The sequence below is a fragment of the Nonomuraea sp. NPDC001636 genome, assembly GCF_040298265.1.
GTDB lineage: Bacteria > Actinomycetota > Actinomycetes > Streptosporangiales > Streptosporangiaceae > Nonomuraea.
In genome coordinates this window covers 54,645-107,718 of record NZ_JBEOZT010000010.1, presented here as the reverse complement: position 1 = coordinate 107,718, position 53,074 = coordinate 54,645, and the positions used below count along the sequence as shown (strand labels likewise).

64 protein-coding genes and 1 tRNA gene (2 of these 65 only partly in view) are annotated in these 53,074 nt (G+C 71.0%); 38 read left to right on the top strand and 27 right to left on the bottom strand.

Annotated features, from left to right (window positions below; all coding sequences use genetic code 11):
* From ABT158_RS20625 to ABT158_RS20585, 9 genes are all read left to right on the top strand, one after another.
* Positions 1 to 593 carry the 3' portion of an LmeA family phospholipid-binding protein gene (locus ABT158_RS20625; RefSeq protein WP_352355527.1) on the top strand. It extends 73 nt beyond the left edge of the window, so only the last 593 of its 666 coding nucleotides appear in the window; its start codon lies beyond the left edge, outside the window; the stop codon is at positions 591 to 593.
* A gap of 37 nt (positions 594 to 630) precedes the next feature.
* Positions 631 to 1,143, top strand: coding sequence for a sigma-70 family RNA polymerase sigma factor (locus ABT158_RS20620; RefSeq protein ID WP_125643242.1), 513 nt, complete (start codon positions 631 to 633; stop codon positions 1,141 to 1,143).
* Positions 1,143 to 1,958, top strand: coding sequence for an anti-sigma factor family protein (locus tag ABT158_RS20615; RefSeq protein ID WP_352355525.1), 816 nt, complete (start codon positions 1,143 to 1,145; stop codon positions 1,956 to 1,958). Before ABT158_RS20620 ends, ABT158_RS20615 begins: the two co-directional genes overlap by 1 nt.
* A gap of 28 nt (positions 1,959 to 1,986) precedes the next feature.
* Positions 1,987 to 2,445: a thioredoxin family protein gene (locus tag ABT158_RS20610; protein ID WP_387679414.1), complete on the top strand. Its 459-nt coding sequence runs from the start codon at positions 1,987 to 1,989 to the stop codon at positions 2,443 to 2,445.
* A gap of 174 nt (positions 2,446 to 2,619) precedes the next feature.
* The gene (locus tag ABT158_RS20605; protein WP_352355523.1) at positions 2,620 to 3,033 is read left to right on the top strand and encodes a DUF4395 domain-containing protein; all 414 of its coding nucleotides are present in this window, start codon (positions 2,620 to 2,622) and stop codon (positions 3,031 to 3,033) included.
* Positions 3,030 to 3,869, top strand: a complete 840-nt coding sequence (locus ABT158_RS20600) for a sulfurtransferase (protein WP_352319771.1) — start codon at positions 3,030 to 3,032, stop codon at positions 3,867 to 3,869. The genes ABT158_RS20605 and ABT158_RS20600 overlap by 4 nt, the downstream gene beginning before the upstream one ends.
* A complete protein-coding gene (locus ABT158_RS20595) occupies positions 3,869 to 4,171 on the top strand; it encodes a DUF1416 domain-containing protein (protein ID WP_352319769.1) in 303 nt (100 codons plus the stop codon). The genes ABT158_RS20600 and ABT158_RS20595 overlap by 1 nt, the downstream gene beginning before the upstream one ends.
* A 104-nt stretch (positions 4,172 to 4,275) precedes the next feature.
* On the top strand, positions 4,276 to 4,836 hold the full coding sequence (locus ABT158_RS20590; RefSeq protein ID WP_352355521.1) for an RNA polymerase sigma factor: 561 nt from the start codon (positions 4,276 to 4,278) through the stop codon (positions 4,834 to 4,836).
* On the top strand, positions 4,833 to 5,585 hold the full coding sequence (locus ABT158_RS20585; protein ID WP_352355519.1) for a methylated-DNA--[protein]-cysteine S-methyltransferase: 753 nt from the start codon (positions 4,833 to 4,835) through the stop codon (positions 5,583 to 5,585). The genes ABT158_RS20590 and ABT158_RS20585 overlap by 4 nt, the downstream gene beginning before the upstream one ends.
* On the opposite strand, the gene ABT158_RS20580 is transcribed toward ABT158_RS20585, so the two are convergent.
* The gene (locus ABT158_RS20580) at positions 5,561 to 6,115 is read right to left on the bottom strand and encodes a helix-turn-helix domain-containing protein (RefSeq protein WP_352355517.1); all 555 of its coding nucleotides are present in this window, start codon (positions 6,113 to 6,115) and stop codon (positions 5,561 to 5,563) included. The genes ABT158_RS20585 and ABT158_RS20580 overlap by 25 nt on opposite strands.
* A gap of 225 nt (positions 6,116 to 6,340) precedes the next feature.
* On the opposite strand from ABT158_RS20580, the gene ABT158_RS20575 reads away from it, so the two are divergent.
* On the top strand, positions 6,341 to 7,582 hold the full coding sequence (locus tag ABT158_RS20575) for a hypothetical protein (protein ID WP_352355515.1): 1,242 nt from the start codon (positions 6,341 to 6,343) through the stop codon (positions 7,580 to 7,582).
* Here ABT158_RS20575 and ABT158_RS20570 read toward each other — a convergent pair.
* From ABT158_RS20570 to ABT158_RS20560, 3 genes are read right to left on the bottom strand one after another with little or no spacing between them, the layout of a single operon-like run.
* Entirely contained in the window at positions 7,569 to 8,711 is a 1,143-nt protein-coding gene (locus ABT158_RS20570) for a hypothetical protein (RefSeq protein ID WP_352355513.1), read from the bottom strand. The genes ABT158_RS20575 and ABT158_RS20570 overlap by 14 nt on opposite strands.
* Before the next feature lie 7 nt (positions 8,712 to 8,718).
* Positions 8,719 to 9,372: a hypothetical protein gene (locus ABT158_RS20565; RefSeq protein WP_352355511.1), complete on the bottom strand. Its 654-nt coding sequence runs from the start codon at positions 9,370 to 9,372 to the stop codon at positions 8,719 to 8,721.
* Complete coding sequence (locus ABT158_RS20560) at positions 9,369 to 10,037, bottom strand: hypothetical protein (protein WP_352355509.1); 669 nt, start codon at positions 10,035 to 10,037, stop codon at positions 9,369 to 9,371. The genes ABT158_RS20565 and ABT158_RS20560 overlap by 4 nt, the downstream gene beginning before the upstream one ends.
* A 169-nt stretch (positions 10,038 to 10,206) precedes the next feature.
* On the opposite strand from ABT158_RS20560, the gene ABT158_RS20555 reads away from it, so the two are divergent.
* Complete coding sequence (locus ABT158_RS20555) at positions 10,207 to 12,150, top strand: hypothetical protein (RefSeq protein ID WP_352355507.1); 1,944 nt, start codon at positions 10,207 to 10,209, stop codon at positions 12,148 to 12,150.
* Positions 12,151 to 12,223: 73 nt separating this feature from the next.
* Entirely contained in the window at positions 12,224 to 15,193 is a 2,970-nt protein-coding gene (locus tag ABT158_RS20550) for an ATP-binding protein (protein WP_352355505.1), read from the top strand.
* 18 nt (positions 15,194 to 15,211) lie between these two features.
* On the opposite strand, the gene ABT158_RS20545 is transcribed toward ABT158_RS20550, so the two are convergent.
* Positions 15,212 to 15,469 (bottom strand): DUF2992 family protein, encoded by a 258-nt coding sequence (locus tag ABT158_RS20545; protein WP_352355503.1) that lies wholly within the window; start codon positions 15,467 to 15,469, stop codon positions 15,212 to 15,214.
* 181 nt (positions 15,470 to 15,650) lie between these two features.
* Here ABT158_RS20545 and ABT158_RS20540 point away from each other — a divergent pair, with 181 nt between their 5' ends.
* Both ABT158_RS20540 and ABT158_RS20535 read left to right on the top strand, forming a co-directional pair.
* Positions 15,651 to 16,880, top strand: coding sequence for a Mur ligase family protein (locus tag ABT158_RS20540; protein WP_352355501.1), 1,230 nt, complete (start codon positions 15,651 to 15,653; stop codon positions 16,878 to 16,880).
* Positions 16,870 to 17,583, top strand: a complete 714-nt coding sequence (locus tag ABT158_RS20535) for a type 1 glutamine amidotransferase (RefSeq protein ID WP_352319745.1) — start codon at positions 16,870 to 16,872, stop codon at positions 17,581 to 17,583. The genes ABT158_RS20540 and ABT158_RS20535 overlap by 11 nt, the downstream gene beginning before the upstream one ends.
* A 4-nt stretch (positions 17,584 to 17,587) precedes the next feature.
* Here the strand turns inward: ABT158_RS20535 and ABT158_RS20530 are convergent, their stop codons facing one another.
* Positions 17,588 to 17,950 carry a DsrE family protein gene (locus tag ABT158_RS20530; protein ID WP_352355499.1) on the bottom strand — a complete coding sequence of 121 codons (363 nt, stop codon included), beginning with the start codon at positions 17,948 to 17,950 and terminating at the stop codon, positions 17,588 to 17,590.
* Positions 17,951 to 17,959: 9 nt separating this feature from the next.
* A complete protein-coding gene (locus ABT158_RS20525) occupies positions 17,960 to 19,453 on the bottom strand; it encodes a sugar-binding protein (protein ID WP_352355497.1) in 1,494 nt (497 codons plus the stop codon).
* Positions 19,454 to 19,521: 68 nt separating this feature from the next.
* On the opposite strand from ABT158_RS20525, the gene ABT158_RS20520 reads away from it, so the two are divergent.
* The 4 genes from ABT158_RS20520 to ygfZ all read left to right on the top strand — a co-directional run bounded on the left by ABT158_RS20520 (position 19,522) and on the right by ygfZ (position 22,038).
* Positions 19,522 to 20,010: a heme-binding beta-barrel domain-containing protein gene (locus tag ABT158_RS20520; protein ID WP_352319740.1), complete on the top strand. Its 489-nt coding sequence runs from the start codon at positions 19,522 to 19,524 to the stop codon at positions 20,008 to 20,010.
* Positions 20,011 to 20,012: 2 nt separating this feature from the next.
* Positions 20,013 to 20,309, top strand: a complete 297-nt coding sequence (locus ABT158_RS20515; protein ID WP_352355495.1) for a DUF2470 domain-containing protein — start codon at positions 20,013 to 20,015, stop codon at positions 20,307 to 20,309.
* Positions 20,310 to 20,621: 312 nt separating this feature from the next.
* A complete protein-coding gene (locus ABT158_RS20510) occupies positions 20,622 to 21,035 on the top strand; it encodes a Fur family transcriptional regulator (protein ID WP_352319736.1) in 414 nt (137 codons plus the stop codon).
* 64 nt (positions 21,036 to 21,099) lie between these two features.
* Complete coding sequence (gene ygfZ, locus ABT158_RS20505; RefSeq protein WP_352355493.1) at positions 21,100 to 22,038, top strand: CAF17-like 4Fe-4S cluster assembly/insertion protein YgfZ; 939 nt, start codon at positions 21,100 to 21,102, stop codon at positions 22,036 to 22,038.
* A 6-nt stretch (positions 22,039 to 22,044) separates the two neighbouring features.
* On the opposite strand, the gene dtd is transcribed toward ygfZ, so the two are convergent.
* Positions 22,045 to 22,476, bottom strand: coding sequence for a D-aminoacyl-tRNA deacylase (dtd, locus tag ABT158_RS20500; RefSeq protein ID WP_352355491.1), 432 nt, complete (start codon positions 22,474 to 22,476; stop codon positions 22,045 to 22,047).
* Positions 22,477 to 22,536: 60 nt separating this feature from the next.
* On the opposite strand from dtd, the gene ABT158_RS20495 reads away from it, so the two are divergent.
* Positions 22,537 to 23,445, top strand: coding sequence for an asparaginase (locus ABT158_RS20495; RefSeq protein ID WP_352355489.1), 909 nt, complete (start codon positions 22,537 to 22,539; stop codon positions 23,443 to 23,445).
* Here ABT158_RS20495 and ABT158_RS20490 read toward each other — a convergent pair.
* Both ABT158_RS20490 and ABT158_RS20485 read right to left on the bottom strand, forming a co-directional pair.
* Positions 23,442 to 25,046, bottom strand: a complete 1,605-nt coding sequence (locus tag ABT158_RS20490) for a DUF2207 domain-containing protein (protein ID WP_352355487.1) — start codon at positions 25,044 to 25,046, stop codon at positions 23,442 to 23,444. The genes ABT158_RS20495 and ABT158_RS20490 overlap by 4 nt on opposite strands.
* Before the next feature lie 27 nt (positions 25,047 to 25,073).
* Entirely contained in the window at positions 25,074 to 26,162 is a 1,089-nt protein-coding gene (locus ABT158_RS20485) for an FAD-dependent monooxygenase (RefSeq protein WP_352355485.1), read from the bottom strand.
* Between the two features lie 111 nt (positions 26,163 to 26,273).
* Between ABT158_RS20485 and ABT158_RS20480 the strand changes: the two genes are divergently transcribed.
* Positions 26,274 to 27,191 carry a TetR/AcrR family transcriptional regulator C-terminal domain-containing protein gene (locus ABT158_RS20480; protein WP_352355483.1) on the top strand — a complete coding sequence of 306 codons (918 nt, stop codon included), beginning with the start codon at positions 26,274 to 26,276 and terminating at the stop codon, positions 27,189 to 27,191.
* On the opposite strand, the gene ABT158_RS20475 is transcribed toward ABT158_RS20480, so the two are convergent.
* Positions 27,188 to 27,922, bottom strand: coding sequence for an alanyl-tRNA editing protein (locus tag ABT158_RS20475; RefSeq protein ID WP_352355481.1), 735 nt, complete (start codon positions 27,920 to 27,922; stop codon positions 27,188 to 27,190). The two genes, ABT158_RS20480 and ABT158_RS20475, sit on opposite strands and share 4 nt — an antisense overlap.
* A 115-nt stretch (positions 27,923 to 28,037) precedes the next feature.
* On the opposite strand from ABT158_RS20475, the gene ABT158_RS20470 reads away from it, so the two are divergent.
* Positions 28,038 to 28,646, top strand: coding sequence for an SGNH/GDSL hydrolase family protein (locus tag ABT158_RS20470; RefSeq protein WP_352355479.1), 609 nt, complete (start codon positions 28,038 to 28,040; stop codon positions 28,644 to 28,646).
* 17 nt (positions 28,647 to 28,663) lie between these two features.
* Here the strand turns inward: ABT158_RS20470 and ABT158_RS20465 are convergent, their stop codons facing one another.
* The 5 genes from ABT158_RS20465 to ABT158_RS20445 form a co-directional block, all read right to left on the bottom strand.
* Entirely contained in the window at positions 28,664 to 29,029 is a 366-nt protein-coding gene (locus ABT158_RS20465) for a DUF2516 family protein (protein WP_352355477.1), read from the bottom strand.
* Between the two features lie 118 nt (positions 29,030 to 29,147).
* On the bottom strand, positions 29,148 to 29,558 hold the full coding sequence (locus ABT158_RS20460) for a hypothetical protein (RefSeq protein ID WP_352355475.1): 411 nt from the start codon (positions 29,556 to 29,558) through the stop codon (positions 29,148 to 29,150).
* A gap of 3 nt (positions 29,559 to 29,561) precedes the next feature.
* Entirely contained in the window at positions 29,562 to 30,056 is a 495-nt protein-coding gene (locus ABT158_RS20455; RefSeq protein ID WP_352355473.1) for a helix-turn-helix domain-containing protein, read from the bottom strand.
* A gap of 61 nt (positions 30,057 to 30,117) precedes the next feature.
* Positions 30,118 to 31,023, bottom strand: coding sequence for a M56 family metallopeptidase (locus ABT158_RS20450; RefSeq protein WP_352355471.1), 906 nt, complete (start codon positions 31,021 to 31,023; stop codon positions 30,118 to 30,120).
* Entirely contained in the window at positions 31,020 to 31,376 is a 357-nt protein-coding gene (locus ABT158_RS20445) for a BlaI/MecI/CopY family transcriptional regulator (RefSeq protein ID WP_352319711.1), read from the bottom strand. Before ABT158_RS20445 ends, ABT158_RS20450 begins: the two co-directional genes overlap by 4 nt.
* Positions 31,377 to 31,464: 88 nt before the next feature.
* On the opposite strand from ABT158_RS20445, the gene ABT158_RS20440 reads away from it, so the two are divergent.
* Positions 31,465 to 31,974, top strand: a complete 510-nt coding sequence (locus ABT158_RS20440; RefSeq protein WP_352355468.1) for an O-acetyl-ADP-ribose deacetylase — start codon at positions 31,465 to 31,467, stop codon at positions 31,972 to 31,974.
* A gap of 38 nt (positions 31,975 to 32,012) precedes the next feature.
* Here ABT158_RS20440 and ABT158_RS20435 read toward each other — a convergent pair whose 3' ends face one another.
* Together ABT158_RS20435 and ABT158_RS20430 are read right to left on the bottom strand one after the other, a co-directional pair.
* The gene (locus ABT158_RS20435; protein WP_352355466.1) at positions 32,013 to 32,804 is read right to left on the bottom strand and encodes a class I SAM-dependent methyltransferase; all 792 of its coding nucleotides are present in this window, start codon (positions 32,802 to 32,804) and stop codon (positions 32,013 to 32,015) included.
* A 5-nt stretch (positions 32,805 to 32,809) separates the two neighbouring features.
* Positions 32,810 to 33,556, bottom strand: coding sequence for an SDR family NAD(P)-dependent oxidoreductase (locus ABT158_RS20430; protein WP_352355464.1), 747 nt, complete (start codon positions 33,554 to 33,556; stop codon positions 32,810 to 32,812).
* Between the two features lie 94 nt (positions 33,557 to 33,650).
* Between ABT158_RS20430 and mshA the strand changes: the two genes are divergently transcribed.
* From mshA to ABT158_RS20400, 6 genes are all read left to right on the top strand, one after another.
* Positions 33,651 to 34,928: a D-inositol-3-phosphate glycosyltransferase gene (mshA, locus tag ABT158_RS20425; protein ID WP_352355462.1), complete on the top strand. Its 1,278-nt coding sequence runs from the start codon at positions 33,651 to 33,653 to the stop codon at positions 34,926 to 34,928.
* 42 nt (positions 34,929 to 34,970) lie between these two features.
* Entirely contained in the window at positions 34,971 to 35,450 is a 480-nt protein-coding gene (locus ABT158_RS20420) for a type III secretion system chaperone family protein (protein WP_352355460.1), read from the top strand.
* A gap of 39 nt (positions 35,451 to 35,489) precedes the next feature.
* Positions 35,490 to 36,233: a phosphoglyceromutase gene (locus ABT158_RS20415; protein ID WP_352355458.1), complete on the top strand. Its 744-nt coding sequence runs from the start codon at positions 35,490 to 35,492 to the stop codon at positions 36,231 to 36,233.
* 195 nt (positions 36,234 to 36,428) lie between these two features.
* Positions 36,429 to 37,154, top strand: a complete 726-nt coding sequence (locus ABT158_RS20410) for a DUF433 domain-containing protein (RefSeq protein WP_352355456.1) — start codon at positions 36,429 to 36,431, stop codon at positions 37,152 to 37,154.
* 9 nt (positions 37,155 to 37,163) lie between these two features.
* On the top strand, positions 37,164 to 37,601 hold the full coding sequence (locus ABT158_RS20405) for a PIN-like domain-containing protein (RefSeq protein ID WP_352355454.1): 438 nt from the start codon (positions 37,164 to 37,166) through the stop codon (positions 37,599 to 37,601).
* Positions 37,602 to 37,939: 338 nt separating this feature from the next.
* Positions 37,940 to 38,146, top strand: a complete 207-nt coding sequence (locus ABT158_RS20400) for a hypothetical protein (RefSeq protein WP_352355452.1) — start codon at positions 37,940 to 37,942, stop codon at positions 38,144 to 38,146.
* A 28-nt stretch (positions 38,147 to 38,174) separates the two neighbouring features.
* Here the strand turns inward: ABT158_RS20400 and ABT158_RS20395 are convergent, their stop codons facing one another.
* Together ABT158_RS20395 and phoU are read right to left on the bottom strand one after the other, a co-directional pair.
* The gene (locus ABT158_RS20395) at positions 38,175 to 38,912 is read right to left on the bottom strand and encodes an SAM-dependent methyltransferase (protein WP_352355450.1); all 738 of its coding nucleotides are present in this window, start codon (positions 38,910 to 38,912) and stop codon (positions 38,175 to 38,177) included.
* A gap of 202 nt (positions 38,913 to 39,114) precedes the next feature.
* On the bottom strand, positions 39,115 to 39,759 hold the full coding sequence (gene phoU / locus ABT158_RS20390; RefSeq protein WP_352355448.1) for a phosphate signaling complex protein PhoU: 645 nt from the start codon (positions 39,757 to 39,759) through the stop codon (positions 39,115 to 39,117).
* Between the two features lie 132 nt (positions 39,760 to 39,891).
* On the opposite strand from phoU, the gene ABT158_RS20385 reads away from it, so the two are divergent.
* Together ABT158_RS20385 and ABT158_RS20380 are read left to right on the top strand one after the other, a co-directional pair.
* On the top strand, positions 39,892 to 41,064 hold the full coding sequence (locus tag ABT158_RS20385; RefSeq protein ID WP_502911557.1) for a sensor histidine kinase: 1,173 nt from the start codon (positions 39,892 to 39,894) through the stop codon (positions 41,062 to 41,064).
* Positions 41,061 to 41,753: a response regulator gene (locus tag ABT158_RS20380; protein ID WP_352355444.1), complete on the top strand. Its 693-nt coding sequence runs from the start codon at positions 41,061 to 41,063 to the stop codon at positions 41,751 to 41,753. The genes ABT158_RS20385 and ABT158_RS20380 overlap by 4 nt, the downstream gene beginning before the upstream one ends.
* Before the next feature lie 55 nt (positions 41,754 to 41,808).
* Here the strand turns inward: ABT158_RS20380 and ABT158_RS20375 are convergent, their stop codons facing one another.
* A complete protein-coding gene (locus ABT158_RS20375; RefSeq protein WP_352355442.1) occupies positions 41,809 to 42,390 on the bottom strand; it encodes a copper chaperone PCu(A)C domain-containing protein in 582 nt (193 codons plus the stop codon).
* Between the two features lie 251 nt (positions 42,391 to 42,641).
* Between ABT158_RS20375 and ABT158_RS20370 the strand changes: the two genes are divergently transcribed.
* The 4 genes from ABT158_RS20370 (at position 42,642) to ABT158_RS20355 (ending at position 44,458) form a co-directional block, all read left to right on the top strand.
* A complete protein-coding gene (locus tag ABT158_RS20370; RefSeq protein WP_043624891.1) occupies positions 42,642 to 43,124 on the top strand; it encodes a CarD family transcriptional regulator in 483 nt (160 codons plus the stop codon).
* Between the two features lie 17 nt (positions 43,125 to 43,141).
* Positions 43,142 to 43,612, top strand: coding sequence for a 2-C-methyl-D-erythritol 2,4-cyclodiphosphate synthase (gene ispF, locus ABT158_RS20365; protein ID WP_352355440.1), 471 nt, complete (start codon positions 43,142 to 43,144; stop codon positions 43,610 to 43,612).
* Between the two features lie 187 nt (positions 43,613 to 43,799).
* Positions 43,800 to 44,090, top strand: coding sequence for a GlsB/YeaQ/YmgE family stress response membrane protein (locus tag ABT158_RS20360; protein WP_352322343.1), 291 nt, complete (start codon positions 43,800 to 43,802; stop codon positions 44,088 to 44,090).
* 98 nt (positions 44,091 to 44,188) lie between these two features.
* Positions 44,189 to 44,458, top strand: coding sequence for a GlsB/YeaQ/YmgE family stress response membrane protein (locus ABT158_RS20355; RefSeq protein ID WP_352355438.1), 270 nt, complete (start codon positions 44,189 to 44,191; stop codon positions 44,456 to 44,458).
* Positions 44,459 to 44,550: 92 nt separating this feature from the next.
* On the opposite strand, the gene ABT158_RS20350 is transcribed toward ABT158_RS20355, so the two are convergent.
* On the bottom strand, positions 44,551 to 45,546 hold the full coding sequence (locus ABT158_RS20350; protein ID WP_352355436.1) for a DUF2637 domain-containing protein: 996 nt from the start codon (positions 45,544 to 45,546) through the stop codon (positions 44,551 to 44,553).
* A 29-nt stretch (positions 45,547 to 45,575) separates the two neighbouring features.
* Between ABT158_RS20350 and ABT158_RS20345 the strand changes: the two genes are divergently transcribed.
* Both ABT158_RS20345 and cysS read left to right on the top strand, forming a co-directional pair.
* A complete protein-coding gene (locus tag ABT158_RS20345; protein ID WP_352355434.1) occupies positions 45,576 to 45,992 on the top strand; it encodes a PPOX class F420-dependent oxidoreductase in 417 nt (138 codons plus the stop codon).
* Between the two features lie 43 nt (positions 45,993 to 46,035).
* A complete protein-coding gene (gene cysS, locus ABT158_RS20340) occupies positions 46,036 to 47,427 on the top strand; it encodes a cysteine--tRNA ligase (RefSeq protein WP_352355432.1) in 1,392 nt (463 codons plus the stop codon).
* A 53-nt stretch (positions 47,428 to 47,480) separates the two neighbouring features.
* Here cysS and ABT158_RS20335 read toward each other — a convergent pair whose 3' ends face one another.
* Together ABT158_RS20335 and ABT158_RS20330 are read right to left on the bottom strand one after the other, a co-directional pair.
* Positions 47,481 to 47,813 (bottom strand): NIPSNAP family protein, encoded by a 333-nt coding sequence (locus tag ABT158_RS20335; RefSeq protein ID WP_352355430.1) that lies wholly within the window; start codon positions 47,811 to 47,813, stop codon positions 47,481 to 47,483.
* Positions 47,814 to 47,931: 118 nt separating this feature from the next.
* Complete coding sequence (locus tag ABT158_RS20330) at positions 47,932 to 48,630, bottom strand: class I SAM-dependent DNA methyltransferase (protein WP_352355428.1); 699 nt, start codon at positions 48,628 to 48,630, stop codon at positions 47,932 to 47,934.
* Positions 48,631 to 49,373: 743 nt separating this feature from the next.
* Between ABT158_RS20330 and rlmB the strand changes: the two genes are divergently transcribed.
* Together rlmB and ABT158_RS20320 are read left to right on the top strand one after the other, a co-directional pair.
* Positions 49,374 to 50,345, top strand: a complete 972-nt coding sequence (rlmB, locus tag ABT158_RS20325) for a 23S rRNA (guanosine(2251)-2'-O)-methyltransferase RlmB (protein ID WP_352355426.1) — start codon at positions 49,374 to 49,376, stop codon at positions 50,343 to 50,345.
* Positions 50,346 to 50,365: 20 nt separating this feature from the next.
* Positions 50,366 to 50,438, top strand: a tRNA-Thr gene (locus tag ABT158_RS20320).
* A 79-nt stretch (positions 50,439 to 50,517) separates the two neighbouring features.
* Here ABT158_RS20320 and ABT158_RS20315 read toward each other — a convergent pair.
* The 3 genes from ABT158_RS20315 to ABT158_RS20305 all read right to left on the bottom strand — a co-directional run.
* Positions 50,518 to 50,982, bottom strand: a complete 465-nt coding sequence (locus ABT158_RS20315; RefSeq protein ID WP_352355424.1) for a hypothetical protein — start codon at positions 50,980 to 50,982, stop codon at positions 50,518 to 50,520.
* A 524-nt stretch (positions 50,983 to 51,506) separates the two neighbouring features.
* Positions 51,507 to 51,740, bottom strand: a complete 234-nt coding sequence (locus tag ABT158_RS20310) for a hypothetical protein (protein WP_352355422.1) — start codon at positions 51,738 to 51,740, stop codon at positions 51,507 to 51,509.
* A gap of 896 nt (positions 51,741 to 52,636) precedes the next feature.
* Positions 52,637 to 53,074, bottom strand: partial view of a hypothetical protein gene (locus ABT158_RS20305; protein ID WP_352355420.1) — the 3' portion only. Its footprint extends 156 nt past the window's final position; 438 of the gene's 594 nt are visible here — the last part of the coding sequence; the start codon falls outside the window, past its right edge; the stop codon is at positions 52,637 to 52,639.

Genomic DNA, 53,074 nt, shown 5'->3' with positions numbered 1-53,074 from the left:
GGGTGGAGCGTGACCTGTCCAACCGGATCGCCGCCGCCACCGATCTCAGCGGCACCCCCGAGGTGACGATCGAGGGCATCCCGTTTCTCACTCAGGCCGTCTCGGGGCACTATCCCGAGGTACGGTTCGATCTCGGCACCCTCACCTACGGAGGCGTGCCGGTGAAGAACCTGCGCGGCGTCGCCTACGACGTGACCGCCCCGCTGTCCGACGTGCTGCAGAACCGTGCCGACGTCCGGGCCGGGCGGGTCACCGTGAGCGGCGTGCTCACCCGGGCCACGATCGACAAGTACGCGCCCCGGGGTATCAAGATCAGCGGCAACGGGCGGCGGCTCGTGGCGTCGGGAGAGGTGACGGTGGGGGTGCAGAAGGTGCAGTTCACCGCGGAGATGCGGGTCGACGTGGCCGACGGCGCCATCAGGCTCCAGGCGGAGAAGATCCAGGGCGTGCCCGACCAGCTCGCCCACTTCGTCACCTACACGATCCCGTTCAAGGGCGGCCTGCCCTTCGACGTGAAGATCACCGGGGTCAAGAGCGTGGCCGACGGATTGGAGTTCTCGGCCGAAGCGTCTGACGTGCCGATCCGTGGATGAGACTGAACCGCTGCGGCCCCCCGTACGTGATGAGGGCGTGAGCGCAGCAGGCACCGCGGACGAGGAGCTCGTACGCACCCTCTTCGACGAGCACGCCGGGCCACTCTACGGGTACGTGCTGCGGCTCACCGGTGATTCCGGACGTGCGGAGGACGTGGTGCAGGAGACGCTGCTGCGGGCCTGGCGGCACCCCGACGCGCTCTCCGGCCGTCCCATCCGGGCCTGGCTGTTCACGGTGGCGCGTAACCTCGTGGTCGACCAGCACCGCGCCAAGAAGGCCAGGCCGCAGGAGACCGGCGACGAGGCCCTCGCGGTCCTGCCGGCCGACGACGAGCTGGAACGGGCGGTCGAGTCGTGGGCCGTGGCCGAGGCGCTGGCCGCGCTGCGGCCCGAGCACCGCGAGGTGCTGCTGGAGGTCTACTACCGGGGACGATCGGTGAAGGAGGCGTCGGCGACGCTGGGCATACCGCCGGGCACGGTCAAGTCGCGCACCTACTACGCGCTGCGCGCGCTCAAGCTGGCGCTCGAAGAGCGGGGGCTGGCGCCGTGATGACCTGCGAAGAAGTGCGCATCGCCATGGGCGCGCACGCCTTGGGCGCGCTCGAACCCGACGAGGCGCTGGAGATCGACAACCACCTGGCCACCTGCGAGACCTGCGGCGCCGAGCTGCTCGAACTCGAAGGCGTCGCGGCCTTCCTCGGCAAGGTGTCCGAGCACGACGTCGAGCTGGTGGCCAGCCCGCCGCGCCAGGTGCTCGACCGGCTGCTCAACGCGCGCGCCCGGCGCCACCGGCGCGGCCGGCTCCTGCTGGCCGTGGCCGCCTCCGTCGCGGTGATCGCCGTCGGCGGCACGGTCTGGACCGTCACCCGGCAGGACGTCTCGCAGCAGAGCGCGGCCGCGCCCGTGGCCGCCCCCCAGTCCTCGGCGGCCGCGAAGTCGCCGGAGACCGAGGGCTTCGTCGCCAGCGACGCCGCGCCCGACGCCCAGCTCAGGAAGGCCCTCCCGACGCCGAGCTCGATGCCCACGACGGCCATGAGCACCACCGGCGACGGCCGGGCGTTCAAGGGCGAGAACCGGGCCGAGGACTACTACGCCACGGTCTACGCCCTGCCCGGCGACGGGCGCACCGAGCTGCTGGTGACCGTGCGGAACGTGCCGGTCGGCACCGCCTGCAGCCTGGCCGTCTACGACGACAGGGGGCGGCGCGAGGTCGTCGGGAGCTGGACCGTCAGCCGCGAGAGCTACCGCGAGGAGACCGTCTTCCAGATGGCGACGCCGGTGCTCATGCGGCGCATCGACCGCTTCGAGGTCGTCGACCGGCGGGGACGCGTCCTGGTGGACGTCCCAGGCCCGGCCAGGAAGTAATCGCGGCCGCCCGTGGTTGGCACCTGAGGTGACGGGTCTGTGGATCGCGCTGGCGACGCTGGCGCTCGGCACGGTGATCGGGGTGGTACGTCTGCGCCGCGACGGACGGGTGCGCGCGGCGGCCGGGGAACGGCTGACCGCGGACATGCTGGGCGCCGCCATGGGCGAGCGGGCCACGCTGGTGCAGTTCTCGACCGCGTTCTGCCAGCCCTGCCGGGCGACCAGGCGGGTGCTGGCCGACGTGAGCGCGCTCGTGCCCGGGGTGGCGCACGTGGAGATCGACGCCGAGTCCCGGCTCGACCTGGTGCGGCGGTTCGACGTCATGCGCACGCCCACCGTGTTTGTGCTGGATCCGTCAGGCAACGTGGTCAAGAAGGCCTCTGGCCAGCCACGGAAGGCCGACGTGCTGGCCGCGCTGGCGGTCGCGATCCCCTCCGGGGAGTCACGGCCGTCTCACGAACTGTCTCAGAACTCGGACGAGATGTGACAGATGGCGAGACGACGAGTAGGGTCGTCGCTATGAACCCGTCGACAGAGCTGCTCACGAAGCGGCGCGCGGTTGATTTCTGCCGCGTGGCCACCGCGCTCTGTCGCGCTGCCTGAGGACGGTCACCGCGGACATCTGGTCCGCCCCAATCGACCCCTTCAGGAGCATCCTGCGATGCGTGCTGATCCCAGAGCGCTGCGCTTCGGCGCGGCCGTCACCACCTTGGTCCTCGCTCTCGTCCTCGTGACGGGCAGCGCGTGGCTGCTCGCCGTCCAGGCGGTGGTCTTCGCGCTGGGAGTCGCACGCCGCTCGCCGTACACGATGCTCTTCAAGGCGCTCGTCAGGAGCGCGCCGAAGGAGACCGAAGACGCCCGCCCGCCGCGGTTCGCGCAGGGGGTGGGGCTGCTCTTCGCGGTCGCGGGGCTGGCCGGGTTCGCCGCCGGGATCACACCGCTGGCCCTCGGGGCCACGGCCGCGGCTCTCCTCGCCGCCTTCCTCAACGCAGCCTTCGGATTCTGCCTCGGCTGCGAAACGTACCTGCTCACCCGCCGTCTACTGCCCGCCGCCAAAATGGAGGTTTCCCAATGAGCCGCTCCGCCGCCCTGGTGGACGCCGACTGGGTCGAGGCCAACCTCGACACGCCCAACGTCGTACTCGTCGAGGTCGACGAAGACGTCAGCGCCTATGACAAGGGCCACATCCGTGGCGCCGTGAAGGTCGACTGGCGGCAGGACCTGCAGGACCCGGTCCGCCGCGACTTCGTGGACAAGACCGGTTTCGAGGCCCTGCTGTCGGACCGCGGCATTTCCAACGATGACACCGTCGTGCTCTACGGCGGCAACAACAACTGGTTCGCGGCCTACGCGTACTGGTACTTCAAGCTCTACGGCCACCAGGACGTCAAGCTGCTCGACGGCGGGCGCAAGAAGTGGGAGCTCGACTCCCGCGAGCTGGTCCGCGACGTGCCCGAGCGCGCCAAGACCCAGTACGTCGCCCAGGAGCAGGACACCGCGATCCGCGCCTTCCGCGACGACGTGGTCGCCGCGATCGGCAAGCTCAACCTGGTCGACGTGCGCTCGCCCGACGAGTTCACCGGCAAGCTGCTCGCCCCGGCGCACCTCCCGCAGGAGCAGGCGCAGCGCGGCGGTCACGTGCCCACCGCCCGCAACATCCCGTGGTCCAAGGCCGCGAACGACGACGGCACCTTCAAGTCCGACGACGCGCTGCGCGCCCTCTACGGCGAGGCCGGCGTCGACTTCGGCAAGGACACCATCGCCTACTGCCGCATCGGCGAGCGCTCGGCGCACACCTGGTTCGTGCTGCACGAGCTCCTCGACCAGGGCAACGTGAAGAACTACGACGGTTCGTGGACGGAATACGGCTCGCTCGTGGGCGTGCCGATCGAGCTGGGGGAGGCCCGCTGATGACCGCTGCACAGGGTTGCGGAGCGCCGGAGCAGACCATCGCGCTGCCGGCCGGGATCGATCTGTCCAACCAGGCCGTCATCCAGGGCGTGGTGACGGGCGCCACCACCGCCTACGCGCGGCTGCTCGACCACTCCGGCGAGTTCACCGGTGAGGTCGTCGTCTCCGACGACGGCGTCTTCCGCTTCTTCGCCGCGCCCGGCGACTGGACCGTCCGCATCATCGCGGGCGGCGGCGTCACCCGCGACGTTCAGGTGGAGGCCCGGCTGGGTGAGGTCTCCCAGCTCGCGGTCGCCGTCTGAGCCCAGACAGCGCCGAGACGGGGCCCGTGTCCACACCGGACACGGGCCCCGTTCCCGTTCCCGGCGAGCGCAACGAAACCCGGCGCGGCGGTGTTGTAGAGGGCGTGAGTGGAACCGACTGTCTCGACCCGGTGCGCAAGGCGCTCCTCGACGACCTCGACGAGGGCTTCGCCGAGCTGTACGCCGCCCACCGCGGCCTGGTCTTCTCGACCGCGCTGCGGCTGAGCGGGCGCTGGGCCGACGCCGAGGACCTCACCGCCGAGGCGTTCCTGCGGGCGTACCGGGCACTGGCGGGCTACGGGCCCGACCGCGTGGCCGCGCTGCAGCCGCGGGCCTGGCTGATGACGATCCTCATGAACATCTGGCGCAACTGCGCCAGGGCCAAATCCCGCAAACCGCCGCCCGACCTGCGTGACGAGCCCGTGGAGGAGCCCGACCCCGCCCAGGACGTCGAGGAGGCCGCGGTCCGCAGGGAGACCGGCGACGAACTGTCGGAGCTGCTCGGTCTGCTGCCCGCGGAACAGCGGGCCGCCGTGGTGCTCAGGCACGTCGTCGACCTGCCGGTCAGCGAGATCGCCACCGTGCTCAGGATTCCGCAGGGCACGGTCAAGTCGCACGTGTCGCGAGGGCTGCGGCGGCTGCGCGAACTGGGAGGTGCCCGATGAACGACGATTCACTGCTGGCCGGGCTGGCCGCGCTGGCCACCGACGCGCCCGCCGGACTGCTCGACCGGATCGCCGCCCGCTGGGTGAGCGTGCCCGCGCCGATCGGCGAGCTGCGGGTGGCCTTCACCGACCAGGGCGTGGCCTACGTGCACGCCGGCGACGACTTCGCCGCCTCGTTCAGGAAACGCTTCGGCCGGCCGCTGCTGGCCGCCGACCGGCCGCCCGCGGGGCTGGTGCCGGCGCTGCGCACCGGCCGCCTCGGCAAGGTGCCGCTGGACCTGCGCGGCCTCAGCGGCTTCCAGCGGGACGTGCTCGACGCGGTCAGGACGATCCCGAGGGGCGAGGTCAGGCCGTACTCGTGGGTGGCCGAGCAGGTCGGGCGTCCGCGGGCCGTACGGGCGGTGGGGACGGCGCTCGGCGCCAACCCGGTGCCGCTGCTCGTGCCGTGCCACCGGGTGGTCAGGTCCGACGGCGTGAGCGGCGACTACGTGTTCGGCCGGGCGGCCAAGGAACGGCTGCTGCTGGCCGAGGGCGTCGACCTGGACCGGGTGCGCGCGCTGGCCGGGGAGCGGGTGTTCTACCTGGCCAGCGACACCACCGGCGTGGTGTGCTTCCCGACCTGCCACAACGCCCGCCGGATCACCCCCGCGCACCGGCACGGCTTCCGCAGCGTCGCCCAGGCCAGGGCGGCCGGCTACCGGCCGTGCCGCACCTGCCGGCCGGCTCAGGTGGAGGGCTTGGCCGGGTAGCGCATCAGGAGGGTGGCGCGCACGACGTCGGGGCCGTGCGCGCGGTAGCCGTGGGGGACGTCGGAGAGCCAGGAGATGTGCTCGCCGGGCCCGGCCGTGAGCGGCTCGTGGATCGGGCCGGCGCTGAGCGTGCCGGTGAAGACCGTGACGTGCTCGCTCACCCCCTTGTGGTGGGCGGGCGAGGTCTGGGTGACGCCCGGCGGCACGCGGACGCGGTAGAGCTCGTAGGTGACGCTGTCGTCCTCGAAGACCTCCAGCAGGTCGGCCTCGATGGCGGCGCCGCGCATGGTCCGCGGCTCGGGCGGCGAGTCGAGTATCGCCCCGATCGGCACGCCGAGCTGCGCGGTGATCGCCCAGAGCGTCTCCAGCGTGGGGTTGCGGGTGCCGGTCTCGACGCCGGACAGCGTGGCCTTCCCGATGCCCGCCCGCTTGGCGAGCTCGGACAGCGAGACTCCGCGCGCCTGGCGCAGCCGTCGCAGCCGGTCACCGACGACGGCGGGGTCCTGGTCGAACGCGGGCAGCGGCTCCATAACGCCATCGTGCCGCACGGCTCGTCCGGTGTGACCGCCTCTCGGGGGCCGAATCGTCGTTTCCCGGATTTGCCGCTGCTCAGGAGTGGCCTGGAAACACGCCGGCCACAGGCTGTCCACGGGTTGCGGCTGCGGCGTAAGGGACAGACCGCTACGATTCAGCAGATGTCCGGATCGACAGGTGTGATGGCGCCGCCCCGACCTGGGCCTACGCCGGCTCAGCGGATGCCGTCGCCGTACTCGCTGCCCCTGCACGCGCTGCGCCTCGCGGGGAGATGCGCGCTGCCGCTGATCCTCTGGTACGCGGCGGGCCAGGTCGTGCGCTTCGTCCTGCTGTACGCCGCCACCGAGCTCGCCTACGGCGACCTGCGACAGCTCCGGCTGGTGGGCACGGTCACCTTCCTGACCCTGATCGTCCTCGCGGTGATGACGGTCACCACGGGCATGCTCTACACGCTGCGCGGCGCGCTGTGGGAGATGCGCGCGCGGCGCGAGGAGGGCGTCGAGGACGAGCGCTTCTTCCGGGTGCTGGACCGGGTGGCCCCCGCCTTCGCGGTGCTCTACCTGTCGTGGGGCTGGCACGTGGAGGACGCCCGCGCCCTCCAGCAGATGGACCTGAACCACCACTTCTACGACATGACGTCCGCGACCTGGTTCGGCGAGGAGACCCACGTCGGCAAGGGCCTCACCGACCTCGACTGGCGGGTCTCGCTGGGCGCGATGGTCGTGCTGTTCGGCCTGAAGTGGCTGTTCGCCAAGCTCGTGGAGCAGGGCAAGGGCAAGCTGTACGGCTTCGGCGCCGCCTTCTCCGAGTTCGCCTTCGTCTTCTACGGCCTGAACGCCACCGTCGCCATCGCCGGGCTGCGCTCGGACTGGGTGGAGCACCGCAACGTGGTCGCCGGCACCAACGACCTGCTGGAGCAGGCGGAGAAGAGCGTGCCGCTGTGGAAGACGGTCACGGACGCGGTGGGCGAGTTCTGGCCGTTCTTCATCGACGGCGTCGCCGTCCCGCTGGCCTGGCTGACCGTGGCGATGCTGGTGTTCGGCGCCTACTCCGACGAGACCCGCAGCCTGGTCAAGGGCACCCGGCTCGAACGCGGCGTGGACCGGCTGGAGGACAGCCACGACCTCACCAAGAGGTCGTTCGACCAGCTCACCGGCGGCTTCCGGGACCGCTGGCTGCCGCTGGCCAACTCCCTGCGGATGATCGCCAAGGGCGGCGCGCCGCTGTTCGGCATGATGTGCCTGAGCTACGTCGCCCTCACCGTGGGCGCCGAGTACGCCGAGCGCGCCGTGGTGACGCTCGTCGGCTCGCAGGCCGAGTGGGTGTGGGCGTACAAGCACGGGCCCGTGACGTTCGTGCGCGGGCTGGTCGTGACCGCGCTCACCATGGCGCTGCTGGCGGCCACGTACGACCTGGCCGCCACGCGGGCCCGGCTCAAGGGCGATCCGCTCACCGACGTGTGAACCGCAGCACGTCCGCCTCCGGCTTGCCGGCCTTCTCCCGTTTGAAGTAGTCGGCCGTCGGGGTGTCGGAGCGGTAGTCGCTGACCCTGAAGGAGAGCTCGACCTCGTTCGCGACCGGCGTCGGGACGATCGCCATGCCCTCGAACTTGTACTCCTTGCCCAGTTCCAGCCGGTCCGTCGGACGGTCGCCCGGGGTGAACTCCACCGTCCAGGTCCGGCCGGCGCGGTCCTCCAGCTCGGCCCTGTCCGGCGGGGCGATCATGGTGGCGCTGGACTCGTCGAGGAGCTTCTGGGTGATGTCCACCTTCAGCCAGGTGACCTCGGGGCCGTGCTTGCTGCCCTCGGGGGCCTGGACGGTCTTCAGGGCGGCCCTCCACTCGATGTCGTGGACCTTCCCCGACTGGCCGGGGGCGACGGCGACCTCGTTGATCTTGATGCCGTCGGTGACGGTCGTGTCGTAGAAGCGGTAGCCGTCGTAGGTGTTGAGGCCCATGGCGACGACGGAGGCCACGGCGGCGCCCACGGCGACCAGGATCAGCCGGCCGCGCCTGGGCGGCCCGGCGTCCTGCGGGCTCGCCGGCGGCTGCTCCACGGGCGGCACGGCGGCCGCGGCCGGGGGGCGCTGCGGGGACTGCGGGGACGGCATCGCCATGCCGGGCCGGATGGCGGGCAACGGCTGGGTGCTGCCTCCCGAGGACTCGCGGGGGGCGGGCGGCCACACCTGCTGGTCCGGATGCACGAACCGCCCCCGGCCGGGCCCACCGGGCATCCCGGGGCCGGGCTGCTGCGCGCCGCCACGTCCGGGAGGCGTCCCGGCGGGGCCGGGCGGGGGAGCCGCGTGCCCGGAAGGGGCGGGGCCGTAGCCGGGAGGCGGCGTGGGACGGGTCGGCGGCGGGGTGGCGCGGTCGCGCGGCGAGCCCGTACGGCGGCGGCGTGGCCGGGCGGGCAGCGGCGTCTGCGGCGCGGGCGGCATCGGCCCCGCCGCGGGCGGAGGGAAGGCCGGAGCCCCCGGCGGGGTCGCGGGGTCCGCGGGCGCCGGGGGAGGCGGGAAGGCCGAGGGGGCCGGGGCGGGGTCCTCGGAGTGGTGGTCGTTCCTGGGGGCGAACCAGTCGCGCTCGTTCGTGCTCACAGTGCGATCACTTCTTGACGGTGGAGTAGACGGCCTGCGGCGAGGCCGCGAGCTTGCGCGCGGCCTCCTCGTCGAGCCCGAGGTCGATCTCGACCTCCGGCTGGAACGGCTCCACCAGCACCTCGGCCGGCAGCCCGAAGACCACCCGCGCCCCAGGCAGCGCCGATGAAGGAACCTCGAAGAAGAACCGCCCGCTGACCCAGATGTCGGGCTGCACCCACGTGTTCGCCAGCGTCAGAGTGCTCGCCACGCGGTCGGTGGCCTGGAACTTCTTGCCGTCCGCGGTCAGCAGCTGCGGCTGCCCCAGGTGGTACGGCTTGAGGCTCGACCTGGCCGAGGCGTTGACCACGAGGAACAGGTTGTCCGTCGTGATGGTCCGGTCGCTGTTCTGGATCGACTTGGCGGCCAGGAACGAGTCGAGCCGGACGGTGAACCGCCTGGCGTCCACGTCCTCGCCCTTGGCGCCCGTGTAGGTCACCCTGGCGCTCGCCTCGTTGGCGGTCAGGTGGAACGTCTGCAGCCCGACGGCGGCGGCCGCCAGCAGCAGCCCGGCGCAGGCGTTGAGCACTTTGGAGCCGCCGCCCGTCCCGCGTCCGGCGCGGCGGCCGGGCCGGTCGGGACGCTCGGGGACGGCGGAGGACCGCGGCTGGGTGGCGGTCATGCCCCCTCACCCGCCTTGACCGGCAGCGTCACGCGGGCCTTCACCTCGGGGTAGAACTTGTCGTCCTTCTCCTGGGCGACCATGTGCCACTGCAGCCGCTCGTCCTCGAAGCCGGGGACGTACTCGAAGGTGGCCACGTCGAACGTGATCTTGTCCGGCGGCCGTTCGGTCGCGCCGAGCCGGTACCGGACGAGGACCTGGCTGGTCACGCCGGGGTGGAGCTGCCGGGTCTCGTCGCCCTTGTCCAGGGCGTAGACGAAGGGCCCCGACTCCTTGGAGAACTTGGGGCTGATGGAGACCAGCGAGTCGGCGAAGGACGTGCCGAGCCACGCCTTGTCCGGCTGGGCCGGGTCGGGGGGCAGGCCGACGCTGGAGGTCTCGTCCCCCTTGTTGGTGACCTCGAAGACCAGCTCCACGAACCGCTTGTCCTCGTCGAACTGCGTCTTGGCCCGCTCGACCTTGACCCGCGACTCGACGAAGCGCGTGGAGTAACGGCCCTGGTCGAGCGTCGCGCCCTGGCCGAGGAGGTCGGGGCCCTTGTCGGGGGCCTCGTTCAGCCCGCCCAGCAAGGCCGTGATGCCGACGGCCGTGACCGCCACGAGAGCCAGGATGGGCACCGCCACCGGGCGTCTCGGCCTCGTGCTGTCGCCGGAGGGTTCCGTCATGGGTATGGATGGTAATAGGTCACGGTTGCCCCATCTGCCGCAATGGTCCCTTCTGGCGGGTGGAATTGCCGCGAACCCTGCCGCTACGGGGGTGGAAGCTCATACGCTGTCACGGAGCGGAAAAGGGCTGGCCCCTGCAACTAACGACATATCGCGGCCGGAGGGTCACGTGGCGGACGTGCATCCCGAGCATGCCCAGCTCCAGGCGGACCGCATCTACCTGGGGTGGCAGTACATCCTGCTGCATCCCGACCCGGGGCCGCCGCCCAAGCGTCCCTCGCCCGAGAAGGAACCGGCGCCGGACGCGGAGTCGTCCGGCCGGGCGGCGGCCGAGGCGCTGCGCCGCGAGCGGCTCCAGGAGGACATGCTCAACCGGCCCGTACGCGTCATCCGGGCCATCAGCCTGACCATGTCCGCGCTGATCCTCGTGGCCGCGGTCAGCGGCTACCTGGGATGGTCGTTCGCGCTCCTCGGGCTGGTCGCGGCCGGCGGCGTGGCGGGCATCTGCACCTACGCCCTGCTCCAGGGCGACCGGGCGGTCCGCTTCCGAGTGCTCGAACAGCAGGCCAGGGACGACCGGCAACGTCAGGAACGTGACAAGGAGCTGTTCCGCGCCCAGGAGGAGCACGCCCGGCGCTACCGCGACTGGCAGGAGTCGAAGGAGCGCCACGAACGCCAGCTCACCTGGTACGCCGTCGCCGTCCCCGACGAGATCGACCGCATCGACGTGGCCGGCGGCACGCTGCCCGGCTGGTCCGCGCTGATCACGCTGCTCGGCGCCACCCGGCTCTACAGCGGCGGCCACCTGACCGTGCTCGACCTGTCGGAGGGCGCGATCGCCAAAGACCTGATCGAGCTGGCCCGCAAGGGCGGCGACGACCCGCTGGTCTGGGTGCTGCCGGTCGACCTGCCGAAGCTCGACCTCGGGGCCACGCTCAAGCCGGAGGCGTTCGCCGACGTGCTGGCCCACGTGGTGAGCGTGAGCGAGGAGCACCGCACCACCCGCGACCTCAGCTTCGACAACGCCATCCTGGAACGGGTGCTCGAAGTGCTCGGCGAGAACGCCACCATCAGCCAGGTCACCGCCGCCCTGCGGGCCCTGGCGCAGGTCGGCGACCCGCGGGACGACCTGCGCTTCGGCCTGATCACCGCGACCCAGCTCGAACGCATCGGCACGCTGTTCGGCCGCGGCGTGAGCGACCGGGTGGTGATCGAGCGCGCCTGGGCACTTGAGTCGCAGCTGCGCAAGCTGGAGACGCTCGGCACCCAGGCGGTGCGGCTGCCGCCCGCCCGGCTGCGCGTGGTGAGCATGGACCGGCAGGCCGGCGTGTTCGGCAACCGGGTGCTCGGCACGTACGTGGCCACCGCGCTCACCCACATCCTGCGCCAGTCGCCCGCCTCCGACCGGCCCTGGTACCACACGATCATCGTGGCGGGCGCCGACAAGCTCCGCGGCGACGTGCTCGACCGGCTCATGGACGCGTGCGAGACCTCGCGTACCGGGCTGGTGCTGACGTACCGGAGCCTGACCCCCACCGTGAAGGAGCGGCTGGGGCGCGGCCACGCGGCCGTGGCGTTCATGCGTCTCGGCAACGCCGAGGACGCCCGGGTGGCCAGCGAGCACGTCGGCACCGAGCACCGGCTGGAGCTGGCCCAGCTCACCGAGACGATCAGCGACGCCCTGCCGGGCCTCGACGGCGGCTACACCTCCACCATCTCCCAGGTGGACGACGCCCGCCACGACCGCGGCGACGCCCACGCCGACCTGGTCGAGGACATCACCGAGTCCACCGAGTGGGGCCGGACGGCCGACAAGATCTCCGAGACCGAACGCGTGCTCCACCGGTCGCGCGAGTTCCTGGTCGAGCCGCACCAGCTCCAGCAGCTCCCCACGACGTCCGTGATCGTCACCGACGCGACCGCCGAGGGCCGGCGGGTGCGGCTGGCCGACGCCAACCCGGCCATCCTCACCTTCCCCAAGACCACGCTCGGCGACCTGGAGGAGGTGCGCGAGGCCGTGCTGGCCCTGGAGGCGAAGGACGAGGGCGAGGAGCCGCCGCCCAACCTCGGGCCACCACCGCCACGCCTTGACTGGCGCAAGGGCAGGCAATGACCTGGTCAAGGGCCTGGTGAGGAGCTGGCGATCAGCGGGATTTTACTGAGAACCGACTGTGGGGGAATTGAAGATGCAGCCGAGTGTCTCGCTGAGCGGGCCCTGGTATCGGATCCAGTCGATCGCCGCACCCTCGCGAAGCTCGTCGGCGGAATGGGATTTCGTCACCGTGCTGCCCGCCGTGCTGTCGGCGGCGCAGCGTGACCGGCCGTTCGTCATCGGGTGGCTGTCGCGGGGTTCCGGGGCGCCGCTCGAACTGATCACCAACGCCGGCCCGCTCTCACCGCCGCGCCAGCCGCGCAGGGCGACCGACGTGCCCGGCCTGCCGACCGGGCCCCAGCCGCTGCTGTTCCCGGGCGGCGCGCGGGGGATCGAGCTGAACGAGGAGTACCTGGCCGACCTCGCCGACCTGGTCTGGACGCCGTGCCCCGGCCGCCAGGCGCCGCCGCTGGGCGGGCGGGGACGCGAGTTCGCCGGGTCCGACCCCGACGAGCTGAAGCGGCCCACGCTGTTCGAGTCGACGCTGGTCACGCTCATGTCGCGGCCGTTCGCCTGGCTGGTCGTGGCCGAGCCGACCGACCTGCTCGACGCCGAGGTGGCGCACCTGCGCACCCAGCTCAACGTCCTGCGGCAGTACGGCGACGCCTCCGAGCGCTCCCGGTTCGACGCCGAACGGGCCGAGCGCCGCATGCAGGAGCTCGACGCCTTCCGCGAGGCCGGCCTGTGGAACGTGCGCGTGCTGGCCGGCGGGGCCACCGCCGAGGAGCTGCGGCAGATCGCGCCCGTGCTCGTCGGGTCCGTCGAGATGAGCCACCACCCGTACCGGCTGCGCAGCGCGCACGGCGCGGTCTACGCGCTGTCGGAGGCCCTGGCCATCACCATGCAGGACCCGGCCGACGGCGCCGCCGCGCCCTTCGCGGCCACCGCCGGGGCGCTGGCCGCGCTGGCCGGGCTGCCCAGGCGCGAGGTGCCCGGCGTACGCGTGCTCGACTCCGGCTTCTTCGACGTGACGTCCGAGGCCGACGGCGGCGAGTTGGAGCTGGGCGAGATCCTCGACGGCCAGGACAGAGGCGTGGGCAGCTTCCGGGTGCCCCTGGCCACGCTCAACAGGCACGCCTTCGTCACCGGCGCGACCGGCTCGGGCAAGTCCCAGACCGTCCGGCACCTGCTGGAGCAGCTCAGCGAGGCGCGCATCCCGTGGCTGGCCATCGAGCCGGCCAAGTCGGAGTACGCGGCCATGGCCGGCCGCATCGCCGACCCGGTGACGGTGATCAACCCGTCGGCCCCCGAGGGCGTGCCGCTCAGCGTCAACCCGCTCGAACCCGAGCCCGGCTACCCCGTCCAGGCGCACATCGACATGATCAGGGCGCTGTTCATGGCCGCCTTCGACGCCGAGGAGCCGTTCCCGCAGATCATGTCGCTGTCCCTGCAACGGGTCTACGAGGCCACCGGCTGGGACGTCGTGACCGGCGGCGCCGTGCCCGGCTCGAACGTCCCGCCCAGCGTGCCGACGCTCGAACAGCTCCAGCAGCACGCCATGGACGTCATCAAGGAGATCGGCTACGGCCGCGAGGTGCAGGCCGACGTCGAGGGCTTCATCTCGCTCAGGCTGCGGTCGCTGCGGGTCGGCTCGGCCGGGCGCTTCTTCGAGGGCGGCCACCCGGCCGACATCGGCGGCCTGCTGGAGCGCAACGTCGTCCTGGCCATCGAGGACGTCGCCAACGACGAGGACAAGGCGTTCCTCATGGGCACGCTGATCATCCGGATCGTCGAGCACCTGCGCATGCGGGCCAGGAAGGAGAAGTCGGCCGGGCTGCGGCACGTCATCGTGATCGAGGAGGCCCACCGGCTGCTGCGCGACCGCGGCCACGGCCGGGCCTCCACGCACGCCGTGGAGCTGCTGGCCGGCCTGCTCGCCGAGATCAGGGCGTACGGCGAGGGCATCGTGGTGGCCGAGCAGATCCCGACCAAGCTGGTCTCCGACGTCGTGAAGAACACCGCGCTGAAGGTCGTCCACCGGCTGCCCGCCGAGGACGACAGGAAGCTCGTCGGCGCGGCCATGAACCTCAGCGACGAGCAGTCCAGGCACGTCGTCTCGCTCCAGCCGGGCTCGGCCGCGGTCTTCGCCGACGGCATGGACCGGCCGCTGCGGGTGCGCGTCCCGCTGGGCGAGGCGCGGGAGAAGCCGCTGCCGGGCCCCCAGCCGCCCATCCGCGGGCGCAGGTCGGCCGCGTGCGGGGCGCAGTGCCGTACCGGCCAGGCGTGCACCCTGGTGGAGCTCAGAGAGGCCGACGTGCTCGCCGACGGGCCCGACTGGGCGTGGCTGCGCATCTGGTGCGACACGGTCGTGCTCGCCTTCGTCAGCAACCGGCCGCTGCCCGGCGTGCCGCGCGCCCTGTCGTCCGCCTGGGGCGAGCTGCCCGCCCGCCGCCGCGAGTGCCTGCTCGCCACGCTGGTCGAACGCGCCGTCCAGCGGCGGGCCTGGTCGCTGCGGAGCTGGTTCGACCCGGCGCTGCTCACCGAGAAGGCCGCCGAGGTCGCCGCGCGGCTGCTGTCGGGGGCCGAGCCCGGCGGCGACCGTCCCGGCGCTTCGTGGGTGATCCCGCAGGTGCGCTGGCTGCACGAGGTCGACCGGCTCTTCCCGTACGGCCAGCCCGCCCCCAACCTGCGCAGCCCGGCCCCGCCCATGGAGTACGCCCTGTTCCGCCAGTCCAACGGCAACGGCACGGCCGACCTGGTGCAGGCAGAGCTGCTCGGCCACCGCGCCAAGGCCCTGCGCCACCACCCGCTGTCCATGGAGGTGGACCACAACCGGGCCCTGGCCTGGCGGGTCATCCTGGGCGACGACGAGAACGAGAGCGTGCAGCGCGACATCACCAATGTCGCGATCGGCATCGAGGCGTCGGCCAGGATCAGGCACGTCGGCCAGACGATGGGCGCGGGCTGGCTGGAGGGGGTGCTGTCGTGGCCGCAGCGGTTCGTCCTGCCGTTCGACCACGGGGGCGCCCCGGAGATCGCCTTCGTCGACGCCCCCTCGGCCTGACGCCCGTCCGGGGACGGGTCAGCGGTCGCGGCGGCGTTCGAGGCGTTTGCGTCGGGCCACCTCGCGCTTGTGCTCGGCCAGCTCGCGCCGCCGTTCCCGACGGCCCTGCGCGGCATGGGCCTGTTCCAGCAGCGAAACGCCATGGCGCATCAGGAACGCGTGCAGCTCGGGATCGGTGGGCTCGGACCCGAGGGTGAACCGGGTCGCCCGCAGCCGCCCGCCCTCGGCGACCTCCAGCACCCCGACCCAGAACGGGCCGTCCAAATAGACCGACAACGTGACCATCTTCTCCGCCCTTCACCAGACATGCCGGGAAAGCGGCCTGGACAGGCCGCCTCCGGCACACCGGACATCCCTGGAAGGGCGGATACGTGATGCTTCGCCCGGGCTACCAACCGGGCCGCGTTTTCGTGTGCAACTCCAGAGTAGGACTCAACGGCGACTAGGATCCATGTGCATGACCCAGCTTCCTCTGCGGGCTCAGCTCGCCAGCGCCCTGGGACGCAGCGCTGCCACGCTCTCGCGGATGACCGGGCGCGGTGACGGCTCGGTGATCGGCGGCAGGGTGGGCCTGATGCTCGAACCCGACCTCCTGCGCAAGCTGGCCCGCGACCGCAAGCTGGCCCTGGTCAGCGCCACCAACGGCAAGACCACCACGACCAGGCTGATCACCTCCGCGCTGCTGGAGATGGGCGAGGTCGCCACCAACGCCTTCGGCGCCAACATGCCGGCGGGCCACGTCTCGGCGCTCTCCCAGCACAAGGGCGCCCCCTACGGCGTGCTGGAGGTCGACGAGAAGTACCTGCCGGAGGTGCTCGACACCACCGGCGCCGGCGTCGTCTGCCTGATGAACCTCAGCCGCGACCAGATGGACCGCGCGGCCGAGATCTGGCTGCTCGCGCAGAAGTGGCGCAGGGCGCTGTCGGGCAGGCCCACGCACGTCATCGCCAACTGCGACGACCCCCTCGTCACCTGGGGGGCCTCCACCGCCGCCAAGGTCACCTGGGTCGCCGGCGGGCAGCGCTGGAAGGAGGACTCCTGGTGCTGCCCCGAGTGCGGCGGCCCCCTCGACCGCAAAGACGCCGACTGGTCCTGCCGTGAGTGCACCTTCCACCGTCCAGAGCCGCAGTGGGTGCTCGACGACGACGTCGCCGTCGACCCGCGCGGGCAGCGCTGGCTGCTCGACATCCAGCTCCCTGGCCTGGCCAACCGCTCCAACGCGGTGATGGCCCTGGCCGTGGCCGAGGCGTTCGGGCTGCCGGTCGACCGGGCGCTGCCCCGGCTGCGCGAGGTCACCTCGGTGGCCGGCCGCTACACCACGGTCGAGCGCGAGGGCCGCCACGCGCGGCTGCTGCTGGCCAAGAACCCGGCGGGCTGGCTGGAGGCCTTCGACGTCGCCGACCCGCAACTGCCGATCATCCTCTCGGTCAACGCGCAGGGCCCCGACGGCCGCGACACCTCGTGGTTGTGGGACGTCGACTACCGCATCCTGCGCGGCCGTCCGGTCTTCGTCACCGGTGAGCGGCGGCTCGACCTGGCGCTCCGGCTCGACGTGGCCGACGTGCCGTTCACGTTGTGCAGCTCGTTCTCCGAGGCGCTGGCCATGCAGCCGCCCGGCCGGGTCGACGTGATCGCCAACTACACCGCCTTCCAGCTGATCCGATCGGAGTTCGGACGTGCCGTCTGACAGCGCCCTCAGCATCGTCTGGATCTACCCCGACCTGCTGAGCACCTACGGCGACCAGGGCAACGTGCTCGTTCTGGAGCAGCGTGCGCAGCGCCGGGGCATCGAGGTCGAGACCGTCTACGTCCGCTCGGCCGACCCCGTGCCGGAGACCGGCGACATCTACCTGATCGGCGGCGGCGAAGACCGTCCGCAGATCCTGGCCGCCCAGCGCCTGCGCCGCGACGGCGGGCTCCAGCGGGCCATCGCCCGGGGCGCGGCGATGCTGGCCGTGTGCGCCGGCTACCAGATCATGGGCAGCACGTTCGGCGGCGAGGAGGGCCAGCCGGTCGACGGCATCGGCCTGCTCGACATCGCCAGCTCGCGCGGCCCCGCCCGGGCCGTGGGCGAGCTGGTCGCCGAGGTCGACGCCGCCCTCAACCTGCCCACGCTGACCGGCTTCGAGAACCACATGGGCGTCACGCACCTCGGTCCGGGCGTGCGGCCGTTGTCCAAGACGGTCGCCGGGGTCGGCAACGGCGACGGCTTCGAGGGCTGCTACGCGGGCCACGTGGTGGGCACGTACCTGCACGGCCCGGCCCTGGCGCGCAACCCGGCCCTGGCCGACCTGCTGCTGTCGTGGCGCGTGGGCGAGCTGACGCCCCTCGACGACTCCCGCTACGAGGCCCTGCGCCAGGAGCGGCTGAGCACCGTCCTGTCCGGCTGACGGCCTAGTAGACCAGGGCCTGGGCGCCCTCGCTGACCGCCTCCTCCACGAACGCGGGCGCCCCGGCGATGCGCACGCCCTCGATCACGTCGTCGACCGTGATCTCGCGGCGGGCGGCGCATTGCGTGCACAGGGTCACCCGGCCGGCCGCCAGGACGGCTTCCAGCAGGTCCGCCAGCGGCGCCGCGTGGGGCAGGGAGAACTCCTTGGCCCGCCCTGGCAGGGCGAACCAGGACGACTCGCCGGTCAGCCAGAGGGAGACCGGCACGCCGCTCGCGAGCGCGGCCGCCGCCACCGTGAATGCCTGGTTGCACCGCTCAGGGGCGTCCGCCCCCGCGGTCACCTTGATCACCAAAGATCGTGCCATGGCGTCACCCTAACCCCGACCGACGCGGCCCCACACGTACGGATCGGCCTGGGCGCTGCCGAACGGCGACCAGGCCAGGCGCGTCTGCCCGGTCCTGTCCCCGGTGTCGGAGTCGTAGACGAGCACGTTCGCCCTCAGCGCGGTGGGCGGGGCGGGCAGCAGCGCGAACGGGATGCGCACCTCGACGCCGTACCCGCCGTCGTGGGCCGCGGACGCCACGCCCACCCGCGGGGCGGGGCCCTGGTGGGCGTCGGCGTCCCGGGCCGCGCACGGGCCGCCCTCGGCGGTGTAGGGCAGGACGCCCAGCTTGAACGTGGTCGAGGTGTCGTCGGAGTCGCCGCGCGGGTCGAGGGCGATCTCGACCGCGTCGGTGCGCCAGTGGCGCTCGCACGCGTCGAGGGCCGCGCCGCGCGCCTCGTCGGTGACCTCGACCTGGACGTACAGGTCGGCGCCGTGGCGGGTCAGCCGGGCGGTCGCGGCGCAGTCGGCCGCCGGGCAGCGCTCGCCCTCCCAGTGGGCGAGGGGCAGGGCCGGGCCCGCGTACTCGCCGGGGGAGGCGACGCCGTCGAGCACGGGGGCGCGCCCGGCGACCGGCAGCGTGGTGGCGGGCGGCTCGGGGTAGTCGGGCTGCGCCCGGTTGGCCAGCCAGGGCAGGCCGGTCGCGCGCGCCCAGTCGCGGAACTCGGCGTACAGAGGACGCAGGCCCGCCTGCTCGACGACGGGAGCGGGCACCGGCCGCCCGCCGTCGAAGACGACCGAGAACCAGTCGCACCCGAACGGCCCGGCCACCTTCGCCGGCCGCGCGGCGAACCCCTGCGTGCGGTACACGCGCTCGGCGTCGCGCTCCCGCTGGGCCCACGTGGCGCGATGGCGCGGCGACCAGGCGCCCGCCCAGACGCCGAGCTGCGGCAGCCCGGTGGCCGGGTCGCGCATGCCGGCCGTCGCGCAGCCGGGGCCCACGGGGCCGCGCAGCCCCCAGTTCTGGGTCAGCAGCCGGGTGGCCCGCCAGGGCGCGCCCGTCCCGGGGAACGCGGCGGGGTCGGCGGCCAGCCGGAACGCCTCGACGGCCAGCCGGGCGGCGAGCTGGTGCCCGCCGTGCTGGTTGAAGGGCCGCGGGTCCATCGTCACCACGGTCGAGGGCCTGGTCGCCCTGATCGTCTCGACCAGCCGCCCGAGAGTGTCCGGCCCCCACACGCGGGCGGTCAGGGGCGCCGACAGCGTGTACCAGAAGTCCGGCTTGTCCAGGTAGAAGACGTCGCGGATGCCCGCGTGCGCGACCGCCTCGCGCTCCTCGGCCTCCCTGATCCGGCCGAGCGCCGCGCCCTTCTCCGGCCCGGCGGCGTTGCCGCCGCCCTCGCCGCGGGTGACCGTCACGACCCCGGTGGTCAGCCCCAGACGTTCGCGCCACTGCCCGAACGTGGACAACGACTGGTATTCGTCGTCCGGATGGGCGCCCACGAACAGCACGTCGACGTGCGGCGGCACGGCCCAGGCATCCAGCATCGCGGCTCCCCCCGGCGAAACGTCTCCCCGATCCAGAAGGTTAGCCACCGGCGCTAGGCTTGGTGAGCATGGAAGAACCTGAGGTGCACCCCGCTCTGGAGCAGATCGCGTTCCTGCTCGGCCGCTGGGAGGGCGCCGGCGTGGGCGGCTATCCGACGATCGAGAGCTTCAACTTCGGCCAGGAGATCGAGTTCGGCCACAACGGCAAGCCGTTCCTGACCTACGTCAGCCGCACCTGGCTGCTCGACAACGACGGCAACCGGGTCAGGCCGCTGGCCACCGAGTCCGGCTACTGGCGTCCGCAACCCGACCGGCAGATCGAGGTGGTGCTCGCGCACCCGACCGGCATCGTCGAGATCTACATCGGCGAGGTGGTCTTCCACAAGATCGAGCTGCGCACCGACGTCGTGGCCCGCACCTCCACGGCCAAGGAGTACACCGCGGGCCACCGCCTCTACGGCCTGGTCAACGGCAACCTGATGTGGGCCTACGAGATGGCCGCCGTCGGCCACCCGCTCACCGACCACATGTCGGCCGAGCTGAAGAAGGTGTCCTGAGCATGACCTCGCCCCTCACTCCCGACGCCGTCGAGGCGATCAAGCGCCACATGAACGACGACCACACCGGCGACGCCCTGGTCATCGTGCGCGGGCTCGGCGGCCGTCCGCAGGCCACCTCGGCGGTGACCAGCGACGTCGACGCCGAGGCCATGGAGTTCACGGTCGACGGCGGCGAGCGGGTGCGCGTGCCCTGGGGCGAGACGCTGACCGAGCGCGCCCAGGTGCGCAAGGCGGTCGTGCGCCTCTACCGGGCGGCCTGCGCCGAATTGGGGATCGAACCCCACGGGGAACACTGAGGGAGAGAACAAGAAGGGCCCCGGGCAACACTCCGCCTGCCGAGCAGACGGGCCGGATGGACCAATGGCCGGGATGCGTCATCCCGCCCTCCGGCTGCCAGGGGCCCCGGTGGTTGCCTCGGATTCGCTTGCGACACGAGACAACAGTCCGCAGCGCTAGCGGACAACCACCTCGCTAGCCCGACTATGACTATCCATTATTCGGACCACCTCCTTTCCGCGTACTCACGAAGCTATGCGGTCGCGAGCGCCCGGGGCAAGTAATTATCGGACGGCCGCGAACAGGCGATCGTGCGCTTTACACTCGGGGGCATGACCGAGACGCAGTGGCACGAGGAACTCCGCGCCAAGGGCTACCGGGTCACCCCGCAGCGGCAGCTCGTGCTCGAAGCGGTCAAGGATCTGGAGCACGCGACGCCCGAGGAGATCTGCACCAAGGTGCGCGAGACGGCGCGCGGGGTCAACATCTCCACCGTCTACCGCACGCTCGAACTGCTCGAAGAGCTCGGCATGGTCACCCACACCCACCTCGGTCACGGCGCGCCGACCTACCACCTGGCGGCCGAGGCCGACCACGTCCACCTGGTGTGCCGGGGCTGCGACGAGGTCTTCGAGGTGCGTCCCGAGCTGGCCGAGGGGCTGGTGAAGGGGCTCGACGAGGAGCTGGGGTTCGCGGCCGACGTCCATCACCTCACGGTGTTCGGCCGCTGCAGCAACTGCCGCTGAGCCGCGGCACCGGGGTCGGGCACCGGCGTCGGGCGCCGTCGCGGGGGCGGATAGCCTTGGATGCATGCGTAGCCCTCTGCTCGATCTCCCCGGCGCCGTCGCGGCCGACGGGCCGGACGCCGACGTAGCCGCGCACTATGGCGACCTGTTCGCCGAGCAGCGCGCGCTGGCCAAGGGTGAGGCGGTCGTCGACCGCAGCAACCGCGAGGTGGTCCGCATCTCCGGCGCCGACCGGCTGAAATGGCTCAACGACCTGACCTCGCAGAAGCTCGACACGCTGACGCCCGGCCAGTGGACCCAGACGCTCGACCTCGACCTCCAGGGCCGCGTCCTGCACCACCTCACGCTGGTCGACGACGGCGAGAGCGTGCTGGCGCACGTCGAGCCCGGCACGGCCCAGAGCCTGGTCGACTATCTCGACCGCATGCGGTTCATGCTGCGCGTGGAGGTGTCGCGGGCCGACGACCTGGCGGTACTCTCCACGGCCGACGAAGACTTCCTGGTGCCGCGGGCCGAGCTGGCCGATCATCTGGGCCGGCCGCTGGCGGGGTTGTGGGCCTACGAGGCGCTGCGCATCGAGGCACACCGGCCGCGGCTCGGCTTCGAGACCGACCACAAGACGATCCCCCACGAGGTGGGCTGGATCGGCTCGGCCGTCCACCTGAGCAAGGGCTGCTACCGCGGCCAGGAGACGGTCGCGCGCGTCCACAACCTGGGCCACCCGCCGCGCCGCCTGGTGTTCCTGCACCTCGACGGCAGCGTCGACACCCTGCCCGCGCACGGCGACCCGGTGATCTTCGAGAGCCAGGAGATCGGCGTCGTCGGCTCGGCCGCCCGTCACCACGAGCTGGGCCCGATCGCGCTGGCCGTGGTCAAGCGCACGGTCCCGGTCGACGCGCCGCTGCTGGCCGGTGGCGTGGCCGCCGCCCAGGAGGTCGTCGTGCCGCCGGACGCCGGTCGCAACGTCAGCATCGACCCCTCGCTGCGCCGCCGGATCCGCTGACCCCGCTCAGGCGTCGATGTCGAGGACGAGCGTGATCGGCCCGTCGTTGACCAGCGAGACCTTCATGTCGGCGCCGAAGCGGCCGGTCTCCACGTGCGCGCCGAGCGCCCTCAGCTCCTCGACCACGGCCTCCACCAGCGGCTCGGCGACCGGCCCCGGGGCTGCGGCCTGCCAGGTGGGGCGCCGGCCCTTGCGCGCGTCGCCGTAGAGGGTGAACTGGCTGATCACCAGGAGCGGGGCGGAGACGTCGGAGCACGACTTCTCGCCGTGCAGCACGCGCAGGCCCCACAGCTTGGCGGCGAGCTTGGCGGCCTCGGCGCGGGTGTCGGTGTGCGTCACGCCGACCAGGACGAGCAGTCCCGGCTCGTCGATGGCGCCGACCGTCTGCCCCTCGACCTCGACGGAGGCCGAGCTCACTCGTTGTACGACTGCTCGCATGGCATCCCATTCTGGCGCAGAAAGAACTGTTCGTAGACTCGTGCCGAAAGGGGGCGCGTAATGTCGCTTGTTGTCGAGGTTGTCCGGTCGGGGTTCGTGGAGTCCACCCATCTGGCCCGCATGCTCACCGTGGACGCGCAGGGCGTCCCGGTGGAGACGCGGGGAGCGGTGCACGTGCCGGCCTCGCCGCGATCGTCGATGAAGCCGCTGCAGGCGCTCGGCATGATGCGCAACGGCCTCCAGCTGGAGGGTGAGCTGCTGGCGCTGGCCTGCGCCTCGCACTCGGGTGAGGCGTTCCACGTGGATGGCGTACGGAACATCCTGGCCGGAGCGGGCCTGGAGGAGTCCGCCCTGCTGTGTCCGGAGGACCACCCGTTCGCGCGTACCTCGACCGAGTTCGGCCGGGTCTACATGAACTGCTCCGGCAAGCACGCCGCCATGCTGGCCACCTGCGTGCTCAACGACTGGCCGCTGACGACGTATCTGGAGCCCGCGCACCCGCTCCAGCGCGCGATCCGCGCGACGGTCGAGGACCTGACCGGCGAGCGGGTGGCCGCCTCCGGCGTGGACGGCTGCGGCGCGCCGCTGTTCTTCGTCTCGATGCTCGGCGTGACCAAGGCGTTCCGGGCCTTCCCGCTGGCCGCGGAGGGCTCGTTCGAGCGGCGCATCTTCGACGCCATGCGCGCCCACCCCGAGTGGACCTCCGGCACCGACCGGCCCGAGGCCAAGCTCATGCGGGCGATCCCCGGGCTGATGCTGAAGGCGGGCGCGGAGGCGTTCGACGCGTTCGCGTTCGAGGACGGCCGGGCCGGCACGATCAAGATCGAGGACGGCTCGTCGCGGGCCCGCGTGCCCGTCACCGTGGCGGCCCTGCGCTCGCTCGGCCTGGACGCGCCCGAGCTGGCCGAGCTGGCCAGGCCGGCGCTGCTGGGCGGCGGCCGGCCGGTCGGCGAGCTGCGGATCCGCTAGAGGGTGCGGAACTGGCGGCTGGCGGAGATGGCCCCCGAGGTCGTCGTGGTGAACGTGCGCATCGACCCGGCGAACTTGGACAGGTCCCACTCCGCCGGCCCGTGGTACCAGTAGAGGTTGTCGGCCTGGTGGCCGTTGCCGGTCACCGAGGCCACCACCCGCGACCAGTGCTCGACGCCGTCGAAGATCACCGCGTACGGCAGGTAGCGCGAGAACAGCTCCACCCGGTGCTGCTCGGGCACCTCGCCGAGGTCGCCGGAGAACAGGTACTCGCGGAAGCCCATCGTGTGCGCGAGCGCGGCCGAGCCCTTGGCGGTCTTGGCCGGCATGTACTGGCCGCCGACGGCCAGCGCGCCGCCCGCGATGACCAGGGCCAGCCCCAGCAGCCCGTACGTGGTGAACCAGGCCAGCCCGACCGTGGCCAGCAGGCCCAGGCCGATCAGCACGACGCCGATCGTCGTCCACCGGGTGCGCTCGGTGTCGGGACGGCGGGCGAACCAGCCCTGCGCGACCACGTCGGTGTAGAGGGCATCGCGCACCTTGCCCAGATGGCCGGCGAACGAGCCGGACAGCTGGGAGAGCAGCACCGCGTCGCGGCCGTCGAAGACCGCGTCGTACAGGGCGCGCTCGTACGTCAGCAGCGAGTTGACCGGCGCGTTCGGCAGCCTGACCAGCAGCCAGTCGGGGGCGTCGTAGGTCTGGCGGGGCTGCTCGTCGATCCGCAGGTAGCCGCGGACGGCCAGGTCGACGATGGTGGCGGTCACGTCGATGACGTCGGCCTGCTCGTCCACCAGCGTGCCGATCTGGCCGGGACGCACGCCGTCCGGCGGGGTGAAGTGCCCGTTCTGGATGGGATCGACCCCGCCCTTCTCGTGGCCCGCGACCCGGGCGTCCCGGCCGCGCGTCCAGTAGAGCAGGCCGACGCCGCCGAGCAGCAGCACGAGCAGGGCGGCCAGCGCGCCGCCGGTGACCAGGTCGAGGGTGAACGCCGAGGCCAGCGAGAAGCGGCGCTCCAGGATGGGCGCGCCGGAGCTGGAGCCCTTGGGGTAGCCGACGACCACCGTCAGGGCCTGGCCCGCCGCCAGGTTGTCCTGCTCGAAGTCGGCCCGGGTGGCGGTGTGGTCCATCGAGGCCGAGGTGCAGCCGATCGCCGAGGTCAGGTCGCCGGCGAAGCACGACAGGTTCTGCACCTGGCCGGGCCCGCTGACCTGGACGGTCGCCTTGGTCACGGGGACGCTCCAGCCGCTGACGGCGAACCAGCGCAGCTCCTCGACCCCGCCGGAGGTGGTCACCGCGCCCTTGACGTCGTACTCGACGGTCTGGCCGGTCACGGTCAGGACGTCGCCGTCGAGCTTGCCGCCCTTGACGTTGGTGACCCGGTAGACGCGGTCGTTGTCGTCGTCGTAGCGCGTCTTGGTGAGCAGGGTGCGCTTGAGGCCGCCGGACGCCCCGGTGATCTTCTCGACCACATGGAGCGTGCCGTCCTTGGCGAGCGTCATCGTCACCTGGTCCGTGATGCCGGCCTCCGCCGAGGCGGGGGTGGCCAGCAACGTCAGAGCCGTGGCTCCCAGGGCGGCCAATGTGAGTCTGAAACCCGTCATGGCGGGACATCGTAGCGGTTGCGGGTGTCAATCCAGGGTGATGGCGTCGGCCGCCCGGCGTACGCTCTCGGGCGAGGCGGGCATGCCCGGGTTCTCCAGGGCCAGGGCCTGGTTCAGGGCGACGTAGGGCCGCATGCGCCGCTCGTACCGGTCGAACGCCCCCTCGGGGGCCCGGCCCAGCTCCTCGGCCAGCACGTACGCCCCCACCAGGGCCAGGCTGGTGCCCTGCCCCGACAGCGGCGAGGGGCAGTGGGCGGCGTCGCCGATCAGCGCGACCCGGCCCTGCGACCAGCGGTCCATCTCCACCTGGGCCATGGCGTCGAAGTAGAAGTCGTCGGCCTGCCACATGGCGTCAAGCAGCTTGGGCGCCTCCCAGCGCAGCCCCGAGCAGTGCTCCTGGACCAGGCGCTTCTGCTGCTCGACGTCGCGGTGGTCGTAGCCGATCGGGCCCGCGGCGAAGCCCATGTTCACCTTCATCACCGCCGGCTCGCGGTCGCTGAACAGGCCGAACCCGGCCTCGCCCGCGCGGTGCCAGAGCTGCCAGTGGTCCAGGCCGAGGAAGTTGTCGGCGGTGTAGATGGAGACGTACATGCCGAGGTGCCGCAGGAAGCGCTCCTCCGGGCCGAACACCAGGCGCCTGACGTTGGAGTGCAGGCCGTCGGCGCCGATCACGTAGTCGTAGCGTTCCCGGACGCCGCTGTCGAAGGTCACCTCCACGCCGTCGCCGTCCTGGGCGAGGGCGGCGATGGAGTCGCCGAAGCGGCAGGGGGCGTCGGTGACGGCGCCGACGATCGCGGTGAGGTCGTCGCGGGCGATCTCGACGTCCGGGCTGTCGAGCCGGCCGCCGCTGATCGTCTCCTCGGTGCTGCGCATGATCTCGTTGCCGTCGCCGTCGACCATGGACATGCCGCGCATGGTCGTCCGCGCGGCCCTGACCTGCTCCAGGATGCCCATGCGGTCGGCCACGACCAGGGCGGCGCCGCGGACGTCGACGGCCTGGCCGCCCTTGCGCGGGCGCGGCGCGCGCTCGACCAGCGTGACCTCCGAGCCGCGCCGCCGCAGCCAGTGAGCCAGGACGGGCCCGCCGACGCTCGCTCCCGAGACCAGAACCTTCATGACGCGCTCCTTGTTGTTGACGTAGTACGCAGAGCTGAATGTACGCCGTACATACAGCTGCTCACAAGGCTTTACTGGTACGATCTGTACTAGTACAGAGAAGGGGTTGCGATGACCGTTCCGCCCTACGCGCGCATCGTCGAGGACATCAGGCGGCGCATCGCCGACGGCCGGCTCCGCCCCGGCGACCGGGTGCCCTCCACCAGGCAGCTCGCCCGCGACTGGGAGGTCGCGCTCGCCACGGCCGCCAAGGCGCTCACCGTCCTGGCCCAGGAGGGCGTGGTGGTCGCCGAGCCGCGCGTCGGCACGATCGTGGCCGAGACCCGCGGCGGCAGGGCGCGGCGGGCCCCCGTCCCGTCCGGCGACGACCTGACCCGCGACCGCATCGTGGCCGCGGCCGTCGAGATCGCCGACGCCGACGGCCTCGCCGAGCTGACCATGCGCGGCGTCGCGGGCCGGCTCGGCGTGGCCACCATGTCCCTCTACCGGCACGTCGGCGGCAAGGACGACCTGGTCATGCTCATGATCGACCAGGTGATCAGGGAGTTCCCGCTGCCCGACCCGCCGCCCGACGGATGGCGGGCCAGGCTGGAGACCGCCGCCCGGGTGCAGTGGGCGGGCTACCGCACCCACCCGTGGATGGCCAGGGTCACGTCACTGACCAGGCCGCTGCCCTCGGCCAGCCTGATCGCCCACACCGAGTGGGTCATGCGCACGCTGGAGGGCTCGCCCCTCGATCCCATCAGCAAGATGCACGTGCACACCCTGCTGTTCAGCTTCGTCCAGGGCCTGGCCGCCAACATCGAGATGGAGCAGCAGGCCCAGGCCGCGACCGGGCTCACCGCCGACGAGTGGATGACCAGCCGCGAGGGGGAGCTCCAGGCGCTGGCGGAGTCGGGGCGGCTGACCGCCTTCACCGGCGTCATCGAGGAGCTGGGCGGCGAGTTCGACCTCGACCTCGACCGGCTGTTCGCCTTCGGCCTCGACGCGCTGCTCGACGGGCTCGCCGGGCTGGTCGAGGGGCGCTAGTCGGAGATCGCGATGCGCAGCCGGCGGAAGCCGCGGCCCTTGCTCTCGATCTTGGCCACCTTGATGCGGCCGATCTGCTTGGTCGAGGCCACATGGGTGCCGCCGTCGGCCTGCGTGTCGAGGCCCACGATGTCGACGATGCGCACGTCCTGGACGGCCTCGGGCACCAGGTTGCCGGCCGTGCGGATGATGTCGGGGATCTCGAACGCCTCCCGCCGCGGCAGCACGCGCACGTCGATGCGGCGGTCGGCGGCGATCTCGGCGTTGCACGCGTCCTCGACGGCCTCCTTGAAGCCGGGTGGCACCTCGGGCAGGTCGAAGTCCATGCGGGCGCTCAGCTCGTCCATGTTGCCGCCGGTGACCAGGCAGCCGTAGTCCCTGAACACCACGCCGCACAACACGTGCAGGCCCGAGTGCGTCCGCATGAGCGCCGAACGCCGGGCGTCGGCCACCGCTGCCTCGACCACCGTGCCGGCGGGCGGGATCGGGTCGCCTTCGGCGGGGATCAGGTAGAGATCGTCGCCTTTGCGCACCCCGACGATGCGCGTCTCCACGCCCTGCCAGACCAGAACTCCGTGATCGGCAGGCTGGCCGCCCCCGCCTGGATAGAATGCCGACCTGCTCAGCACGATCCCCTCAGGCGTCGCGTCCAGCACGACGGCTTCGAAATCTCGCAGGCTCTGGTCCGACAGTTCGAGCCGCTGCGTGCGTCCGTGGAGGTCGGCGGTCATATCGGCAGCCTAGTGCCCCGGGGTGATTATGCGTGGCCTGATGCTTCGAGGAAGAATCGCCCCGGTCGTCGCACTAATGGGGATATTTGCTGGAATTTCAGCATGTACGAGTGCGGTGGCCCGGACGCCGCCGCAGCGGGCGCCCGAGGCCGTCCCTCCCGCCCGTCCGGCGGTGCCCGTGATGATGTTCGTGGGCGACAGCTTCACGGTCGGATCCGGCCCGGTGCCGCCCTGGCGGACCTACGCCTCGGAGTCGGCGCGGCTGCTCGGCTGGCAGCCGGTCATCGCCGGCGCCGGCGGCACCGGCTATCTCAACGAGGGCAAGGTGGGCCGCACGTTCCGGCGGTCGTTCGAGGAGGAGCTGGCTTGGCGGCCGGCCCCCGACGTGCTGGTCATCTCCGGCGGCCACAACGACCAGCGCTGGAGCACCGGGCAGGTGCGCGAGGCCGCCGCCGCCCTGCTGGCCGAGGTGCGCCGCCGCTGGCCGGTCACCAAGGTCGTGATGGTCGGCCCGATCTGGCTGGAGGACACCCCGGCCAAGGCCTACCGGGTGCGCGACGCCCTGGCGGAGGTGGCCGACGCCGCGGGCGTGCCGTTCCTCGACCCGATGCGCCGGAAATGGGTGACCGGCAGGCCGTCGGAGACGGTGCTGCCCGACGGCGTGCATCCCACGTTCGCCGGGCACGAGCGCATCGCCGCGTGGCTGGCGGCGGAGCTGGCCTGATCCGGGCGGGGGCCGGCCTACCAGGGGCCGTAGGGGCCGCTGTTGCCGCGGCCCATGCCCTTGACCGCGGGCTTGACGTCGACGATGTAGATCGTGGCGGCGATGACGGCCAGGATGGAGAACAGGCCGAGCCCGCTGAGGCCGATGAACCGGAAGCCGCCGACCAGCATGAAGTCGTTGAAGTAGCCCAGCGCGCCGCCGCCGGACAGCAGGGTCGCCAGCGCGAGGATGAGCACCCAGATCTTCTTCTGCAGCTTGCCCGCCGAGACGAACGCGTTGGTCGGCACGCGCGCCGCGTGCACCAGCGCGTAGACCGACATGCCGAAGATGACGGCGGCGAGCACCAGGAAAAGGAAGTTGAAAACGCCGTTGATCATATTCATGTTGCTGGCTCCACCCAACGCCGCGATGAAATCGGCCCCAGCCTAATAGGCGTCCCCGACAAGCGGGCACCGGAACAGGAACGGGCCCGCCTCCGGAGAGGCGGGCCCGCTCGCTGACTCAGGCCTTGGCCCGAGGGGTACGCGTGGTCTTCTTGACGGGCTCGGCGACGGGCGGCTCGGCGGCCTCCGACACCTCCTCCAGCTCAAGGGCGGCCTCGCCGGTCGTCTTGCTGACGACCTTGCGGCCACGGGTGGCGAAGTCCTCGTAGACCTCGGTGGCCTTGCTGCTCAGCTGGTCGGCGTACTCGCGGGCCTTGTCCGGGAACTCGCGGACGAAGCCCTCGGCCTTGTCGGCGTACGCGCGGGTCTTCTCCGGCAGGTCCCTGGCCAGCTCCGAGCGGCGGGACTGGAGCTGACGCAGCTGCTCGGGCAGCTCGCGCAGCTTCTCGACGGCGAAGTCGCCGGCGCCGGCGAAGGCGTAGAACGGCTTGGAGTCGGTGAGCTTCTTGACCTCGGTGGCGAGCGTCATGGGTTAACCTTCCTTGGTTTCCTGGGTGACGGTCCCGTTGCCGGGGGAGGCCGCGTAGGGCTCAAGCGCGGCGAGATACTCCTCGGGCAGCGGCGGCTCGTCGTCCGCGGTGGAGTCGTGCTGAGGGCGGGCGTTCTGGGAGGTCTGTTCGCCCTCGGTGCGGTTCTCCTTGCGGAACGATTCATAGATGTCGATCAGCACCTGGCGCTGCCGCTCGGTCAGCAGCGTGTCGGCGTTGACCGCGGTGATCACGTCGCTCGGCGGCTCCCGGTCCTCGATGAGGCCGGCCTGCACGTAGAGCGCCTGCGAGGAGATGCGCAGACCCTTGGCGATCTGGTTCAGAATCTCCGCGCTCGGCTTGCGCAGCCCGCGCTCGATCTGGCTCAGGTAGGGGTTGGAGACCCCTGCCGCCTGCGCGAGCTGGCGCAGCGAGATCTTCGCCTGTTGCCGTTGCTCGCGGATGTATTCGCCGATCGAGCCGACCTTCGGTAGTGCCATACCCACAGTCTGCCGTCCCGTGCTTGCAATTGCAAACGGAACGGCTAACACCTGCAAGCAGTCAGAGCTGGTAGACCCACAGGAACGGGGTGGTGGTGAGCAAGCTCACAGAGAGGGCGAGGTAGCCGTACCGGACAAATGCTGACAATTCCGGCCCTGGCTTGATCAGGCGGTCCACCCTGGCCATGACGTTGTGCGCGTGCACGCCGAGCATGCCCTGCGGGGTCGGCATGGCGCCGGCCGTACCGAACCTGAGCAGCGCCGTCGCCAGCCTGCGCGGCGAGCAGTAGCGGCGGGCACGGTCGTCGGCGGCCATCTCGATCAGCAGCTCCACCTGCGCCTGCGCGTCGGCCACCACCTTCGACCAGGGCAGCGCCCGGCGCAGCGCGGCGAACGGCAGCAGCACCAGGTCGTGCCGCTCGCGCACGTGGGCGGCCTCGTGCGCCAGCACGGCCGCCATCTCGTCCGGCGACAGCAGTTCGAGCGCGCCCGCGCTGACCACGACCTGCGAGCGCAACCCCGGCACGCAGTACGCCGCCGCGCTGGGATGGTCGAGCACCCGCACCCCCGGCACGCCCGGATCGTCGCGGGAGATCAGCGCGAGCAGCACACGATGCCGCCGCCGCGCGCGCAACGCCTGCACGCCGGCCGTCAGCAGCACCACGACCAGCACCGCCAGCGACGTGAGGCCGGCGATCATGGCCAGGACGTGCCACGGGTCCCAGGCCTCGGCCGGCGTCCTGCCGCGGGCGAAGGCGATCAGCCCCGGCAGCACGCCCACGTTGTAGGGCAGGACCGCGTAGGCCAGCATGGCGCCGGTAGTGGCCAGACCCCAGGCCACGCCCAGGGACTGCCAGACGATGATGGCGAGCCTCGGGGCACGGGAGGTCCACCGGGCCGTCGTGAAACGCCAGGAGCCGAGCGCGCACGCCGTGGCGAGCGCCGCTAGCACCGCTGCCGTGATCACTCTTCCTCCAGCTCCGTGAGGGCTCTCCGCAGGATCTCCGCCTCCGGGCCCGACACGGCCTGGGCGAAGCGGGTCAGGGCGGCCGATCGGTCGCCCGTCAGGTCCAACGCCTCAAGCATAAGCTCGGCGATGTAGGCGTCACGGCTCGCGGCCGGTTCGTAACGCCACGCGCGGCCGTCCCTGGTGCGCTCCAGGAAGCCCTTGCGCGTGAGGCGGTCGAGTACGGTCATCACCGTCGTGGGGGCGAGGTCGCGATCGGCTATGAGCCTGCCGACCTCGCGGGCGGTCAGCGGGTTGTGCTCCGCCCAGAGGATGTCCATGATGCTGCGCTCAAGCTCGCCAAGACCCTTCACGCCCTTCAGGGTAGCTCTACAAGGCGTCGAGCTGGCATCCGGGAGCGGCAAGTGGCGGCGCGGAATCCCGCCTGGCAGGCTCGGTGAGATGAATGTCACGTTGGTGCAGGGCGACATCACCGAGCAGCAGGCCGACGCGATCGTGAACGCGGCCAACTCCTCGCTGCTCGGCGGCGGGGGCGTCGACGGCGCCATCCACCGCCGCGGCGGGCCGGAGATCCTGGAGGAGTGCAGGCGGCTGCGCGCCGGACATTACGGCAAGGGCCTGCCGACCGGCCGGGCCGTCGCCACCACCGCCGGGCTGCTGCCGGCCCGCTGGGTGATCCACACGGTCGGGCCGGTCTACTCCAGGTCGCAGGACCGCTCCGAGCTGCTGGCCTCCTGCCACCTGGAGTCGCTGCGGGTGGCGGACGAGCTGGGCGCGCGGACGGTGGCCTTCCCCGCGATCTCCACGGGCGTCTACGGCTGGCCGCTCGACGACGCCGCCCGCATCGCCGTCGCCGCCGTGCGCGCGGCCGGGACGTCGGTGGAAGAGGTCAGGTTCGTGCTGTTCGACACCGCCGCCTACGAGGTGTTCCTCGCGCAGCTGTCCCGATAGCCCGGATCCCGTCAGCTCTCCCGACGGCCCGGAGCCCGTCAGCGCGGGTCCACCGCCGACCAGGGCAGCGTCAGCTCGCCGAGCCGCCAGCGGGCCGGGCCGCCGAGCGGCGGGCGCACCGCCACAGGCCACTGCCCGGCCAGCAGCCGCACGGACGCCAGCCAGCGCTGCCGCAGCCCGTGCACGCCGTAAGGGGCGCTGACCGCCCACGCGTGGTCGAAGTCACGCAGGAACGCATGGATGCGCTCACCCGGCACGTTCCGGTGGATGAGGGTCTTCGGCAGCCGGTCGGCCAGGTCGGAAGGCCGCTCGAAGGCGTCGAACCGGGCGGAGAACGTCAGCGTGCGCGGGCCGTCGGGGGACAGGCCCACCCAGACCGCCCGCCGTCCGGTCTCGGAGCAGGTGCCCTCGACCAGCACGCCGCCGGGGGCCAGCTTGCCGCACAGCACGTCCCAGTAGTGCCACGCCTCGGCCTCGCCGTACTGGCGCAGCACGTTGAAGGCGCGGACCAGCGTCGGCGGGCGCGGGACGGGCAGCTCGAAGCCGCCGAGCACGAAGCTCAGCCCCTCCCGCTCGTACGGCTTGGCCAGGGCGACCCTGGCCGGGTCGATCTCGATGCCGACCACCTCGACGTCGGGCGCGACCGCGCGCAGCCGGGTGAACAGCTCAAGCGTGGTCGTGTGCGAGGCGCCGTAGCCGAGGTCGACGACGAGCGGGCGGACGGCGGCGCGCAGGGCCGGGCCGTGCACGGCGGCAGTCCAGCGGTCGACCCGGCGCAGCCGGTTGTGCCACGTCGTGCCGCGGGTGATCGCGCCGACCGGTCTGGCCATCCGGCTCAGCCGCCGCTGACGCGGTGCACCTTGTGCTGGGCGGCCTGGGCGCGCGGCCTGATCACCAGGCGGTCGATGTTGACGTGCGACGGGCGCGTCACGCACCAGGCGATGGCGTCGGCCACGTCGTCGGCGGACAGCGGGTCGGGGACGCCCTCGTACACGCGGGCGGCGGCCGTCTCGTCGCCGCGGAAGCGGGTGACCGCGAAGCCCTCGCTCTTGACCATGCCCGGCGCGATCTCGACCACCCGGACCGGCTGCCCGACCAGCTCCAGACGGAGGGTCTCGGCCATCGCGGACTGGGCGTGCTTGGCCGCGCAGTAGCCGCCGCCGCCCTCGTAGGAGACCAGGGCGGCGGTCGAGGTCAGCATCACCAGCACGCCGTCGCCCGACTCCACGAGTTTGGGGATCAGCGCCTGGGTCATGCGTAGGGAGCCGAGTACGTTCGTGTCGTACATCTGCTGCCAGTCGTCCAGAAGGGCGTCCGTGACCGATTCCATGCCGAGCGCGCCACCGGCGTTGTTGACCAGCACGTCGCAGCGGTCGAGCGAGCCCGCCAGCGCGTCAACCGACTCCTGAGAGGTCACGTCGAGCGTCACCGGCCTGATCGAGGGCACCTCCGCGGCCAGCTTGTCCAGCCGGTCGCGGCGCCGTGCGCCCGCCACCACCACGTAGCCTTCAGCGGCGAGCCGCCGCGCGGTCGCCTCGCCGATCCCGCCGCTCGCGCCGGTCACCACTGCCGTTCTCTGCATGCCCCTCATCCTGCCAGGGCGGACGCGGTGCGAGCCGCGGCGGGGAATGTCGAAAAAATTCGGATGGTTGTATTCCGCTTGGAGGTGATGTCGAGTGAGGCGACGACGGGTCAGCCGGGTCGCGACCATCAGCATGCACACATCGCCATTGGACCAGCCCGGCACGGGCGACGCCGGTGGCATGAACGTGTACATCGTCGAGTCGGCCAGGAGGCTGGCGCAACTCGGCGTGGAGGTGGAGATCTTCACCAGGGCCACCGCCCGCGACCAGCCGCCCGTGGCCGAACTCGCCCCAGGCGTCCTGGTACGTCACCTGACGGCCGGGCCGTACGAGGAGATGGACCGCGCGGACCTTCCCGGGCAGCTGTGCGCGTTCCTGTCGGAGGTGCTGCGCACCGAGGCCATGTACGACCCCGGCCACTACGACGTCATCCACTCCCACTACTGGCTGTCCGGGCAGGTCGGCTGGCTGGCCAAGGAGCGCTGGGGCGTGCCGCTCGTGCACACCATGCACACCATGGCCAAGGTCAAGAACCTGCTGCTCGCCCAGGACGACAAGCCGGAGCCGCAGGCCCGCGTGGTGGGCGAGGAACAGGTCGTGGAGATCGCCGACCGCCTCGTGGCCAACACCGCCGACGAGGCCCGCGAACTCATCGACCTGTACGGCGCCGCCCGGCAGCGCGTGGCCGTCGTGAACCCCGGCGTCAACCTCACCGTCTTCCAGCCCGCCTCGCAGGGCGCCGCCCGGCAGCGGCTCGGCCTGCCGCAGGACGCGCGCGTGCTGCTGTTCGTGGGCCGCATCCAGCCGCTCAAGGCCCCCGACGTGCTGCTGCGCGCGGCCTCGCGCATGCTCATCGACGACCCCTCGCTGCGCGGCCGGCTGGTCGTCGCCTGCGTCGGCGGGCCGTCGGGCAACGGGCTGGCCCGGCCGTCCATCCTCACCGAACTGGCCGGTGAGCTGGGCATCTCCGACGTCGTCCGGCTCGTGCCGCCGGCCCCGCAGGAGGAACTGGCCGACTGGTACCGGGCGGCGGACGTGACCGTCGTGCCGTCCTACAGCGAGTCGTTCGGGCTCGTGGCCCTGGAGTCGCAGGCCTGCGGGACGCCGGTCGCCGCCGCGGCCGTGGGCGGGCTGCGCACCGCCGTCCACGACGGGGTCTCCGGCGTGCTGGTGGACGGGCACGACCCCGACGAATGGGCCCGCGTCCTGCACCGCCTGGTCACCCTGCCCGAATGGCGTGAGCAGTTGTCGCGGGGGGCCCGTACGCACGCGGCCGCCTTCGGTTGGCAGGCGACGGCGGGCCGGCTCATGGAGGTGTACGCGGGCGCGGTCGCGAATCTGCACAAGGTGCCCGTGGCGCTCAACTTCTAGCGGCCGGCCGGCCGCACGTCGCGCGCTCCTAAGCTGTAACCCATGCGCGATGTCGTCGAAGCCGCGCTCAAGGCCGCGGACGTCTCCTACGACGAGCCGCGGCCCGGGGCGTTCCTGGTCAAGCTGCCCGGACAGCACAAGCTCGCCACCATGACCTGGCTGATCGTCGGCGAGCGGGTGCTGCACGTCGAGGCGTTCTTCTGCCGCCAGCCGGACGAGAACCACGAGGAGTTCTACCGCTGGCTCCTCGGCAAGAACGGCGCCATGTACGGCGTGCACTTCTCCCTCGACCCCGTCGGCGACGTCTACCTCGTCGGCCGGGTGCCGCTGGACGCCGTCACCGAGGAGGAGGTCGACCGGTTGCTCGGCTGCGTGCTGACGTACGCCGACGACTGGTTCGACCGGGCGCTGGAGCTGGGCTTCGCCTCCTCCATCAGGCGGGAGTGGGAGTGGCGTGCCAAACGCGGCGAATCCCTGGCCAACCTGCAGGCTTTCGCCCGATTCGCCGACCCCGGGCAGTGACCTGCCGGCGCTCCGGGCGGCGGCCATAGGATTGGCCGCATGGCGACTTTGGTGCTGCTACGGCACGGTGAGAGCGACTGGAACGCGAAGGGCCTGTTCACCGGTTGGGTGGACGTCAGCCTGTCGGCCAAGGGCGAGGACGAGGCCCGGCGCGGCGGCCGGCTCCTGCAGGAGGCCGGTCTGCGGCCCGACGTCCTGCACACCAGCCTCCTGACCCGGGCCATCCAGACGGCCCAGCTCGCCCTGGGCGAGGCCGACCTGCTCTGGCTCCCGGTCAAGCGCAGCTGGCGGCTGAACGAACGCCACTACGGGGCCCTGCAGGGCAAGAACAAGGCCCAGACGCGTGAGGAGTTCGGCGACGAGCAGTTCATGCTCTGGCGCCGCTCGTACGACGTGCCGCCGCCGCCCATCGCCGACGACGACGAGTACTCCCAGGCCGGCGACCCCCGGTACGCCCTCCTGCCGCCGGAGCTCATGCCGCGCACGGAGTGCCTGAAGGACGTCGTCGACCGCATGCTCCCGTACTGGTACGACGAGATCGTCCCCGACCTGGCCGCGGGGCGCACGGTCCTGGTGACCGCGCACGGCAACTCGCTGCGGGCCCTGGTCAAGCACCTCGACGGCATCGGCGACGACGACATCGCCGGGCTCAACATCCCCACGGGGATCCCGCTGGCGTACGAGCTGGACGCCGACTTCAAGCCGCAGGTGCGCGGCGGGCGCTACCTCGACCCGGAGGCCGCCAAGGCCGCCATCGAGGCAGTGGCCAACCAGGGCCGCTGACCCCGCAGCCCTTCGGGCGCACGAGGGGACTCTCCCGTCCCCTCGTGCTCTCCCGGCCTGGGCCTGCGTGCGCCCTCGTGACGTGTCGGGACGACGGTGCCTGCGCCGGAGCGTGGATGATCGATTTGAAGACGGGAGATTGCGAGCATCCGGTCGCGGATTTCCCTAGGCTGAGCCTGAAGGGAGAGGACTCTGATGGAACCGCGCGACCACGTTCCACGTAGTGGGCTGATCAGCGACTTCCGCTATGTCACCCCCCTGTACAGCAAGAGCCAGGCGGCAGACCTGATCGGCGTTCCGCGTGAATCCTTCCGCAACTGGTCCGTCGGCTACGCGTACAAGCGGATGGACGGCGTCACGGTGGCGGTCGAGCCCCTGGTGACGACCGCCGGCGCACAGGGGCCGACCGTGCCGTTCGTCGGTCTGGCCGAGGCGTACATGCTGGCCGCCTTCCGCAGGGCAGACGTTCCGATGCGGCGCATCAGGCCGGCCATCCGCTGGCTTGAGGAGAACATCGGGCTGGAGCAGGCGCTGGCCAGCGAGCGGCTGATGACCGACGGCGCTGAGGTGCTGTGGGACTTCAGGGAGCACACCGACGATCCCGTGGAGCGCGAGGCGGTCGACGGGCTGGTCGTGGTACGCAGCGGTCAGCAGGTGTTCCGGCCGATCGTCCGTGACTACCTGCGACGCGTCACTTACGTGGACGGTTGGATGAAGGTGATCCAGCTTCCGGGCTACGACCGCGTGGCGGTCACGGTCGACTCATGGATCAACGGCGGTCAGCCGACCGTCGCCCGACGAGGCGTCCGTGTCGCCGACGTGCTCAACCGCCTGCGGGCCGGTGAGGACAGCCAAGAAGTGGCCGAGGACTACGACCTCCAAGTGGACGAGGTCGAAGGTCTTCTGCCGCAGGCGGCGTGAGAGGAAGGCATGGCGGACGATGCGCGCGCCTCCGGGTTCACCTTCTTCCTGGACCGCGGATTAGGCTCCCGCATCGTCCCCCAAGCCCTGCGCGAGGCCGGCTGGGTCCTGGAAACGATGGACGAGCGCTACGGGGCGGACGCCTCCCAGCGCATCGCTGACGTTCAGTGGATAGAAGAAGCCACGATTCGCGGCGACATCCTGTTGTGCAAGGACCTTGCCATCACCCGGAACCTGGTGGAAGCGCGCGTCAGCTACACGAGCGGCGCGCGCATATTCGCGCTGGCGAACGCCAGGATGGTCGGGAAGGAGATGGCAGCGGCCTTCCTCGGCAACGAGGCTCAGATCGTCCATGTCGTGAGGCGGGTGATCGAGCCGTTCGTTTTCGCGGTCGGTCACGAGGGGCTGCGGCGAGCCCGATTGCGCTATCCCGTCGATGGGGCGTGACCACGAAGACTGTTAGGTGCCGGTCTCGATGCTGTGTCGAGATGCAGCCGTGCAGCGGCCGACGCCGCCCTTCTTGAGGGCGGATCGGCGCTGTCATGCCAGCGTCACCTGCCTGGACGTCCGCGATGGGCGAGGGCTTGGGGCTGGGGGGCAGGGGTGGGGAAGGTATGTCACTGATGCCGGACACTGCAATGTGTGGGCCGTCTTGGGGCGAGGTGCCTATGCTTTCGGGGATGTGAGCACCTCTGCCAGAGCTGAGCGCTCCTGCCCTCTTCCGTCCGCCGGGCAAGCCCGCGTTCCGGGCGGGACGGCCTGACGTGCCGACGTGGGAGCCCCATGTGTCGCGCGGGCTCGTACGCGTGGTCGAAGCGTCCTGTTGCGAGGAGTACGTCCTGTGCTTCGAGGCGGCGCAGTTCTTCGTGCGGCGGGTCACCGAGCGCGGGGAGCACGAGGAGACCGCCAGAGGCCCGTACGCCCGTGCCGCCGCGGTCTGGGCCGAGCTGGCGCGACGGCATGTGTGCAGCAGCCGGCAGGCGGCCTCCTGACGTCGACCGAGGGGCGGGCACGGGCCCGTCAGTCGGACGTCGGGCGCAGGACGAGGGTGACGAACCCGAAGACGTCCCGGTAGACGCGCAGCCACTCGGCGCGGTGGGTGTCGGCCGTCGTGATGGCCTCGCACCTGTCCGGATGGTCGGGGTTGTCCAGAGCCCAGGACGCCAGCGAGCCCGTCCAGGCCCATTCGTAGTCGTCGAGCTCCTGGCGGGTGCTGATGTGGCCGTGCACCGGCGTCCAGCCGTCGGCGGTGACCCGGTCCATCAGGGCCGGCAGGCCGGTGAGCTCGCCCAGCATCTCCACCGCCTCCGCGGACGGCTCCCCGGCCCAGAAACCGTCGCCGACCAGGACGCGCCCGCCGGGGGCCAGGTGCTCGCGCGCCGCCGCGAGCGTGGGCAGCAGGCCGCCGAACGCGTGCGTCGCCCCGACGCTGATAACCAGGTCGAACGCGTGCGGCGAGGTGAACTCGGCGGCGTCCGCACGGTGGAGGACGAGCCGGTCGTGGACGCCGAGCGCCTCCGCGCTCGCGCGGGCGTGCGCCAGCGAGCCCTCGGCGATGTCCACGCCCTCCGCCTGCAGCTTGGGATGCGTGCCCAGCGCGCGCAGCAGCCACTCCCCGCCGCCGCAGCCGAGGTCGAGCACCCGCGAGCCGCCCTGGGGGAGGGCGCGGTCGAGCAGGCGGCGCACCGAGTCGTCGTCGAGCGGAGCCGCGATCGGATGGTCCGCGTGGGCGAGTCGAGAGATCTGTTCACGATTCACCGGCGGAGCCTGCCACATGCGGAGACGTCACCGCATCCGCTTTTGGCCAGGAGACCGGGCGCTTGGCGGGCGTCTGTCGCTGCTTGCCGCTGTTCGTCCCGCCGGATTGCCCCCACGCCCGGCCGGGGACATGCGAAGCGGGCGGCCCCCCGACAGGTGCCGCCCGCTGCGTCCGGGTGAAGAGCTCGCCTCCGGGAGGCAGTCAGCTGGGACGGGAGCCGGTGACCAGGTAGACGACGTCCCGCGCCACCCGCACCGCGTGGTCGGCGTACCGCTCGTAGTACCGGCCGATCAGCGTGATGTCGATCGCCGGCTCCACGCCGTGCTGCCAGTCCTTGGCCAGGATGTTGCGGAACAGCCGGCGGTGCAGCCGGTCCATCGCGTCGTCGTCCTCCTCCAGCTCAAGGGCCGACTCCACGTCCCTGGAGGCCACGCAGCTCCCGGCCTTGGTGACCAGGTTCTCGGCGATCTGCCCCATTTCCACGATGGTCGAGCGAGTCTCGGGCGGAATCGCCGAGTCGGGATGCCGCAGCCGGGCCACCTTGGCCACATGGACGGCGAGGTCGCCCATGCGTTCGAGGTCGGTGCCCATGCGCAGCGCCGTGATGACCATTCGCAGGTCCACCGCCACCGGCTGCTGCCTGGCCATCAACTCGAAGATCGACGTCTCGATGTCGGCGAAGAGGGCGTTCACCTCCTGGTCACGGGAGATGACGCTCTCGGCGAGCTGGAGGTCGGCGTCGAGGAGGGCCGTGGTGGCACGGGAGATGGCCGAGCGGACCAGCCTCGTCATCTCGACCAGCTTGCCCGTCAGGAGATCAAGTTCTTCATGGTACGCGTCGCGCATGTCGTCACCGTACGTGCCACTCGATGAACGAACCTCTACTGCGAGATGAACTTTCCAGGAAAGGGCCGTTCATCCGCAGGTGAGAGGTCTGTCCCTTGGACTTCGCCACCTACCATCGGAGGCATGAGTGAGATGGCCATGAGCTTCGCGGCCCTGGCCGGGTTCGTCGTGGGAGCCCTGGCGGTCCTGTTCTACCGGAACCAGATCGAGGCTCCGAAGAGGACCGAATCAGCCGAAGGCGTCGAGACCGGGGCGGCGCTGCCGCAGGGCGTGGCCTCCGTGCTCGCCGTGCTCCCCTCGTCCGCCGTCGTGCTCGACGCGCACGACCGCGTGCTGCGCGCCAGCTCGGCCGCGCGCGCGTTCGGGCTGGTCAAGGGCGACAGGCTGATGGCCGCGGAGCTGCTCGCACTGGCAAGACAGGTACGCCGCGACGGCGAGATCCGCGAGAGCGAGATCGACGTCGCCGGCCACAAGTTCGGCCAGGAGACGACGAACTTCGCCGTCCGCGTCGCCCCCCTCGGCTCCTACGGCCAGGTGCTGGTGCTGGCCGAGGACCAGACCGAGCGGCGCAGGGTCGAGGCGGTGCGCCGCGACTTCGTCGCCAACGTCAGCCACGAGCTGAAGACCCCCGTGGGCGCGCTGAGCCTGCTGGCCGAGACCATCCAGGACGCCGCCGACGACCCCGAGGCGGTCACCCGCTTCGCCGGGCGCATGCAGCACGAGGCCGCCCGGCTCACCTACCTGGTCCAGGACCTGATCACGCTGAGCAGGATCCAGGGCGCCGAGCCCATCCCCACCCCGGGCCAGGTCGCCATCGACGAGGCTGTCCACGACGCCATCGACCACTGCAACACCAAGGCGGTGGCCAAGGACATCACGCTGGTCACCGGCGGCACCGAGGGCCTGCGCATCTGGGGCGACGACGAACTGCTCGTCACCGCCCTGCGCAACCTCATCGACAACGCCGTCGCCTACAGCCCCGAGCACACGCGGGTCGTGGTCAGCGTCCGCCCGGCCGGCGACTCCGTCGAGATCAGCGTCAGCGACCAGGGCATCGGCATCCCCGAGGAGTCTCTGGAGCGCATCTTCGAGCGCTTCTTCCGCGTCGACGCGGCCAGGTCACGGGCGACCGGCGGCACCGGGCTCGGCCTGGCCATCGTCAAGCACGTCGCCGCGGCCCACGCGGGCGAGGTGTCCGTCTGGAGCAAGGAAGGCTCCGGCTCCACCTTCACCCTCCGTCTGCCCGCCTTCGGCGGCACGGCGGTGGCAGTACCACCCTCGATTCCCCTGGAGACCGCAAAATGACCAGAGTTCTAGTGGTTGAGGATGAGGAGTCCTTCTCCGACGCCTTGTCCTACATGCTGCGCAAGGAGGGCTTCGAGGTGTCGGTCGCGGCGACCGGGCCCGAGGCGCTCGACACGTTCGACCGCAACGGCGCGGACCTCGTGCTGCTCGACCTGATGCTGCCCGGCCTGCCGGGCACCGAGGTGTGCCGTTCGCTGCGGCAGCGCTCGAAGGTGCCGGTCATCATGCTGACCGCCAAGGACAGCGAGATCGACAAGGTCGTGGGCCTCGAACTGGGCGCCGACGACTACGTGACCAAGCCGTTCTCCTCGCGGGAGCTGGTGGCCCGCATCCGCGCGGTGCTGCGCCGTCAGGGCGACGTGGTGGAGGAGCTGGAGACGGCCGTCCTGGCCGTCGGCCCGGTGCGCATGGACGTCGACCGGCACGTCGTCGCGGTGCGCGGCGCGCAGGTGCAGCTGCCGCTGAAGGAGTTCGAGCTGCTGGAGGTGCTGCTGCGCAACGCCGGCCGGGTGCTCACCCGCGGCCAGCTCATCGACCGCGTCTGGGGCGCCGACTACGTGGGCGACACCAAGACGCTCGACGTCCACGTCAAGCGCCTGCGGGCCAAGATCGAGGCGGACCCGTCGAACCCGCGCTGCATCCTCACCGTGCGCGGCCTGGGCTACAAGTTCGACGCCGCCGAGGAGTGAACGACCCTTGTTCTGGTACGTGGGTTCGTACCAGAACAAGGGTTCTCTCATGCCGTCAGTGGGCCTCTTCGGTGGCCGTCGGGGTGGGCGACGCCGAGGGCGTCGCGACCGGGGTGGCGTTGGGGGCGGCGGGGTAGTCCTTGAACTCACGGCTGCGCGTGACCACAGGGACGGTCAGGGTCACTGTCCCGGCGTTGGCGAACTGGAGGTCCAGACGCACGCTCTCGCCGCCTCTGAGGCTCGTGGAGATGCTCTCCAGCATCAGCTGGGGCTGCGGCTTGCCGGTGTTGACGAGCTGGTTGGGGGGAAGCTGGATCGGCGTGGCGACCTTCACGGACCCGACCGAGCCCGCGGAGACGGCCTGGAGCGTGTCGGCGGCGCCCCCGGTGTTGAGGATGTTCAGGTAGATCGGGGCTGAACCGCGCCACGGGAGCTGGGCGCCGGAGTCAGGGCCGAGGATGAACGCCTGCGGGATGTGAATGCCGCGCGTGCCATAAGCACCCTGGTCGATGAGTGCGACCGCCTCGTTCGGGGCGTACGGCTTGTTGGTGTTGGCGTCGAATCCTGCCCCGCAGCCCGCGAGCACGGGGGCTGCCAAGAACGCGGCGGCTACGACAATCCAGCGACGGCTGGTCACGTGCGGGTTCTCCTTGCTCTTGCGCGGTATGGCGCATGGGGTGTTGGGCAGCGCCTACCATATCCACCTGAATCCATGGTCATATCCGCACCCCTGCAGGTCATTCGCTATGTCCGGAAATGCGATTCATACGGTCGAGGACTTGTCAAGCCCCAATATGCGGCTTTGACCTGCAGTTATGAGGATTTCACTGTTCCGGGAGCCTGTGGATGCGTGGTACCCTGGAGTACAGCGGAAGGGGTACTTGTCACATGACTTTCCAGGTCGGCGACACTGTCGTCTACCCCCACCATGGGGCTGCTCGGATCGAAGCAATCACGAAGCGATCCATCAAGGGTGAGGAAAAGACCTACCTGGTGCTCAAGGTCGACAAGGGCGACCTTACCGTCCAGGTGCCAGCAGAAAACGCGGAACTCGTCGGTGTGCGCGACGTCGTCGGCCAGGAAGGCCTTGAGCGGGTTTTCGATGTTCTTCGGATGCCGCACACGGAAGAGCCGACCAACTGGTCACGCCGTTACAAGGCCAATCTGGAGAAGCTCGCCTCCGGCGATGTGAACAAGGTTGCGGAGGTGGTTCGCGACCTGTGGCGTCGCGACCGCGAGCGCGGCCTGTCAGCGGGCGAGAAGCGCATGCTCGCGAAGGCTCGTCAGATCCTCGTCAGCGAGCTCGCGCTCGCCGAGAAGACCAATGAGGACAAGGCTGAGGCCCTGCTCGACGAGGTTCTCAACTCCTGAACACGAATCTTCCACGGGTGGGCGTCGGAGTCGACGTCCACCCGTTCGCTTCGGCGGACTCGGGGCGTGAGCTCAGCCTCGCCGGCCTGCACTGGCCGGCCGAGCTGGGGCTCGACGGCCACTCCGACGGCGACGTCGCCGCGCATGCCGCGTGCGACGCGCTGCTGTCCGCGGCCGGCCTGGGCGACCTGGGCGGGCTGTTCGGCACGTCCGATCCCCGCTGGGCCGGGGCTTCCGGGGTCACCCTGCTGGAGGAGACCGCCCGCCAGGTGCGCGCGGCGGGCTTCGAGATCGGCAACGTGGCCGTCCAGGTGATCGGCAACCGTCCCAAGATGGCTCCTCGGCGTACCGAGGCCGAGCTGGCGCTCAGCGGCGCCGTGGGGGCGCCGGTGAGCGTCTCGGCCACCACCACCGACGGGCTCGGGCTCACCGGGCGCGGCGAGGGGATCGCCGCCATCGCCACGGCCATCGTGGTCAACCTTTCCTAGGCATTCAGCGTCTTATGTGTGGGATGCGTGAGGGTGTCCCGGCGGGTCGTCGCCGAACCCGCCAACTGTGGGGGCGGCGGTTCGTCACTGGCGCGGTACGGACCGCCGCCTTCCTCAGGGGGTAGTTTCCCCAGGTGTCGGGTATGTCCCCATCTAAGACATGTGAACGTCTCGGGGGGAGCTACACATGATCGGCGCGATCGTTTCCGCAGTAGTCATCGGCGCCATCGTCGGTGCGCTGGCCCGGCTCATAGTGCCTGGCAGGCAGAACATGTCCATCGGCCTGACGCTCATCGTGGGCATCGTGGCCGCCCTGATCGGCACCCTGATCGCACAGGCGTTCGGCTGGGCCGACACCAAGGGCATCGACTGGCTCGAACACATACTCCAGCTCGTCCTGGCTGTGGTCGGCGTGCTCCTTGTGACGCGGATGGGCTGGGGAGGACGCGGCGGCCGCACCGGCCGAACCACGACCTGACCTGCTCGTTCGTAAAGCGGGCGCATAATCGCCGGCGATCGGGTAGCGAAGCTCCCCGTGAGAGTGAACGGCTCACTCTCACGGGGAGGTTTCGTGTCATGACCATTCAGTCCATCCTTGGCGCCATCGTGATTGGCGCCGTCATTGGCGCAATCGGTCGCCTGCTGCTGCCCGGCAGGCAGGCCATCGGGTGGATCCTCACCATCGTCGTCGGCATCGTCGCCGCCCTGCTCGGCACCCTCATCGCCCAGGTGCTCGGCGTCGAGACGACCCCCGGCATCGACTGGATCGAGCTCGTGATGCAGGTCGTCCTGGCGGTCGTCGGTGTCGGCCTGGTCGCCGGCCTACGCCGCGGCTCCAGGGTCTAGCGGCGCCAGGGGTGTAGACGAGATAGACGCACACGAAACGGCCCGTCCGGGATCATCCCGGACGGGCCTCTCGTTTCTTCGGGGCTTGGCCGCTATTCCTCGGGGTCCGGCGGGCGCGGAGTGCTGCGCAGACGGCCGGACGGGGCCTGGGTGTCCTCGTGGATCACCGGGTGGGGTGCGGTGTCCTCAGAGTCGCTCTGGGGCGTCCGGGGCTCGTCGGCGGCGGGGCGGGGCCTGCGGTCGTCCTCGACGACGGGGACGGGCTGGGTGTCGACGTCGCGCGTGTCGGTGGCCCGGGTGTCGGTGCGGGGGTGGACCAGGACGTCGGTCGGCTTCACCCGGTCGCCCCACCGGACCGGGCGCCTCAACGGCTCCGGCTCGGGGTCGGGCTCGGGGTCGGGCTCGGGGTCGGGCTCGGGATCCGGTTCCGGCTCGGGTTCTGGTTCAGGGTCAGGGGCTCGTACGGGCTCAGGTTCCGGCTCTTGTACGGCCTGCCACTCGGACACCTGGGCCGGGACCGGCGGCGTCTCCGGCGCGGCCGTGGGCCCCACCAGCGGCGTGGACTCCAGCACGGGCGGGGGCGCCTCGGTCACGAGCGGCGGCGGCGTGTCGGCCGCGCGGCCCGGATGGAAGGGCACGAAGTCGTCGTCCTCCTCCTCGCGCGCCGCGCCCCGGTGAGCCTGGACGTGCTTGATCAGCAGCAGCCAGAGCCACAGGGCCACGGCCAGCATGACCCAGGGCGCCAGGGCCACGCCCACGGCCACCTGGCGCGCGTCGAAGGTGAACCGCAGCGCGGTCGCCACGTTGGCCGCCGCGGCGGCCACGATGAGCAGGACCAGCACGGTGGCGGCCTGCGCCCGCACCAGCGGCCGGGCGGGGCGCAGCAGCAGCACGCCGAGCAGCGCGACCACGAGCAGCGCGTCGAAGGCGGCCGGATAGAGGAAGGCGAGGTCCTGCCGCGCCTCGCCGGTGACGGCCAGCGCGCGCAGATCGTCGAAGGACAGCGCGCAGGCGGCTCCGGTCAGAGCGGCCACCGCGAGCCCGGCCAGGGCGATGCCCAGGCGACGGAGCGTAGAGGGGGGAGTCACGTCCATGGCGCCTTCGAGACTACAGAAGAATGGCGATCACGACCGATCGAGGGAGACACATGCCCGAGCTGCCGGAAGAAGCCCGCGAACTCCTGGATGCCCCGAATCATGCGACGGTGACCAGCCTCAACCCTGACGGCGGACCGCAGTCGACCGTGGTGTGGGTGCGCACGGACGGCGACGACGTCCTGTTCTCGACCGTCCGGGGGCGGGTGAAGCCGCGCAACTTCGAGCGCGACCCGCGGACGAGTCTGCTGGTCATCGACCCCGGCAATCCCTATCGCTACCTGGAGGTGCGCGGCCGGGTGACGATCGAGGAGGACCCCGAGGGCGCGTTGATCCAGGAGCTGGCCCAGAAGTACACAGGCGAGCCGTGGGAGGACAAGCCGGGCACCGAGCGCCTGATCATCCGGATCCGTCCCGACAAGGTCACGGTACGAGGCTGAGTAATCGGCCTACGAGAGCCTCCGAGGCGTTAGCCTTGCCTTTGTGAGCCTGCACATCTACGACACCAGCACGCGCGCCACCCGTGAATTCGTTCCGGTCGAAGCCGGCCGGGCGTCGATTTACCTGTGTGGGGCCACCGTGCAGGCTCCTCCGCACATCGGGCACATCCGCTCAGGCGTGAACTTCGACGTGCTCAGGCGCTGGCTCACGCGTTCCGGATACGACGTGACGTTCTGCCGCAACGTCACCGACATCGATGACAAGATCATCTGGGTGTCGGCCGCGGAGGACGTGCCCTGGTTCGTGATCGCCGAGCGCAACCAGCGGGCCTTCACCTGGGCCTACGACACGCTCGGCTGCCTGCCGCCCACCGTCGAGCCGCGGGCCACCGGCCACGTGCCCGAGATGATCACGCTGATGGAGCGGCTGATCGAGCGCGGCCACGCCTACGCCTCGGGCGGCGACGTCTACTTCAGCGTCCAGTCCTACGCCGACCACTACGGCAAGCTCTCCAACCAGAAGCTGGAGAACATGCGGGCCGCGGCCGACACCGACGACGAGTCGTGCAAGCGCGATCCGCGCGACTTCGCCCTGTGGAAGGGCGCCAAGCCGGGCGAGCCGACCTGGCCCACGCCGTGGGGGCTCGGGCGTCCCGGCTGGCACCTGGAGTGCTCGGCGATGGCCACCAAGTACCTCGGGCCGACGTTCGACATCCACGGCGGCGGCATCGACCTGATCTTCCCTCACCACGAGAACGAGATCGCCCAGTCGCAGGCCGCCGGCGACGGCTTCGCCCGCTACTGGATGCACAACGGCATGCTCAAGATCGGCGCCGAGAAGATGAGCAAGTCGCTCGGCAACTCGCTGCTGATCCCCGAGATGGTGCAGAAGGTGCGTCCGGTGGAGCTGCGCTACTACCTGGCCGCGCCGCACTACCGCTCCTCGATCGAGTACTCCGAGGAGGCGCTGCTGGAGGCGGCGGCGGCCTACCAGCGGATCGAGGGCTTCGTCACCCGCGCCGCCGAGGTGATCCACGACGTCGACGCCGACGCGCCCCTTCCGCAGGCGTTCGCCGACGCGCTCGACGACGACCTCGGCACGCCGCAGGCGCTCGCCGTGGTGCACGAGGTGGTGCGCGAGGGCAACGTGGCGCTGTCGCGGGGCGACAAGGAGGCCATCGCGCGGCTCCTCGCCGAGACCCAGAACATGCTCGACGTGCTCGGCCTCGACCCTCGCTCGCCGCAGTGGCGCGGGAGCGGCTCCGACCTGTCGCCGGTGGTCGACGCACTCGTGGCGGTGGCCCTGGAGCAGCGCAAGGCCGCGCGGGCCCGCAAGGACTACGCGGCGGCCGACGCGATCCGCGACCAGCTCGCCGCGGCGGGCATCACGGTCGAGGACACGCCGCACGGCGCCCGCTGGGAGCTGGCCCGCTGACCTTCCGCCGCTCCTGAGTGACGGCGGGCGCCTTCCGCGTCCGCCGTCAGCCGTCAGCCGCGGAGGGCCGCGACGGCGGCGTCGGTGGTCTCGATCACGATCGTGTGGTAGCCGTCGATGCGCGAGACGATGCCCTCACGCGGGCCCTGGTGCCATTCCGGGCTGGTGTAGAAGGCGTTCTCCTGCTCGTCGCGGGTCTCCTTCGAGGGGAACGCGCGGATGAGGTACGCCTCCTCGTGGCCGTCCTCGTCCACGACGGAGGCGCCGCTGCTCACCACGTCGATGCCGGCCTTCGCCAGGAGGGGGAGGGCTTCTTCGTGCATGATCCGGAGGAAGTCTGCGCGGGTGCCGGGGGTGAGGCGGTAGGTGCGGATCTCCAGGATCATGCGGCTGCTCCTTGGGGGACGGTCGGGGTGGTGCTGGGTGGCTGGCACGTTATTCGGTGGTCGCTGACATCCTCCGTCAGTGGGGTTCTGTTTTCGGGGCTCTTGGTCGAGGGGCTAGCTAGCTGCTGGAGTTTGGGGTTTCCGGCTTTTCGGTTGGTTTGTCCGTTTGTTTGTGGGCCAGGAAGAAGGCCTGGCGGCCTGAGCGGGGTCTTTCGCTCTCGTCGGGTTCGCGGATGAGCTGGGCGTCCAGGGACAGTCCGGCCTTGGCGAGGAGGTCGGCGATGTGCTCCGGGGGAGTCCAGTAGACGTCCAGTGACAGCTTGTGGCCGTAACCCTGGCTGAGGTGGCGGCGTTCGTCGCCGACCTTGAACGCGATCAGCAGACGGCCGCCCGGCGCCAGCACCCGGTGGATCTCGGCGAACACCGTCGGCAGGAGGTCCGGCGGCGTGTGGACGGTGGAGTACCACGCGACGGCGCCGGCCAGGGACGCGTCCGCCAGGTCCAGCGCGGTCATCGAGCCCACTTCGAAGCGCAGGCCGGGGTGGCTCCGGCGGGCGACGTCGATCATCCTCGGCGACAGGTCGATGCCGAAGGCGTTCACTCCGAGGGCTTGGAGGTGGGCGGTGACGCGGCCCGGTCCGCAACCCAGGTCGGCCACCTTTCCGGCGTCCGGGCCCTGCACAAGCTCGGCGAACGCTCCCAGCATGGCCCGGTCCAGGGGCTTGGTGTCGAGTTCGTTCCTGAGGAGGTCGGCGTATTCGGGGGCGACGGTGTCGTAGGCCGTTCGGGTGGCGTGGAGGTAGGCGGACTCAGTCATGGCCAAGGACGATAACCGGCCTTTGGGGTGGGTGGTGGGAGCCTTTGCGCTGTGTTGTTCGAGCCGGGCGTGTGGTGGACGTGATGTGCCACCACGGCCTCATGTGCGGCCTTCTTGTGGTGATGAGCTTGCATAAAACGCCGTGGTGAGGCTGTGAGCGGGCGCTAGGTGCGCTCCAGGAGTGAGGGCAGGTGGCTCGCCGGGTGTGCGGGGTCAGTCGTATGGAGGCTGCGCCTTGTGCTGCCGCAGCGTCTCCGCCAGGGGGCACGCGGATCGTCGGGAGACCGCGCTCTATCGCTCTTCCAGGGGCCACTCGTCCAGGGGGCGCTTTCCAAGGACCGTTGTCCTGGGACGCTCCTCCAAGACCGTTGTTCCTGGGGCCGCTCTTCCACTGGCCGTTGTTCTTCGGGACGCTCTTCTTGAGACCGCGTGCCCTACTGCGTTTAACGGGCCGACCTTACCCGGAGGAAGGGCATCTGCTGTATGACTCCTGGGCCCTCCGGTGGCTGAGGGCTTGCGTTGGCCCCTTCCTGGAGGCTCGATCGGCCCTGCCTGTGCTGAGGGCTTGGGGGCGTGCTCGGTTGGGAGCTTCCAGCGGACGGCAGCTCTGCCGCTTGACCCGCATACGTCCTTCCTGCGGACCGGACCCCTGTCGCGTGGCCGGATTCGCCCTTCTGGGCAGGATCATGTGGGAGCTTGCCCGGCGGGATCGGGTGGGTCGGCGGGCCGATACCCTTGATGGCATGGCAGCAGGCGGTAGGGCATCGGGCAGGCCCGCGAAGAAGAAGGGCCCCTCCAAGGGCACCGGGGGCCAGAAGCGCCGGTCGCTCGAGGGCAGGGGCGCGACGCCGCCTGCCGAGATGCGCCACTGGTACAAGGACAAGGCCAGGTCCGAGCGCATCGCCAGGGAGGACCGCGGCGGCGAGACGCGCCGTCCGGGCAGCGGCCCGGCCCGGCAGAAGCGTTCCGAGGACGCCCCCGAATACATCGGCGGCCGTAACCCGGTGCTGGAGGCGCTGCAGGCCGGGGTGCCGGCCAACGCCCTCTACGTGGCCCAGCGCGTCGAGGGCGACGACCGCGTACGCGACTCCATCAAGATCGCGGCGGAGCGTGGGATCGCGCTGCTCGAAGTCACCCGCGACAAGCTCGACCGGATGACGGAGGGCGTCGTCCACCAGGGCATCGCGCTCCAGATCCCCGCTTACGAATATGCGCACCCGTCCGAGCTGGTCGAACTGGCCCATGATGCGGCCGAGGTCCCGCTGATCGTGGCCCTCGACTCGGTCACCGACCCACGCAACCTGGGCGCCATCGCCCGTTCCGCCACCGCGTTCGGGGCGCATGGCCTGCTCATCCCGTCCCGTCGCTCGGCCGGGGTGACGGGTGGCGCCTGGAAGACCTCGGCCGGCACACTCGCCACGCTCCGCGTCGCCCGCGCCTCCAACCTGACGGCCGCCCTACGCGAATACCGCGAAGCCGGCCTCTTCATCGTCGGCCTCGACGGCGCCGGAAAGATCGACATCGGCGACGCCGACCTCCTCGCCGAGCCGCTCGTGGTCGTGGTGGGCTCCGAGGGGAAGGGCCTCGGCCGGTTGGTTCGGGAGCAGTGCGACGTGGTCGTCCGCATCCCCATGCAGGCCGCCGCGGAATCCCTCAACGCGGGGGTCGCCGCCGGTGTGGCACTGTACGAGGTCGCTCGTCACAGGCGCCGCTAGCGTCTACACTGGTAGGCCGTGCCGACGTAGCTCAATCGGCAGAGCATCTGTCTTGTAAACAGAAGGTCAGGGGTTCGATTCCCCTCGTCGGCTCTGCATGTAGAAGGCCCTTTCCCATGATCGGGAGAGGGCCTTTTCGATCTCGTACAGCAGGGTTGTACAGCAACCGGCTCTAACCGAAGATGTCCTGCCCTTCGCGGCCTGAGGGGTCCATGGTGAGCAGGCTCTCATGAAGACCTTGTACGGCCCTGCCAGTGAGTTCGCCTGACGGTGTGGTCTCCATCAGACGCCAGCCAGGGGTGTCCGTGGGGGCGTCGTCGTCGCGGCCGTAGGCGGTGAGGCTGTAGAGGAGGCCGAACGCCGTTTCGTAGGCGGCCACCTGGGCGACCCGGGCAAGGTCGGTGGGGTCCGCGCCGTCGGCGAGCAGTCGAGCAGCCGCAGGAACGCCTTCCAGCGCTCCCGGCGAGGCCCAGCTATTGATCAAGTCTGGCCATATGCGCCGCAGCGCCAAGAAGCCGGCCAGCTGAGGTATGTCCTCTGAGATCTCTGAGGCAGCCCGCTCCTGAGGGGCATCTGCGCCCAGCGTCGCGAAGAGGTTCTGTAAGGCGAGCACCGCAGCGCGATCGGCTTCATTCATTCCGCCATCTCAGCACGGCACGCGATGAGAAGAGGCCCTGTGGGCGATTCCGAGCGCCCTTTCCGCCGGTCTGCAGGGTGCTGCCGGCTCGGATGGCCTCATCGAGCGTCCCCGATGATGAGCATGGACCACCAGCGACGAGCCTCCGTATGGGGCCATGGGCCAGCAAAGGCGTGCACGGGTGTGTCGAGTTGTGTGACCTTGCGGATCAGATAGGTGCCGCTGTGTGCGATCAACTCGTAGTAGACAGCAGTGCAGGCGCAAGTGAACTCCTGGACGGGGTACCGCTCAGGTGCAAGCGCTGTCCAGGCGAGGGGGTGTGGTTGGCGCGAGCCGGCAGGGGTCGAGCTCGACATGGGACAGTTTCGCGCCGAGCACGTACGTCGGGCGGCTTTCCCCCGTACGGCGATGGGTCGAGTGCCTGTGACGGACTGGACAACCGTGCGTACGGGGGCGAAGTGGTTGCGGGAGCTCTGGGCAGGTTTCGCCGACGGGACCGGGTCTCGACGCTGACGCGGGGAGGTCTATGCGAACGGGGCCAGGTACGGGCGGTCCTTCATCGAGTCGTGGATGCGGCGCAGCCATGGTTGCCGAACCGCCGTCAGGCGCTCCAGTGCGTTGAAGAATGCGCGCCCATCGGGGTGGAACAGCCTGTGTGGCAGCAGCGCGGGCGGGTCGTCACAGCGGACGGCGGCAGGCATCCCGCACGCCGCGGGCAGGAGTCGGCGATCGTCGTTGAAGGCCAGGTACGTCCACACGTCCGCAGCGAGAGGCACCACCGTGCCCGCGTCACACGGCCATACCTCACCGGTCTGCGGGTGTTTCGGCACCAGGGCGAGGTCCGTGATCGAGGTGGACAGGCCGGGGCCGGCCAGGACGAGGTGTCGTTCCGGCGGTCCGGGAGGGAAGAGCTGTCGATCGTCCGGCGAAACGTCTCCGCGACGAGCCCCTCAGGGACGGACACCCGCCTGCCGCCCGAAACCACCACCAAATGTGCCAGGGCCACCGCGATTGCGGCCTCCCACTGGGGGCTCCAGAAACCAAGCGGATCAACGGGCGGCGTGGTCGGCAGTTCCGTCCAGCCCATCACGCGTTGGACGGGGCCGGCGACGGCGACGGGACGCACGGCGTCCGGTTCCAGCCACACCACCTGCCAGAACCCACAGTCGTCGACGCGGGTCGCCACCGGGCAGCCGCATCTGGCGCAGGCCAGGTTGGGACCGTACTGGCCGTCCCAGCCGCAACAGCAGCCGCTCAACCGGTTCGGGATGAAGACGGTTCCGCGGACGTCGCCCGGCGCGATCCCGATCCTGTCCGGAGGGCCCGTGATGCAGTACATCAATTGTCGGACGCCGTAATCTTCCGGTTCGGGCATCAAGGGAGCCCTTGGTCGGCCGTCTCCATGGTCCACGGCGTATGTTCCCGGCTCCAGCAGACCGGGGAGCAGGTCATGGCCGTACTTCTGGCCGGAGTGGTCGGGGAGCGCCACCCGCGCCACCCGCGCGGTCAACACGGCGCCGCACGACGCACAGGAGAAGACGACCAAACAGCCTCCCTTGCCGCATACAAGGCGATCATGGTGGCACAACATCCCGCCTCGCGGGGAAACGTGCAGAATCACCGCGTCGCCAGAGCCGGCCGAGGATGAGAAGGCTCAGGTGATCGCGAAGTGCTGGTCGAGGGCTGTGATGAGCCGGTCGGCCACCCCTGGGGTAGTGATCGTCGCCCACTGCCGGGCGAGGTCGAGGAACCCGGAGAAGTGCTGTTGGGCTGTGGTGAGCAGGCTGGAGAGCTCGTCGCGAGTGACCTCGATGGACGGAGAGTCCTCAAAGTGCTGCCGGAGCTGGATGACGTGGCCCACATGGGTGATGTGCGGCGTGGGGTCGTGTCCGAGCCAGGGTTCGCGCCCGCGAGGCACATCCCACCAGTCCCGCCAGTTCTCCAGGCCGAAACAGCAACCGGGCAAGACGTCGACGTCGGTGGTGGTATCGCGGAGACGCAGACCGCCCGGAGCGATCAGGCCGCCCCTTTCGGCGAGGTGTCGTTGCAGATGCGCCTCGGTCAGATCGGCGGCGTTCATGATCGGGAGGTC

Bases quoted from the DNA above. Each gene is read 5' to 3' on its own strand.
- ABT158_RS20615 (WP_352355525.1), top strand. From the start codon at position 1,143: ATGACCTGCGAAGAAGTGCGCATCGCCATGGGCGCGCACGCCTTGGGC.
- ABT158_RS20605 (WP_352355523.1), top strand. From the start codon at position 2,620: ATGCGTGCTGATCCCAGAGCGCTGCGCTTCGGCGCGGCCGTCACCACC.
- ABT158_RS20600 (WP_352319771.1), top strand. From the start codon at position 3,030: ATGAGCCGCTCCGCCGCCCTGGTGGACGCCGACTGGGTCGAGGCCAAC.
- ABT158_RS20595 (WP_352319769.1), top strand. From the start codon at position 3,869: ATGACCGCTGCACAGGGTTGCGGAGCGCCGGAGCAGACCATCGCGCTG.
- ABT158_RS20585 (WP_352355519.1), top strand. From the start codon at position 4,833: ATGAACGACGATTCACTGCTGGCCGGGCTGGCCGCGCTGGCCACCGAC.
- ABT158_RS20580 (WP_352355517.1), bottom strand. From the start codon at position 6,115: ATGGAGCCGCTGCCCGCGTTCGACCAGGACCCCGCCGTCGTCGGTGAC.
- ABT158_RS20575 (WP_352355515.1), top strand. From the start codon at position 6,341: ATGCCGTCGCCGTACTCGCTGCCCCTGCACGCGCTGCGCCTCGCGGGG.
- ABT158_RS20565 (WP_352355511.1), bottom strand. From the start codon at position 9,372: ATGACCGCCACCCAGCCGCGGTCCTCCGCCGTCCCCGAGCGTCCCGAC.
- ABT158_RS20560 (WP_352355509.1), bottom strand. From the start codon at position 10,037: ATGACGGAACCCTCCGGCGACAGCACGAGGCCGAGACGCCCGGTGGCG.
- ABT158_RS20550 (WP_352355505.1), top strand. From the start codon at position 12,224: ATGCAGCCGAGTGTCTCGCTGAGCGGGCCCTGGTATCGGATCCAGTCG.
- ABT158_RS20540 (WP_352355501.1), top strand. From the start codon at position 15,651: ATGACCCAGCTTCCTCTGCGGGCTCAGCTCGCCAGCGCCCTGGGACGC.
- ABT158_RS20530 (WP_352355499.1), bottom strand. From the start codon at position 17,950: ATGGCACGATCTTTGGTGATCAAGGTGACCGCGGGGGCGGACGCCCCT.
- ABT158_RS20525 (WP_352355497.1), bottom strand. From the start codon at position 19,453: ATGCTGGATGCCTGGGCCGTGCCGCCGCACGTCGACGTGCTGTTCGTG.
- ABT158_RS20520 (WP_352319740.1), top strand. From the start codon at position 19,522: ATGGAAGAACCTGAGGTGCACCCCGCTCTGGAGCAGATCGCGTTCCTG.
- ABT158_RS20515 (WP_352355495.1), top strand. From the start codon at position 20,013: ATGACCTCGCCCCTCACTCCCGACGCCGTCGAGGCGATCAAGCGCCAC.
- ABT158_RS20510 (WP_352319736.1), top strand. From the start codon at position 20,622: ATGACCGAGACGCAGTGGCACGAGGAACTCCGCGCCAAGGGCTACCGG.
- ygfZ (WP_352355493.1), top strand. From the start codon at position 21,100: ATGCGTAGCCCTCTGCTCGATCTCCCCGGCGCCGTCGCGGCCGACGGG.
- dtd (WP_352355491.1), bottom strand. From the start codon at position 22,476: ATGCGAGCAGTCGTACAACGAGTGAGCTCGGCCTCCGTCGAGGTCGAG.
- ABT158_RS20495 (WP_352355489.1), top strand. From the start codon at position 22,537: ATGTCGCTTGTTGTCGAGGTTGTCCGGTCGGGGTTCGTGGAGTCCACC.
- ABT158_RS20490 (WP_352355487.1), bottom strand. From the start codon at position 25,046: ATGACGGGTTTCAGACTCACATTGGCCGCCCTGGGAGCCACGGCTCTG.
- ABT158_RS20485 (WP_352355485.1), bottom strand. From the start codon at position 26,162: ATGAAGGTTCTGGTCTCGGGAGCGAGCGTCGGCGGGCCCGTCCTGGCT.
- ABT158_RS20480 (WP_352355483.1), top strand. From the start codon at position 26,274: ATGACCGTTCCGCCCTACGCGCGCATCGTCGAGGACATCAGGCGGCGC.
- ABT158_RS20475 (WP_352355481.1), bottom strand. From the start codon at position 27,922: ATGACCGCCGACCTCCACGGACGCACGCAGCGGCTCGAACTGTCGGAC.
- ABT158_RS20465 (WP_352355477.1), bottom strand. From the start codon at position 29,029: ATGAATATGATCAACGGCGTTTTCAACTTCCTTTTCCTGGTGCTCGCC.
- ABT158_RS20460 (WP_352355475.1), bottom strand. From the start codon at position 29,558: ATGACGCTCGCCACCGAGGTCAAGAAGCTCACCGACTCCAAGCCGTTC.
- ABT158_RS20455 (WP_352355473.1), bottom strand. From the start codon at position 30,056: ATGGCACTACCGAAGGTCGGCTCGATCGGCGAATACATCCGCGAGCAA.
- ABT158_RS20440 (WP_352355468.1), top strand. From the start codon at position 31,465: ATGAATGTCACGTTGGTGCAGGGCGACATCACCGAGCAGCAGGCCGAC.
- ABT158_RS20435 (WP_352355466.1), bottom strand. From the start codon at position 32,804: ATGGCCAGACCGGTCGGCGCGATCACCCGCGGCACGACGTGGCACAAC.
- ABT158_RS20430 (WP_352355464.1), bottom strand. From the start codon at position 33,556: ATGCAGAGAACGGCAGTGGTGACCGGCGCGAGCGGCGGGATCGGCGAG.
- ABT158_RS20420 (WP_352355460.1), top strand. From the start codon at position 34,971: ATGCGCGATGTCGTCGAAGCCGCGCTCAAGGCCGCGGACGTCTCCTAC.
- ABT158_RS20415 (WP_352355458.1), top strand. From the start codon at position 35,490: ATGGCGACTTTGGTGCTGCTACGGCACGGTGAGAGCGACTGGAACGCG.
- ABT158_RS20410 (WP_352355456.1), top strand. From the start codon at position 36,429: ATGGAACCGCGCGACCACGTTCCACGTAGTGGGCTGATCAGCGACTTC.
- ABT158_RS20405 (WP_352355454.1), top strand. From the start codon at position 37,164: ATGGCGGACGATGCGCGCGCCTCCGGGTTCACCTTCTTCCTGGACCGC.
- phoU (WP_352355448.1), bottom strand. From the start codon at position 39,759: ATGCGCGACGCGTACCATGAAGAACTTGATCTCCTGACGGGCAAGCTG.
- ABT158_RS20385 (WP_502911557.1), top strand. From the start codon at position 39,892: ATGGCCATGAGCTTCGCGGCCCTGGCCGGGTTCGTCGTGGGAGCCCTG.
- ABT158_RS20380 (WP_352355444.1), top strand. From the start codon at position 41,061: ATGACCAGAGTTCTAGTGGTTGAGGATGAGGAGTCCTTCTCCGACGCC.
- ABT158_RS20370 (WP_043624891.1), top strand. From the start codon at position 42,642: ATGACTTTCCAGGTCGGCGACACTGTCGTCTACCCCCACCATGGGGCT.
- ABT158_RS20360 (WP_352322343.1), top strand. From the start codon at position 43,800: ATGATCGGCGCGATCGTTTCCGCAGTAGTCATCGGCGCCATCGTCGGT.
- ABT158_RS20355 (WP_352355438.1), top strand. From the start codon at position 44,189: ATGACCATTCAGTCCATCCTTGGCGCCATCGTGATTGGCGCCGTCATT.
- ABT158_RS20345 (WP_352355434.1), top strand. From the start codon at position 45,576: ATGGCGATCACGACCGATCGAGGGAGACACATGCCCGAGCTGCCGGAA.
- ABT158_RS20335 (WP_352355430.1), bottom strand. From the start codon at position 47,813: ATGATCCTGGAGATCCGCACCTACCGCCTCACCCCCGGCACCCGCGCA.
- ABT158_RS20330 (WP_352355428.1), bottom strand. From the start codon at position 48,630: ATGACTGAGTCCGCCTACCTCCACGCCACCCGAACGGCCTACGACACC.
- rlmB (WP_352355426.1), top strand. From the start codon at position 49,374: ATGGCAGCAGGCGGTAGGGCATCGGGCAGGCCCGCGAAGAAGAAGGGC.
- ABT158_RS20315 (WP_352355424.1), bottom strand. From the start codon at position 50,982: ATGAATGAAGCCGATCGCGCTGCGGTGCTCGCCTTACAGAACCTCTTC.